54 protein-coding genes, 1 tRNA gene and 1 pseudogene (2 of these 56 cut by a window edge) are annotated in these 57,671 nt (G+C 56.9%); 19 read left to right on the top strand and 37 right to left on the bottom strand.

From position 1 onward, the window contains the following. Together ERD84_RS15340 and ERD84_RS15985 are read left to right on the top strand one after the other, a co-directional pair. Positions 1–419 carry the final stretch of an L-lactate MFS transporter gene (locus ERD84_RS15340; RefSeq protein WP_130040545.1) on the top strand. The gene continues 982 nt to the left of window position 1, outside the view, so 419 of the gene's 1,401 nt are visible here — the last part of the coding sequence; its start codon lies beyond the left edge, outside the window; its stop codon occupies positions 417–419. Positions 420–436: 17 nt separating this feature from the next. Further along, positions 437–574 carry an MFS transporter small subunit gene (locus tag ERD84_RS15985; RefSeq protein WP_167667517.1) on the top strand — a complete coding sequence of 46 codons (138 nt, stop codon included), beginning with the start codon at positions 437–439 and terminating at the stop codon, positions 572–574. A gap of 90 nt (positions 575–664) precedes the next feature. Here the strand turns inward: ERD84_RS15985 and ERD84_RS15335 are convergent, their stop codons facing one another. Together ERD84_RS15335 and ERD84_RS15330 are read right to left on the bottom strand one after the other, a co-directional pair. Beyond that, the gene (locus ERD84_RS15335; RefSeq protein WP_130040544.1) at positions 665–1,129 is read right to left on the bottom strand and encodes a universal stress protein; all 465 of its coding nucleotides are present in this window, start codon (positions 1,127–1,129) and stop codon (positions 665–667) included. A 103-nt stretch (positions 1,130–1,232) separates the two neighbouring features. Beyond that, on the bottom strand, positions 1,233–1,574 hold the full coding sequence (locus ERD84_RS15330) for a protein tyrosine phosphatase family protein (RefSeq protein ID WP_130040543.1): 342 nt from the start codon (positions 1,572–1,574) through the stop codon (positions 1,233–1,235). A 61-nt stretch (positions 1,575–1,635) separates the two neighbouring features. On the opposite strand from ERD84_RS15330, the gene ERD84_RS15325 reads away from it, so the two are divergent. The 4 genes from ERD84_RS15325 to ERD84_RS15310 all read left to right on the top strand — a co-directional run bounded on the left by ERD84_RS15325 (position 1,636) and on the right by ERD84_RS15310 (position 4,480). Continuing rightward, positions 1,636–2,250 carry a GNAT family N-acetyltransferase gene (locus ERD84_RS15325; RefSeq protein ID WP_130040542.1) on the top strand — a complete coding sequence of 205 codons (615 nt, stop codon included), beginning with the start codon at positions 1,636–1,638 and terminating at the stop codon, positions 2,248–2,250. Between the two features lie 158 nt (positions 2,251–2,408). Beyond that, on the top strand, positions 2,409–2,813 hold the full coding sequence (locus tag ERD84_RS15320; protein ID WP_130040541.1) for a group III truncated hemoglobin: 405 nt from the start codon (positions 2,409–2,411) through the stop codon (positions 2,811–2,813). After that, a complete protein-coding gene (locus ERD84_RS15315) occupies positions 2,806–4,002 on the top strand; it encodes an NnrS family protein (protein WP_130040540.1) in 1,197 nt (398 codons plus the stop codon). The genes ERD84_RS15320 and ERD84_RS15315 overlap by 8 nt, the downstream gene beginning before the upstream one ends. 16 nt (positions 4,003–4,018) lie before the next feature. Beyond that, entirely contained in the window at positions 4,019–4,480 is a 462-nt protein-coding gene (locus ERD84_RS15310) for an RrF2 family transcriptional regulator (protein WP_130040539.1), read from the top strand. Positions 4,481–4,483: 3 nt separating this feature from the next. On the opposite strand, the gene ERD84_RS15305 is transcribed toward ERD84_RS15310, so the two are convergent. The 7 genes from ERD84_RS15305 to ERD84_RS15275 form a co-directional block, all read right to left on the bottom strand. Beyond that, positions 4,484–4,924 (bottom strand): MarR family winged helix-turn-helix transcriptional regulator, encoded by a 441-nt coding sequence (locus tag ERD84_RS15305; protein ID WP_130040538.1) that lies wholly within the window; start codon positions 4,922–4,924, stop codon positions 4,484–4,486. Positions 4,925–4,961: 37 nt separating this feature from the next. Continuing rightward, positions 4,962–6,161, bottom strand: coding sequence for a phosphoglycerate dehydrogenase (serA, locus tag ERD84_RS15300; RefSeq protein ID WP_130040537.1), 1,200 nt, complete (start codon positions 6,159–6,161; stop codon positions 4,962–4,964). A gap of 122 nt (positions 6,162–6,283) precedes the next feature. Beyond that, positions 6,284–8,140 carry a dipeptide ABC transporter ATP-binding protein gene (locus ERD84_RS15295; protein ID WP_130040536.1) on the bottom strand — a complete coding sequence of 619 codons (1,857 nt, stop codon included), beginning with the start codon at positions 8,138–8,140 and terminating at the stop codon, positions 6,284–6,286. A 4-nt stretch (positions 8,141–8,144) separates the two neighbouring features. After that, on the bottom strand, positions 8,145–9,023 hold the full coding sequence (locus ERD84_RS15290; protein WP_130040535.1) for an ABC transporter permease: 879 nt from the start codon (positions 9,021–9,023) through the stop codon (positions 8,145–8,147). Next, positions 9,020–9,964 carry an ABC transporter permease gene (locus ERD84_RS15285; protein ID WP_130040534.1) on the bottom strand — a complete coding sequence of 315 codons (945 nt, stop codon included), beginning with the start codon at positions 9,962–9,964 and terminating at the stop codon, positions 9,020–9,022. Before ERD84_RS15285 ends, ERD84_RS15290 begins: the two co-directional genes overlap by 4 nt. Before the next feature lie 92 nt (positions 9,965–10,056). Further along, positions 10,057–11,571: an ABC transporter substrate-binding protein gene (locus ERD84_RS15280; protein ID WP_130040533.1), complete on the bottom strand. Its 1,515-nt coding sequence runs from the start codon at positions 11,569–11,571 to the stop codon at positions 10,057–10,059. A gap of 29 nt (positions 11,572–11,600) precedes the next feature. Beyond that, positions 11,601–13,229, bottom strand: coding sequence for a gamma-glutamyltransferase family protein (locus tag ERD84_RS15275; RefSeq protein WP_130040532.1), 1,629 nt, complete (start codon positions 13,227–13,229; stop codon positions 11,601–11,603). 102 nt (positions 13,230–13,331) lie between these two features. Between ERD84_RS15275 and ERD84_RS15270 the strand changes: the two genes are divergently transcribed. Continuing rightward, on the top strand, positions 13,332–14,213 hold the full coding sequence (locus tag ERD84_RS15270; RefSeq protein ID WP_130040531.1) for a LysR family transcriptional regulator: 882 nt from the start codon (positions 13,332–13,334) through the stop codon (positions 14,211–14,213). A gap of 29 nt (positions 14,214–14,242) precedes the next feature. Next, positions 14,243–15,523, top strand: a complete 1,281-nt coding sequence (locus tag ERD84_RS15265) for an MFS transporter (protein ID WP_130040530.1) — start codon at positions 14,243–14,245, stop codon at positions 15,521–15,523. A gap of 44 nt (positions 15,524–15,567) precedes the next feature. Here the strand turns inward: ERD84_RS15265 and ERD84_RS15260 are convergent, their stop codons facing one another. The 10 genes from ERD84_RS15260 to ERD84_RS15215 all read right to left on the bottom strand — a co-directional run bounded on the left by ERD84_RS15260 (position 15,568) and on the right by ERD84_RS15215 (position 23,834). After that, entirely contained in the window at positions 15,568–15,909 is a 342-nt protein-coding gene (locus tag ERD84_RS15260) for a DUF4870 family protein (protein WP_130040529.1), read from the bottom strand. 99 nt (positions 15,910–16,008) lie between these two features. Beyond that, positions 16,009–17,100 carry a redox-regulated ATPase YchF gene (ychF, locus tag ERD84_RS15255; protein ID WP_130040528.1) on the bottom strand — a complete coding sequence of 364 codons (1,092 nt, stop codon included), beginning with the start codon at positions 17,098–17,100 and terminating at the stop codon, positions 16,009–16,011. A gap of 68 nt (positions 17,101–17,168) precedes the next feature. Then, positions 17,169–17,963, bottom strand: coding sequence for a CPBP family glutamic-type intramembrane protease (locus ERD84_RS15250; RefSeq protein WP_245150721.1), 795 nt, complete (start codon positions 17,961–17,963; stop codon positions 17,169–17,171). After that, positions 17,956–18,552, bottom strand: a complete 597-nt coding sequence (pth, locus tag ERD84_RS15245; protein ID WP_130040527.1) for an aminoacyl-tRNA hydrolase — start codon at positions 18,550–18,552, stop codon at positions 17,956–17,958. The genes ERD84_RS15250 and pth overlap by 8 nt, the downstream gene beginning before the upstream one ends. 73 nt (positions 18,553–18,625) lie before the next feature. Continuing rightward, positions 18,626–19,252: a 50S ribosomal protein L25/general stress protein Ctc gene (locus ERD84_RS15240; RefSeq protein ID WP_130040526.1), complete on the bottom strand. Its 627-nt coding sequence runs from the start codon at positions 19,250–19,252 to the stop codon at positions 18,626–18,628. A gap of 125 nt (positions 19,253–19,377) precedes the next feature. After that, positions 19,378–20,328, bottom strand: coding sequence for a ribose-phosphate pyrophosphokinase (locus ERD84_RS15235; RefSeq protein WP_041682677.1), 951 nt, complete (start codon positions 20,326–20,328; stop codon positions 19,378–19,380). A gap of 112 nt (positions 20,329–20,440) precedes the next feature. Then, positions 20,441–20,517, bottom strand: a tRNA-Gln gene (locus ERD84_RS15230). A 2-nt stretch (positions 20,518–20,519) separates the two neighbouring features. After that, complete coding sequence (ispE, locus tag ERD84_RS15225) at positions 20,520–21,443, bottom strand: 4-(cytidine 5'-diphospho)-2-C-methyl-D-erythritol kinase (RefSeq protein WP_130040525.1); 924 nt, start codon at positions 21,441–21,443, stop codon at positions 20,520–20,522. Positions 21,444–21,474: 31 nt separating this feature from the next. Beyond that, positions 21,475–22,059, bottom strand: a complete 585-nt coding sequence (locus ERD84_RS15220) for an outer membrane lipoprotein LolB (RefSeq protein WP_130040524.1) — start codon at positions 22,057–22,059, stop codon at positions 21,475–21,477. Continuing rightward, positions 22,056–23,834 carry a tetratricopeptide repeat protein gene (locus ERD84_RS15215; protein WP_130040523.1) on the bottom strand — a complete coding sequence of 593 codons (1,779 nt, stop codon included), beginning with the start codon at positions 23,832–23,834 and terminating at the stop codon, positions 22,056–22,058. Before ERD84_RS15215 ends, ERD84_RS15220 begins: the two co-directional genes overlap by 4 nt. Before the next feature lie 84 nt (positions 23,835–23,918). Between ERD84_RS15215 and mutM the strand changes: the two genes are divergently transcribed. The 6 genes from mutM (at position 23,919) to fahA (ending at position 30,406) form a co-directional block, all read left to right on the top strand. Beyond that, entirely contained in the window at positions 23,919–24,746 is an 828-nt protein-coding gene (gene mutM / locus ERD84_RS15210) for a bifunctional DNA-formamidopyrimidine glycosylase/DNA-(apurinic or apyrimidinic site) lyase (RefSeq protein ID WP_130040522.1), read from the top strand. Positions 24,747–24,827: 81 nt separating this feature from the next. Continuing rightward, positions 24,828–25,781: an MBL fold metallo-hydrolase gene (locus ERD84_RS15205; RefSeq protein ID WP_130040521.1), complete on the top strand. Its 954-nt coding sequence runs from the start codon at positions 24,828–24,830 to the stop codon at positions 25,779–25,781. 84 nt (positions 25,782–25,865) lie between these two features. After that, the gene (locus ERD84_RS15200; RefSeq protein ID WP_130040520.1) at positions 25,866–27,536 is read left to right on the top strand and encodes an FAD-dependent oxidoreductase; all 1,671 of its coding nucleotides are present in this window, start codon (positions 25,866–25,868) and stop codon (positions 27,534–27,536) included. Next, positions 27,533–27,739, top strand: coding sequence for a DUF2783 domain-containing protein (locus tag ERD84_RS15195; RefSeq protein WP_130040519.1), 207 nt, complete (start codon positions 27,533–27,535; stop codon positions 27,737–27,739). Before ERD84_RS15200 ends, ERD84_RS15195 begins: the two co-directional genes overlap by 4 nt. A gap of 21 nt (positions 27,740–27,760) precedes the next feature. After that, positions 27,761–29,062, top strand: coding sequence for a homogentisate 1,2-dioxygenase (gene hmgA / locus ERD84_RS15190; protein WP_130040518.1), 1,302 nt, complete (start codon positions 27,761–27,763; stop codon positions 29,060–29,062). Between the two features lie 24 nt (positions 29,063–29,086). Continuing rightward, positions 29,087–30,406 (top strand): fumarylacetoacetase, encoded by a 1,320-nt coding sequence (fahA, locus tag ERD84_RS15185; RefSeq protein WP_130040517.1) that lies wholly within the window; start codon positions 29,087–29,089, stop codon positions 30,404–30,406. Positions 30,407–30,458: 52 nt separating this feature from the next. Here the strand turns inward: fahA and ERD84_RS15180 are convergent, their stop codons facing one another. Further along, entirely contained in the window at positions 30,459–31,871 is a 1,413-nt protein-coding gene (locus ERD84_RS15180) for an FAD-binding oxidoreductase (RefSeq protein ID WP_130040516.1), read from the bottom strand. 113 nt (positions 31,872–31,984) lie between these two features. Between ERD84_RS15180 and ERD84_RS15175 the strand changes: the two genes are divergently transcribed. Further along, positions 31,985–33,376, top strand: coding sequence for a phosphomannomutase/phosphoglucomutase (locus ERD84_RS15175; protein ID WP_130040515.1), 1,392 nt, complete (start codon positions 31,985–31,987; stop codon positions 33,374–33,376). On the opposite strand, the gene ERD84_RS16155 is transcribed toward ERD84_RS15175, so the two are convergent. The 15 genes and pseudogenes from ERD84_RS16155 to ERD84_RS15105 form a co-directional block, all read right to left on the bottom strand. Next, positions 33,373–34,512 carry a glycosyltransferase family 4 protein gene (locus ERD84_RS16155; RefSeq protein ID WP_306669571.1) on the bottom strand — a complete coding sequence of 380 codons (1,140 nt, stop codon included), beginning with the start codon at positions 34,510–34,512 and terminating at the stop codon, positions 33,373–33,375. The genes ERD84_RS15175 and ERD84_RS16155 overlap by 4 nt on opposite strands. A gap of 144 nt (positions 34,513–34,656) precedes the next feature. Further along, positions 34,657–35,682, bottom strand: a pseudogene (locus tag ERD84_RS16150) (glycosyltransferase); the annotation flags it as partial. Beyond that, a complete protein-coding gene (locus ERD84_RS15165) occupies positions 35,679–36,854 on the bottom strand; it encodes a glycosyltransferase family 4 protein (RefSeq protein ID WP_130040513.1) in 1,176 nt (391 codons plus the stop codon). The pseudogene ERD84_RS16150 and the gene ERD84_RS15165, both read right to left, overlap by 4 nt. After that, positions 36,851–38,767: an asparagine synthase (glutamine-hydrolyzing) gene (gene asnB, locus ERD84_RS15160; RefSeq protein WP_130040512.1), complete on the bottom strand. Its 1,917-nt coding sequence runs from the start codon at positions 38,765–38,767 to the stop codon at positions 36,851–36,853. The genes ERD84_RS15165 and asnB overlap by 4 nt, the downstream gene beginning before the upstream one ends. A 36-nt stretch (positions 38,768–38,803) precedes the next feature. Beyond that, entirely contained in the window at positions 38,804–39,928 is a 1,125-nt protein-coding gene (locus ERD84_RS15155; RefSeq protein WP_130040511.1) for a glycosyltransferase family 4 protein, read from the bottom strand. Positions 39,929–39,942: 14 nt separating this feature from the next. Then, complete coding sequence (gene murJ, locus ERD84_RS15150) at positions 39,943–41,295, bottom strand: murein biosynthesis integral membrane protein MurJ (protein WP_130040510.1); 1,353 nt, start codon at positions 41,293–41,295, stop codon at positions 39,943–39,945. 1 nt (position 41,296) lies between these two features. Next, positions 41,297–42,322: an SDR family oxidoreductase gene (locus tag ERD84_RS15145; RefSeq protein WP_130040509.1), complete on the bottom strand. Its 1,026-nt coding sequence runs from the start codon at positions 42,320–42,322 to the stop codon at positions 41,297–41,299. Positions 42,323–42,372: 50 nt separating this feature from the next. Beyond that, on the bottom strand, positions 42,373–43,647 hold the full coding sequence (tviB, locus tag ERD84_RS15140) for a Vi polysaccharide biosynthesis UDP-N-acetylglucosamine C-6 dehydrogenase TviB (RefSeq protein WP_130040508.1): 1,275 nt from the start codon (positions 43,645–43,647) through the stop codon (positions 42,373–42,375). Between the two features lie 45 nt (positions 43,648–43,692). Beyond that, positions 43,693–44,772: an MraY family glycosyltransferase gene (locus tag ERD84_RS15135; RefSeq protein WP_130040571.1), complete on the bottom strand. Its 1,080-nt coding sequence runs from the start codon at positions 44,770–44,772 to the stop codon at positions 43,693–43,695. A gap of 550 nt (positions 44,773–45,322) precedes the next feature. After that, complete coding sequence (gene coq7 / locus ERD84_RS15130) at positions 45,323–46,012, bottom strand: 2-polyprenyl-3-methyl-6-methoxy-1,4-benzoquinone monooxygenase (RefSeq protein ID WP_130040507.1); 690 nt, start codon at positions 46,010–46,012, stop codon at positions 45,323–45,325. 31 nt (positions 46,013–46,043) lie between these two features. Continuing rightward, on the bottom strand, positions 46,044–46,661 hold the full coding sequence (locus ERD84_RS15125; RefSeq protein WP_130040506.1) for a hypothetical protein: 618 nt from the start codon (positions 46,659–46,661) through the stop codon (positions 46,044–46,046). Continuing rightward, complete coding sequence (locus tag ERD84_RS15120) at positions 46,658–47,269, bottom strand: SCO family protein (RefSeq protein ID WP_130040505.1); 612 nt, start codon at positions 47,267–47,269, stop codon at positions 46,658–46,660. The genes ERD84_RS15125 and ERD84_RS15120 overlap by 4 nt, the downstream gene beginning before the upstream one ends. Before the next feature lie 21 nt (positions 47,270–47,290). Further along, positions 47,291–47,887 (bottom strand): c-type cytochrome, encoded by a 597-nt coding sequence (locus tag ERD84_RS15115; RefSeq protein ID WP_130040504.1) that lies wholly within the window; start codon positions 47,885–47,887, stop codon positions 47,291–47,293. A gap of 47 nt (positions 47,888–47,934) precedes the next feature. Further along, positions 47,935–48,528, bottom strand: coding sequence for a cbb3-type cytochrome c oxidase subunit II (locus tag ERD84_RS15110; RefSeq protein WP_130040503.1), 594 nt, complete (start codon positions 48,526–48,528; stop codon positions 47,935–47,937). A 2-nt stretch (positions 48,529–48,530) separates the two neighbouring features. After that, positions 48,531–50,213, bottom strand: coding sequence for a cbb3-type cytochrome c oxidase subunit I (locus tag ERD84_RS15105; protein WP_130040502.1), 1,683 nt, complete (start codon positions 50,211–50,213; stop codon positions 48,531–48,533). 196 nt (positions 50,214–50,409) lie between these two features. Between ERD84_RS15105 and ERD84_RS15100 the strand changes: the two genes are divergently transcribed. From ERD84_RS15100 to ERD84_RS15090, 3 genes are read left to right on the top strand one after another with little or no spacing between them, the layout of a single operon-like run. Further along, positions 50,410–50,832 carry an OsmC family protein gene (locus ERD84_RS15100; RefSeq protein WP_130040501.1) on the top strand — a complete coding sequence of 141 codons (423 nt, stop codon included), beginning with the start codon at positions 50,410–50,412 and terminating at the stop codon, positions 50,830–50,832. 2 nt (positions 50,833–50,834) lie between these two features. Continuing rightward, positions 50,835–51,629 (top strand): thymidylate synthase, encoded by a 795-nt coding sequence (locus ERD84_RS15095; protein ID WP_130040500.1) that lies wholly within the window; start codon positions 50,835–50,837, stop codon positions 51,627–51,629. A 20-nt stretch (positions 51,630–51,649) separates the two neighbouring features. Continuing rightward, positions 51,650–52,144, top strand: a complete 495-nt coding sequence (locus ERD84_RS15090; RefSeq protein ID WP_130040499.1) for a dihydrofolate reductase — start codon at positions 51,650–51,652, stop codon at positions 52,142–52,144. A gap of 19 nt (positions 52,145–52,163) precedes the next feature. Here ERD84_RS15090 and ERD84_RS15085 read toward each other — a convergent pair whose 3' ends face one another. Continuing rightward, positions 52,164–53,597 (bottom strand): aminotransferase-like domain-containing protein, encoded by a 1,434-nt coding sequence (locus ERD84_RS15085; protein ID WP_130040498.1) that lies wholly within the window; start codon positions 53,595–53,597, stop codon positions 52,164–52,166. Positions 53,598–53,744: 147 nt separating this feature from the next. On the opposite strand from ERD84_RS15085, the gene aptA reads away from it, so the two are divergent. Further along, entirely contained in the window at positions 53,745–55,070 is a 1,326-nt protein-coding gene (gene aptA, locus ERD84_RS15080; protein ID WP_167667516.1) for an omega-aminotransferase AptA, read from the top strand. A 156-nt stretch (positions 55,071–55,226) separates the two neighbouring features. On the opposite strand, the gene gcvP is transcribed toward aptA, so the two are convergent. After that, a protein-coding gene (gene gcvP / locus ERD84_RS15075) for an aminomethyl-transferring glycine dehydrogenase (protein ID WP_130040497.1) crosses the window boundary here: on the bottom strand, positions 55,227–57,671 show its 3' portion. Its footprint extends 462 nt past the window's final position; only the last 2,445 of its 2,907 coding nucleotides appear in the window; its start codon lies beyond the right edge, outside the window; its stop codon occupies positions 55,227–55,229.

Here is a 57,671-nt window from a genome sequence, read left to right as displayed (position 1 = left end):
TTGTACTGGGCACAGCACTCTACTTCCTGGTGCCTGGCATGGGCTCGGCGGGCAATGTAGCCCTGTTTGTGCTGTTCTACTGCATCATCATTTCCATGTATGGCGGCAGCTTCTCGACCGTTCCCGCCTACTTGGCCGATCTTTTTGGTACCCGTTATGTAGGTGGCATACATGGCCGTCTGCTGACTGCCTGGGCAGCCGCCGGCATATTCGGCCCCACACTGGTGAACTACATCCGGCAATACCAGGTTGACCACGGTGTACCTGCTGCTCAGTCGTATACCGCCACCATGTACCTGATGTCCGGCCTGCTGGTTGTCGGCTTTATCTGCAACATGATGGTTCGCCCGGTCGCTACACGCCACCATATGGGCAATGAACAGGCAGGTGTCTTGTCACCGGCCCTGGCCACTAAATAATAAACAGAGGAGTCTGCATGGAACAAACCAACAGCCCAATCACACGATCAAATCCTTCGCCGATCATAGTGATTATTTTCTGGCTCTACGTGGGCATACCCCTGGCAATCGGCGTGTGGGAAACGCTGCTTAAAGCCAGCGCCTTGTTCAAATAGCCCACTCAAAAGCAAGAACCCCCGGTGCCATGTCATGGCACCGGGGGTTCTCGCTTTGTGTGGCCCCGGCACAGTTTGCCGGGAGGGGTTTTAGTCGGCGCTTTCCTTGACCCTATAGACCAGCACCGCTGTCTTGGCGAGGCTAAGTACCTTGATGGTAACGCTGCCCAGCAATAAACGCGACAAACCACTGCGCCCGTGACTGCCAATGAAGATGAGATCGCAGCCCTCTTCTTCGGCAGCCTGGACGAGACCGTCGGCCACATTGAAATTGGACACCGCCTTGCCCGTTGCCTTGACGCCCGCGGTTTCCGCGCGATCGAGCACGGATTTGAGGTATTTTTCAGCTTGCTGCTGAGCGGTTTTGTCGTAGTCTTCGTCAGTTATGGCATAGGCTGCCGCCATGCCATCAAACCCGACAGTGGCCGCAAAGGGCTGGGTCACGTATAAAGCCACGATTTCAGCACCCGTTTCACGCGCAAAGCATACGCCCTTGTTGGCCGCTTGCGCCGATAGTTTTGAACCGTCGGTTGGAATAAGTATTTTCTTGAACATGATTTCAGCCCCATGGGTTGTCGATGGAATCAAGCTTAACCTCTACAACATGGTAAATATAACTAGTAAATACACTGCCTAGTGTTGAGCAACATCAAAGACATCATAAAGCACTGGCAGCCTGAAACAAGTACGTGCAACGGGTACCTGTCCGGCAAAAGGCCAGTACGGGCGCGGGCAACGATTCAAGGTTTTTGGCAAACTGCACCACATCGTCAGGCGTCATGGCACCGCTGACGACTGGCTGATAAACGACCTCGAGTCCGGCCACACGAGCCGCAGTCATGACTTCGTTGGACAGCGGCTGATCGGGCCCACCTTCGAGGTCTGGGCGATTGATAATCACGCTTTTAAAACCAGCATCTGCCACGGCCTGCATGTCTTCCGGAGCAAGCTGTGGTGCTACGGCAAAATTATCAGTCAGTGCATTGATGGGAACAGACATAGAGACCTCCTGGTGTATATACTTGAAATGACGTATTCCGCGTTTTGCCTGAGGAAATAGTATGACCAGTGCCAGCCCTACGCAAGCCCCCGAACCCAGCTTTACCGACGACAGCGACACTAGCGCCACCACTATAATACGCGATGCCACACCCGATGATATGGCTGCAATACAAGCCATATACGCCCACCACGTTCTGCGAGGCACGGCAACCTTCGAAGAGATCCCTCCTTCCGTTCAGGAAATGCAGGCCCGGCTTGCTCATATCGTCTCATTAGGCCTGCCATACCTCCTGGCCGAGTCCAATGGCCAGATAGCTGGGTATTGTTATGCATCGTCCTATCGCCCTCGCGCGGCCTACCGCTATACCCTTGAAAACTCCATTTACCTGGCCGAAAACCAGATGGGCCGAGGCTTGGGCAAAATGCTGCTGCACGCGCTTATCAATCGCTGCGAACAAGGTCCGTGGCGCCAGATGATCGCCGTGATTGCCGGCAACAATAATCTGGCCTCCATAGGCCTGCATCGCAGCCTGGGCTTCACTCATGCGGGCACTCAGCCAGCCACAGGCTTCAAGTTCAATCAATGGATAGATGTCGTGTTCATGCAACGCGCCCTGGGTGCAGGCAGCACCACACTGCCCGACAGCCCAGCCCCCTCGTCGCCCCAGCCTTGAAACCTGAAGCTTCACCGGCAGGCGAAAATAGCACGGACTGCCACCTGTCCGCATTGACGGTCAGCCAGTTTTTTTATAAGATTACTATTAAATAAATCTTTAATAGTGCCACCCTGCTCACGCACGGCCTTTCTTTCAACCTCCTCGCTGGAATCCACATGGCTAGAGGCGAACTCTGCACCGAAGAAGAAATCAAAACGCTGGTCTACAACTTTTATGACCGCATACGCGCCGACACTGCGCTAGGCCCTATTTTTGACGAGCATATCGATGATTGGGACAAGCATCTGCACATCATGGTGCAATTCTGGTCATCCATGCTGCTGGGTACAGGTTCGTACAGCGGCACGCCCATGCCCAAACACGTCGCTCTGCCCGGCCTGAAGGCCGAACTGTTCAGCCAGTGGCTGGCCCTTTTCCATCAAACCACCCAGGAACTGCCCAATAAGGCTTTTGCCGAACGCGCCGACGAATACGCACAGCGCATCGCCCGCAGCCTCTGGTATGGCTACCAATTGAACCGGCATCCTGACACGCCCCTTACGGAGATCAGCCATGGCTGAGTCGCTGCACTCCCTCACGCCGCCCAAAACCGGAACTCGACCCGATATGCAGGCGTTCCTTAGCCTCGGTTTCAGGCCTCTATACATTGCAGGCGGCGGTTGGGCTCTTATTTCCATAGCCATCTGGATCTTCGCGCCGCAATGGCTCAATGCCCCACTGGCAGGCATGGCCTGGCACGCTCACGAAATGTTATGGGGCTTTATTGCCACGATTGCCGTCGCATTTTTGCTGACGGCCAGCGCCACCTGGACGGGTTTCAATCCCCTGAAAGGCACCCCGCTTGGGCTGGTGTGCCTGTTATGGGTCGTGGCACGTGGCGGCTTCCTTATCGGCGGCGACATCGCCACACATGTCGCCTGCGCCAGTGAGCTGGCGTTTTTCGTCATCAGTGCAATCTGCCTGATGCGTGTCATGATCAAAGGAAAGAGTCGTCGCAATTACGGCCTTCCCCTTCTGGTCCTGGGCCTGGGCATAGCCGACGCCTTGTATTTGCGTGCAGCGCTTAGCGGCGATTACGTATTACTGATGCAGCGCTTTGACCTCGGCCTGATCTGCATGGCCGTCATCGCCTTGCTTATTGCCCGCCGGGTCATCCCCTTTTTCTCGATGCGCATGGTGCCCGGGCTGGACATTCCCATGCAGGTACGTAGCGGCCATATACAAATGGTGGTCAGCATTCTGGCCATAATTCTGGGCATTGCCGGTCAGCACCGTCTCATGGCGGTGGCATTGGCCATAACAGGCGTCATCAGCCTATGGCAAACCGTGCGCTGGAAGCCGCTAGCCATACTGCACAAACCCATGCTCTGGATCCTGTACCTGGGCTACATCGCCATGGGCATAGGCTTGCTGTTTGCCGCCTGGCACTCGAGCGGACTGGCCAGCGGCGTGCTCACGCGATCAGCCGTGCATGTGCACATCATAGGCATGGGTGGTTTCTCCGTTCTGATCATAGGCATGCTCACACGCACCGCTCTCGGACACCTGGGTCACCCCCTCAAACTGGACAACAGCATGCTGCTCAGCTACTACCTGGTGATCGTTGCCGTTGTACTGCGATTGGCGGCACTCTGGCCCAGCAACGCCAGCCTGATGCTGCTGGACGCCAGTGCACTGAGCTGGATAGCAGCCATGGCCCTCTATTTGTGGCGCTTTGTTCCCATGCTCATACGCCCTCGCGCGTCGTAATGGCGGAAAGCACATCATGCGGCTGACTACCATGACTGATTATGCGATGCGCTTGCTCATGTATGTAGGCCGGCATCCTGATCGCCTATGCACGATTGCCGAAATCGCCCAGGCCTACCGCATATCTGAACCACATCTGATGAAGATAACGCATCGCCTGGCCCAGCGCGGCTGGCTGGAAACCATACGCGGCAAAAACGGCGGCATGCGTCTGGCTCATCTACCCGAAGAAATCAATTTGGGTGCAGTGGTGCGCGACACTGAAAACGACCTGGCCCTGGTTGAATGCTTCGTGGCAGACAACGCCTGTACGCTTAGCGGCCAATGCAATCTGACAACAATCATCGACGGCGCCCTGCAACAGTTCATGCAGCACCTCGACCGCTACACTTTGGCCGACATCATTCCGCGCCCCACAGAAGGTACGACAGCCCCCGTCACCTTCGCCAAACTGGACAAGACGAGTAACCGCCGGTAATGCCTAGGGCTGAATATTACGCAGTAATTTCATCAGCAAGGGCCGCAAGGAGTTCAGTTCATTCAGGTGGGTGGCAGACAGCACTGCCAATTTTTCTTCTGCTAACGCGGTCAGCGCTATACGTACTTTTCGCCCGTCATCAGGATCCTTCAGGCGTTTGACAAGGCCCATACGCCCGAGCCGGTTGATGAGTTCCACCGCACTATGAGGACGTATCAACAACTGCTCTGCCACATCGCCCACGCTCGGTGGCGTCTTTGCACTTAATGCCTTAATCGACAAGAGCGCCTGATGCTGCTGCGGCTTAAGCCCCTCTTGCAGTGCAGCCAATTCGCTGAATCCATGATAACGCCGTAGCGTCAGGCGAAAGGCAGCCAGCATCTGATAATCGTCTTGTGTAGGCCTGCCCTTGGGCTGGCCTACGGCTTTCCTGGAAGCAATCATATGGCTACGCTACCTGGGCGATATGAACCCGACCATGCTAGACCACGTCACAGCGGACCGTAATAGGGTGCGCCCGCAATACCGACATCACCGTGTCGTCAACCTTGCCCTCGACGTCGGAAATCACATAGCCGATCTGACCGAGAGTCTGCAGCTGCTGGCTGACAATATTAAGCCCATGCTCGGCCATCATGTTGCTGAGCGTGCCCATGGCGCCCGGCAGGTTGCGGTGCACATGCAGAATGCGAGCAGCGCCGGTGGCTTCCTGATAGGAAATTTCGGGGAAGTTGACGGCGCCCTTTGTGGTGCCGCTCAGGACAAAACGCAATAGTTTCTCGGCGACTTCGCGACCGATGTTTTCCTGGGACTCTTGTGTACTGCCGCCGATATGCGGCGTAAGCAACACGTTATGCATGCCGATCAGAGGGCTGGCCAGCGGTTCGTCGACGCTTTTTGGCTCGGAGGGGAAAACATCGAGTGCCGCCCCCGACAAATGGCCTGACTTCAGGGCTTCGTGCAAGGCGGCGATGTCGACGACGGTGCCGCGGGATGCGTTGATCAGGATGGAACCCGGCTTCATGGCGGCAATAGCCGTGGCATTCATGATATTGGCCGTACCTTTGCCGCCGGGAACGTGCAGCGTGACGACATCAGACTGCGCCAGCAGTTTTTTTAGCGAAGTCGTGGCCCGTGCGTTACCCAAAGGGAGCTTGGCTTCGACATCATGGAAAACCACCCGCATGCCCGCTGCTTCGGCAAGCGTGCCCACTTGCGAGCCAATATTGCCGTAGCCTATGATGCCCAGCGTTTTTCCGCGTGCTTCGAAGGCACCCTCGGCCGTTTTGTCCCAATGGCCTTGGTGCACACGCGCATTTTTTTCAGGGATGCGCCGCAACAATAATATGGCTTCACCCAGCACCAGTTCGGCTACCGAACGCGTATTTGAGAACGGAGCGTTGAAAACCGGTATGCCATGCAGCATGGCGGCATCTAGGTCAACCTGATTGGTACCGATGCAGAAACATCCCACAGCCCGCAGATCGGGGGCCTGAGCCAGCAACTCGGCATCAAGATGCGTGCGCGATCGTATGCCTACAATGTGCGCACTGCGCAAGGCTTCACGCAAGGCGTCGGCCGGCAACGAGGAGGCGTGCGTGATGACATCGTCCATACCTGCTGCGGTAAAGACTTCTTTGGCGCTGGGGTGAATGTTTTCAAACAGGACGATACGGCTCATGAAACAGGGGCTCCGTGCAAAAGTAGGTGTAAACGACTATTGTGGACTATTTTAGGGCTAAATACCTGTTAAGCCATGCCACCTACTCGGGAAATTGTGCACATCCACTGAAAATCTTCTGTTCAGTACACCCCTACGGAATGGCGGGCAACAAAATGCCCCTCACCAACCTGCACCAGCGGCTCGACGACAGGCAGGTCATTCACACTACGCACCACACTGGGAATCTCATCCACCAAAAGCGAATGGCTGCGATGACGTGAAGCGGGATCGGCGATCGGAACCGCTTCCATCAACTTCCGGGTATAGGGGTGCTGAGCTTGTTCAAATATGGCCTGCCGAGGGCCGATTTCCACCACCTGCCCCAAGTACATCACCACCACGCGGTGACTGATGCGCTCAACCACCGCCATATCGTGCGAAATGAACAGAATGGCCAAGCCAAGCTCACGCTGCAGATCCAGCAGCAGATTGACGATTTGCGCCTGGATCGACACATCCAGCGCCGACACCGATTCGTCTGCAATAATGACTTTGGGGTTGAGCGCCAGAGCACGCGCAATGCAGATGCGCTGGCGCTGCCCGCCCGAGAACTCGTGTGGGTAACGATCAGCCATCTCGGGCGCCAGGCCGCACTTTTCCATGAGCCACCGAACCCGCTCCTCGGCTGCACGCCCCTTGGCTACGCCATGTATCAGCAAAGGCTCCATGATTGAATAACCGACCGTTACACGCGGGTCCAGCGAAGCGAAAGGATCTTGAAATATAAACTGGATGTGCCTGCGCAAGGCTTGCATGTCGCGCCCACGCAGCAAGCTGACATCTTGCCCTTCGAATATGACCTTGCCGCCGCAAGCAGCCTCCAGCTGGGCCAGTGAACGGCCTGTCGTGGTCTTGCCGCAGCCCGACTCCCCCACTACCGCCAGTGTTTCTCCGGGATACAGTTCGAAACTGACCTGCTCGACGGCATGCACCCGGTGCCTGACCCGGCCGAGGAGACCACTGGCAAGGTCGAAGCGTGTCACCAGCTTGTCTACCTGCAATAGCGGCGCCTGATCGTAGCGTGCGGTGCTGGCCGGCGCTGGGTCAGATGTCGTGGCCAGCTTGCCTGAAACATCAAGCAGGGTGAAGGGAGCAGGTGCGCTGCTGCCTTTCATTGCCCCCAATTTCGGCACTGCCGACAACAACGCCCGGGTGTAAGGATGTTGCGGCCGCAGGAAAATATCGCCGGCATGGTTCTCTTCGACCTTGATACCACGATGCATGACCATGACCCGGTCAGCCACCTCAGCAACCACGCCCATGTCGTGGGTGATGAAGATCACCCCCATGTTCATGTCCTGCTGCAGCTGTCGTATCAATTGCAGAATCTGTGCCTGGATAGTGACGTCGAGCGCCGTCGTTGGTTCATCGGCAATCAGAACCTGGGGGCGGCACGATAAGGCCATCGCAATCATGATGCGCTGACGCATGCCCCCCGACAACTGGTGGGGATAACGGCCCTGCACGGCGCGTGCGTCGGGAATTCGCACGACCTCCAGCAAACGTAGGGTCTCGGCCTGCGCGGCCTTTGCATCCATGCCCTGGTGCAAGTGCAATGCTTCGGCAATCTGACTGCCTACAGTAAAACTGGGATTCAAGGAGGTCATGGGCTCCTGAAAGATCATGGCGATCTCGGCGCCCCGTATAGCACGCATGCCGGCTTCTGATGTAGTGGCCAAGTCCTGCCAACGGCCGTCGCCGCGGCGCAGTTGTATCTCACCCTGTGTGATTCGTCCGTTACCGAATTCGATCAGTCGCATCAATGACAATGAAGTCACCGACTTGCCTGACCCCGACTCGCCCACGATCGCCAGCGTCTCGCCCTGGTCAACATGGAACGATAGGTCACGAACAGCCTCAACCTTGCGCTCGGGCGTAATAAAGGTCACAGCCAATTGGTTGACCTGCAGGACGCGCTTATTGTCTGTGATTTGCATAGCGTTAATGACTCTGACGCGGATCCAGGGCGTCACGCAGACCGTCCCCCAGCAAATTGAATCCAAACACCACCAGGAAAATGGCCGAACCCGGGAAGATCGACATCCAGGGGGCCTGGCTCATGAAATTCTTGGCCGTATTGAGCATGGAACCCCAGGACGGATTTGGCGGCTGCAGGCCCAGGCCCAGGAACGACAGGCTGGCCTCGGCGATAATAGCGCTTGCAATCATGATGGTGGCCTGCACAATCAGGGCTGGCATGACATTAGGCAATATATGCCGCAAGATGATCCGCGTGTTCGACGCGCCTAGCGAGCGCGTGCTCTGCACGTAGTCTTCGTTCTTGATGGCCAGCACTTGGCCGCGCGCCAGGCGTATGAACAGGGGCGCAGCCGATACCCCAATGGCTATCATGGCATTGACCAGGCTGGGCCCAAGAAAGGCAGCCAGAGCAATCGCCAGGATCAGAAAGGGAATCGAAAGCAAGGCTTCGGTGGCACGAGAAATGCAGCCATCGACCAAACCGCCAAAATAGCCGGCCAGCAAGCCAAACGGCACGCCTACCGCCAAGGCAATCAACACCGAACACATGCCTGCCAGCAAGGACGCACGCGCACCGAACACCATGCGGCTGAAAATATCACGTCCCAGCTCATCAGTGCCCAGCCAGTGAGCCATGGAAGGTGCCTTGCGTATGGCGGTAAAGCTGACCTGAGCCGGATCATAGGCCGCAATCAGCGGAGCCAATATGGCCAATAACACAAACAGGAGCACAATCGCCGCCCCCAAAAGGGCAGAACGGCTGCGCCGGAACTTGGCCCAGGCGCGATTGCGGCGTTTTGCTGGCACAGTGGCCGACCCTTGAAGTGCGTGTGTCGTCATGCGTACCTCAAGCGTGGATTAATCAATGTGTACAGAATATCGGCCACAAGGGTCAGGACAATAAAGCCGATCGCAATGCACAGGACGACTCCCTGCACGACTGCGTAGTCACGATTGAAAACCGCATCAACCAGCAACTTGCCGAACCCCGGAATACCAAAGATCTGCTCGGTCAGGACCGCCCCAGCCAAGAGCTCGCCAAACAGTATGGTCACCAAGGTTACGATAGGCATCAGGGCGTTGCGCAAGGCATGACGCAGCACCACTATTTTTTCGGACGCGCCTTTGGCCCTGGCCGTGCGCACATAGTCTGCATTGAGCGCCTCCAGCATGGCGGAGCGGGTATGCCGCATCAGGTAGGCGCTGAGCGCCGTAGACAGCACCACGGCAGGCATCAGCATGGTTTTCACGGAAAGCCCGAAATTGGTACTGGGCGGCACATAACCCGAAGCAGGCAGCCACCCCAGCCACACCGAAACAATCATGATCAGAATGATACCCAGCCAGAAATTGGGAATCGACATGCCCGACAGCGCAAATAGGTTGGCGGCAAATTCGACACGCGTCCCCTTGCGCACCGCCGCCAGTATTCCGAGCGGAATACCCACCAGCAGGGCAAAGAACATGGCCATGACCGCCAGTTGGAACGTGACCGGCAGCTTCTGCGCAATCAGGGTGGTGACTGGAATATCGGTACGCAGCGAAATACCCAGATTACCCTTCGCCACTTCTTGCACCCAGGCAAAATATTGCTCGTGCAGGGGATCGTTGAGCCGGTATTTTTCTCGTAGAAAATTCAAGACAGCCGGATCGCGCTCTTCGCCGGCCATAGCCAGAACCGGATCGCCCGGCAGAATTTTCTGCAGGCCAAAAATAATGATGGAAACCAGTATCAGCGTGGGGACGGCAACAATGATACGGCGCAAAATAAGCTTGAACATGCGATGAAATTCCGCTGGCCCAGAAGCCCGTCGTGCATGCCGCAGCCAGGAGGCTACGACATGCAAGCAACACGGCCAGGGTTTATATCGGTTTAGCTGGCCGACAAAGTAACGCCACGCAAACGGATCATACCGTCGGGGAATGGTTCAAAGCCCTGGACTTTCTTGCTGGTGGCAAAGAACCAGGGTTGGTAATAGATATACATGCTGGGCATGTCTTCTTGCAGAATGGCTTGCGCCTGATCGTAGATCTCTTTGCGCTTAGCTTCGTCAGATACAGTACGCGCCTTGGTCAGCAGTTCGTCAACTTTTGGGTTGCAGTACTTGCTATCGTTCAAGGTGCCTTTGCAAGTCACAAACGAGAAAATATTGCCGTCAGGATCAACCCGGCCCGACCAACCGCGCATATCCATCTGGAAATTCCCCTTGGAAGACTCAGCCAACATGGCGGCGTATTCGGTGGGACGCAGGCTCAGCTGGATGCCCGCCTGAGCGGCCATGGCCTGTACGATTTCGGCTGTGGAAGCCTCAATGGTGTTATTGGCAAACGTAAGCTGGGCTTGCACTGTTTCCATGCCGGCTTCTTTCAGCAAAGCCTTGGCTTTGGCAATATCAGGCTTTACAACCGGGAATTTGTCGCTCAGGTAAGGGCTGGCCAGTGGAAAAGGTTGTTGTGCCGGCGGGAAAAGTCCGCCTCCGATGACCTCGCTGATAGCGCTGCGGTCTATGGTCAGCTGAAACGCCTGGCGCACGCGCTTATCGGCAAATGGGTTGTCTTTGGCACCTTCGCCATTGCTGACATTGAACATGAACTGGCGGAACCCCAGTCCGGTAACCGGCTTGAACACCAGGTTGGCATCTTCCTTGATTTGCGGAATATCGCTGGGATTGGCTCGTTCAAGAATATCAATGCCGCCGGAACGCAAATTGGACAAGCGTACGGTTGAGTCGGGGATGGGCAGGAAGACCACCTTGGAAAAGGCAAATTCCTTGGCATCGTAGTACTGGTCGAATTTTTCGAGAACAATGCGGTCATTCTGTACGCGCTTCACGAACTTGTATGGGCCCGAACATACCGGCTGACGCCCTACTGTGGATGTACTGTCGGCACCCGCGAAACTTTGCGGTGACAACATCATGCCGGCGCGGTCGGACAACTGTGCCAGCAAGGGCGCATCGGGCTGCTTGACCTTGATGACCAAGGTTGTAGCGTCGGGCGCCTCGACCGATGCAACCGATGCCAGCTCGCTCTTGCGCTGGCTTTCGGGCATGGTGATGGCCCGCTCAAGATTGGCCTTGGCCGCCTGCGCATCGAACTTGCTGCCGTCGTGAAACACGGCATCATCACGCAGTTTCATGGTCAGTACGGTATTGCTGTCGTCCCAGGACCAGGATTTGGCCAGCCTGGGCACAAACTGCAGCTTTTCGTTGATGTCGAGCAGCTTGTCGCACATAGAGGTGAACACAATGCGCGCAGCATAAGTACGCGAACGATGCGGATCGAGCGTATCGGGGTCGTCCTGCATGCCTATGCGCAGTTCTTGCGCCTGTGCGCCCGCCGCTACACCCAGCAACAGGGCTCCAAACAATACCGGTAATTTTTTCATTGTGTCTCCTTGGACTGATTTATTGATGTTTAAAATCCGACCGCCTGACCATCACGACGCGCATCGCTGGCTGCCACGTAACCATGTTCGTTATTGTTTTCGGACATACGCCATATGAATTGTCCGGCGCCAAAATCCATATAGGGGTCATTGACCGAATGCATCTGGTGTCCCAGTGACCTGAGGCCATCAACGACCTGGCCGTCCATATTGGGTTCGATATCGAGAGTGAAATCACGATTCACTTTCCAGCGTGGTGCGCAGCATGCTGCCTGAGGTTGCTGATCGTAATCGATCATGCGGATCAGGGTCTGCAAGTGCCCCTGAGGCTGCATATCGCCACCCATGACACCAAAGCTCATGACCGGCTTGCCCGCACGGGTCACAAATCCTGGAATAATCGTATGGAAAGGCCTTTTTCCGCCTTCGACCACATTGGGCGACACCGGGTCCATCGAAAAACCGACGCCACGATTCTGCAGGCTGATACCCGTATTCGGCACAACCACGCCCGAGCCAAAGCCCATGTAGTTGGATTGAATAAAGGAAATCATCATGCCGTTTTCGTCGGCGGCCGACAAATAAATAGTACCGCCGGCATGTGGCCGGCCAGCTTCATGCTGCACCGCCTGGTCCAGACGTATCAGCTTGGCGCGACTGTCCAGATAGTTGTCGTCCAGCATCTGCAGCGGCGTTACCGGCATGCTGCGGGGATCGGCCACATACTGGTAAACGTCGGCAAAGGCCAGCTTCATGGCCTCGATTTGTATATGCTGAGAACGGACCGAGTCGACCGGCACATTGCGCAAATCGAAGCGTTCGGCAATACCCAGTGCGATCAATGCGGCAATACCTTGCCCGTTCGGAGGGATCTCGTGCAAGGTGTAGCCGTGGTAATCCTTGGCGATGGGCTCAACCCACTCGGGCTGATAAGAACGCAAGTCATCAAGCGTGAGCGCGGCACCGTTTTCTGCGGCAAAAGCCGCTATTTTTTCAGCCAGCTCACCTTCGTAGAAATCACGGCCCTTGGACTGGGCTATGCGCTTGAGCGTATGGGCTGCACCGGCCAGCTTGAACTGCTCGCCAATAGCGGGGGCTCGGCCATCGGGCATGAAAGCCTGGGCAAAACCCGGCTGATCTTTCAGTTCATCGGCTGCTTTGGCCCATTTCCCGGCAACGACGGGCGGAACAGCATAACCACGCTCCGCAATCTCGATGGCCGGCTCGAACAAATCTTCGAACGGCAGTTTGCCGAATTTTTCATGCAAGCTCGCCCAGCCAGCCACCACACCTGGCACGGTGACTGTATCCCAGCCTCGTTTGGGCTGTTTGGCCAGGCCGTTGGAATCGGTCCCGTATTTCTTCTTGAAATACTCCACATTCCAGGCGGCCGGCGCTGTACCCGAGGAATTCAAACCATGTAATTTTTTGCCATCCCACAAGATGGCGAAGCAATCGCCGCCTATGCCACAGGAAACGGGCTCGACCAAAGTAATGGTAGCGGCCGCGGCAATGGCCGCATCAATCGCATTGCCGCCTTTGAGCATGATGCGTAATCCAGCCTGAGCTGCCAGCGGATGCGAGGTAGACACCACATTGCGCGCAAACAGAGGCGTGCGGATCGAAGGATAGGGATTGGCCCAATTAAAGTTTTTCATGACACGAACACCTGGAATACGAGTAAAAGCAAAGCCCTATAAGCTACTATCTTTCTTTCATTAGATCAATTTAATTTCTTAAACCATTAACAAGTTTTTCTTATGAGTTCAATTCGCTTCATGCGGACCTTTGTAGCCATTTCACGGCTGGGGTCTTTCTCGGAAGCCGCCGAAGCGGTGGGCTTGACGCAAGCAGCCGTCAGCCTGCAGATGCGCGCCCTGGAAGAAGAGTTCGGGCGCGTGCTGTTTGACCGCAGCGGTCGGCTTGCTTTGCTGAATGCTGCCGGCCAGGAACTACTACCCGAAATCAAGGCGCTACTGGATCATTACGACCGCATACGCCAACCCAAGCAGGCTGCCGGCCAGTTTGTCGGCCAACTCACCATCGGCGCCATCGTATCCAGCATGAGCATCCTGGCCAAAATCGTGTCCCAGCTCAAAAGCGAACACAAGGAACTGGGCATACGTCTGGTGTCTGGAAAATCCGCCGAACTGACACATAAAGTCGCTCGCGGAGAGCTCGACGCTGCTTTTGTGGTGGGTACCGGGAGGCGCTATCCAGGTACCCGGTGGACCATGCTTTACCAAGAACCCCTGCGCATCATGACGCACGTGTCGATACGCACCCGTCAGCCGCAAGATATCCTGATGCAACACCCATTTTTACGCTTTGACCGCAGCCAGCACACCGGCCGCCAGATTGATCGCGTATTGCAAAAAATGGGCATCATGCCCGAAGATTTTCTTGAATTGAACACGATAGAACAGTTGCTGGGTCTGGTACGTCGCCAAGTGGGCGTAACCATATTGCCGCTGCTCAAGACACAGCATGACGACGACCTGAACGACATCAGAATAATCCCCTTGCCCTCCTCTTTGGATGCACCCACGCGCGACATCGGAATGATCGAGCGGCGCGACAATCGTCAACAAGCTATTACGCAAGCGCTCTATGAACGATACGCAGCGGCCTTGCTCGGGTAGAATTGCACAATACGAACTGGAGACACCCCGTGACACGCACACGCATCGGCAACTGGTATTTTGGCTGGAATATCGTTGCGGTCGCCGCCACACTGACCATGCTGACCGTAGGTTTGCGCATGGGCATAGGCCCTTTCTTCCTGCCCATCACTGAAGATCTTGGCTTTAGCCGTAGCATGCTGGCGGGCATCGTTGCCATCGGCATGCTGTTTTATGGCCTGGCCATGCCTGTAGCAGGGCATCTGGTCGCCGTGCGCGGCACGCGCTTTGTGCTGCTCCTGGGCGTGGCACTGGTGCTGGGCGCTGCAGCATGGGCCGTCAGGGCCACCGGCCCCATCAGCTTCCTTCTGTCATTCGGTATCTTGCTCTCTATAGGCCTGGGCTTCGTCAGCCCGGTCACGCTTACACCAGTCCTTAGCCGCTGGTTCACCCGTCAACGGGGCATGGCCCTGTTTTTTCTGTCTACGGGTTCAATGGCCGGCATTGCCATCCTCACGCCAGTACTGAGCCTGATGATCGACGCGCTGCACTGGCGCACTACCCTACTGGGCTTCGCGTGCTTTCTCACCATCGTCACGGTGCCGCTGACCTTCCTGGTCATACGCGACGATGCCCCAGCCCAGACCGATCTGCTGCCCGATCAACCAAGCAAGTCATCTGCGCGCCCGGCCCGGACGCTACCGCCCACCGAAGCCTATGCCAAGCTGAAAGTCCACGACGCCGTACGTTCCGCTCCGTTCTGGAAAGTCGCCTTCGGTCTGTTTACCTGTGGCTACAGCATGAACTTGCTGGGTGCGCACGGAGTCCCCATGCTGGTGGACCATGGCTTTGATCACATGACAGGCGCATTCGGCATAGGTCTTATTGGGTTTTCCGCCATTTTTAGTACCCTGGTGCTCGGACGCCTGTCCGACATCATTCCACGCAAGAACATACTGGCCACCATCTACCTGATACGCGGGCTGGGCTTTTTTGCCCTGGTCATGGTGGGCACCCAGTGGGAACTGTATTTGGCCGCCACGGTGGGTGGTATTGTCTGGGCCGGCAGCGTGGCGTTATCGTCAGCCATTCTGGCCGATATCTATGGCGTGCGGCTAGTAGGCATACTGTACGGCTGGACGTATCTCGGCCACCAGATAGGCGGCACCATCAGCTCGTGGCTGGGCGGATGGGGTTATGAAACCTTCGGCACCCACTGGGTTTCATTTGGCAGCGCCGGGGTATTGTTGCTGATAGCCAGTGCCGTATCGGTCAAGCTACCATTGCAGGGCTTCACACTGGCCACTCCGGCGGCAGCAGGCGGGCGCTAAACAGGCGGCGGGCAAGCAGCCAATACCCGCCTGAATCGGCGCCCTTACGCGTACATGGGCTTGTTATCGTTCAGATTCAGCCAGCCTTTGACCAGACGGTAAATTAACCACACCGCATTCGCCACCAATACAAACCAGCCTATAAAAACAAATAGCAGCACTGCGCCTATTACCCCCCACAGCACGCCATACCAGAAAGTCCGTATCTGCCAGCGAAAATGACTTTCAAGGAAAGTACCGCGCACCTCGTCCTGCTTCAGATAATTGATGACGATGGCCGCGATGGCTGTGATCGCCAGAAAGAACGACGCAGCATACAGCGCATAAATAATGGTAGTCAGCGTTTTTTGAGATTTAAGATCAGGAGTGACGTCGACTTCGTTCATATTCTTTCCTTTGGCCATGGACTCAAAAAATGGGGTATTGCATACGTGAATACCCCATTAATACGACTTGATTAACCCGACTCCAGTTTTAGATTGGGCTTACACATTAAACAAAAAGTTCAGCACATCTCCGTCTTTCACCACGTACTCTTTACCCTCGGCCCGCATCTTGCCGGCTTCCTTGGCGCCTTGCTCTCCCTTGCAGGCAATGAAGTCATCAAAGGCAATAGTTTGAGCACGGATGAAGCCGCGCTCGAAATCGGTGTGAATGACGCCTGCCGCCCTGGGAGCGGTGTCGCCAATCAGGATGGTCCAGGCACGCACCTCTTTGACGCCCGCGGTGAAATAGGTTTGCAGGCCCAGCAAACTATAAGCAGCCCGGATCACACGGTTCAAGCCGGGCTCATCCATGCCCATATCGGCCAGGAAAACGCTTTTATCTTCGTCATCGAGTTCGGCAATTTCGGCTTCGACGGCGGCGCATACAGCCACAACCGGGGCATTCTCGGCCTCGGCGTATTTTTGGACTGCAGCCAAGTGCTCGTTGTTTTCGAAGCCGTCTTCCTTGACATTGGCGACATACATGCAGCGCTTGGCAGTGATAAAGCAAAAGGGCTTGATAAGCGCCAGGTCGTCGTCATCGAGGCCCAGTGAGCGCACCGGGCGTGCCTCGTTCAGCACAGGAATGATTTTTTCGAGTAAAGCCACCATCTTGATGGCGTCTTTGTCACCGGCCCGGGCGGTTTTCTGGTTGCGCTGCAGCGCCTTTTCGGCCGAGGCCAGGTCGGCCAGGGCCAGTTCGGTATTGATGACCTCAATGTCAGAAATCGGATCGATACGGCCGGCAACGTGAATGACATTCTCATCTTCAAAGCAGCGCACCACGTGCACGATGGCGTCGGTTTCGCGAATATTGGCCAGAAACTGATTGCCCAGGCCCTCACCCTTGGAAGCACCTGCCACCAGCCCAGCAATATCAACGAACTCGACCACGGCCGGCAATATCCGCTCGGGCTTGACGATGTCGGCTAGTGCAGCCAGGCGCACATCAGGGACTTCGACCACACCTACATTAGGCTCGATGGTGCAAAAGGGGTAATTTTCGGCAGCGATGCCGGCCTTGGTCACCGCATTGAAAAGGGTTGATTTTCCGACGTTGGGTAAACCAACAATGCCACATTGCAAAGCCATGAGTGTCCTGATATGTAAAGATAAATTCGAGAAGATGCTTATTGTAGGCGATGAATGCCAATATCAATCTACAAGGCACCTGCCATGTCGGGCGCCCACTGGATCACCAGCCAGACCACCAGCAAGGGCCCACCATTGAACATGCCATGCAACAGCATGGATGCACCTATTCCACGCTTGACACGCAACCATCCCAGTACCAAGCCCGTAAGCCACTGTGGCAACACCAGCAGCGGGAACAACCACCATGGCGTGCCAGCCTGCAGCGTAAAGTTATATAGATGGACTGCGGCAAACAGTAAAGACGCCGCATGAAAGACCCACGGAAATAACCGGCGATAGCCCAGGCGATAACGCCAGGGGATGGGCTTGCGTGCGTACGGAATATTGGCCAGATAAGGCATCCAGCAAACCAACAGAATTCCGGCCAGCAGCAAAATACCGCTCCATGTGGCACCCATAAGCATGGCCGCCACAGCGGCTGGTACCAGCCACCATATCGCGCCGACCCGCCGCAGGCCGTAGCGAAAGACCAATTCTTCTACGATAGGAGCCCAAACCAAAGCCGCCATCCATGGGATATTGTGGATATTCAAACGGTGCGTGGCGCCTCCGGCTGTCGCGGCAGCCACGGCAATAGGCCCCAGGAACACCAAATTGACGGACCACAGGAAAAAAGCCCACTTCAGCAAGCGCCCCACCGACAAGGCCGGGAACCAATCTTCCCACCAACCGCTGCCGGCATGGCGGCCAGGCAAACGTGGCCCCAGACGGGGATGCACGACAAAGTGGAAAAAATCGCGCAGCTCATCGCGAAAGCACGCGGCAGGTGTGCGACCCAGACCCGCACCACGCTCAGACACGATTAGCCTCGTGCAGCTGGTTCGTTGCCTGCGCGAACTCACCACGAAGCAATGCGGGGGTAATGGCCCGGCAACGATCTATGACGCCTTCGATTTGTGTCAACTCTTCGCGGCGCGGAGGATTCAAGACGAAGGCAGCCACTTGTTGCGCCAACCCCAGTGTGCGCGGATGGCCGATACCTATACGCAAGCGCCAGAAATCCGGACTGGACAATGCACTCTGGATATCTCTTAAACCATTATGGCCGGCATGTCCGCCCGCGCGCTTGAGCTTGACCTGGCCCGGCAATAGATCGAGCTCGTCATGCAACACCAGCACCTGCTCGGGCACTAACTTGTAAAAGCGTAATAAAGCGCCCGCAGCCTGCCCCGACCGATTCATGAAAGTAGCGGGTTTGGCAATGATAACGGCCTCACCTTCGTAGCGGCCTTTCGCCACCCATGCCGAGAAGGCTTTTTCCAGGGTGAAGCTGGTTTTAAGATCGTCGGCCAGATGATCGGCAAGCCAGAAACCCGCATTGTGACGGGTGGCTTCGTATTCCGGGCCTGGATTACCCAGCCCTATGATCAGGCGTACAGGAAGAGTCATGATCAGAGTCTACACAAGAAAAACCCCCGCCGGCACAAAGCCAGGCAGGGGTTGTAAGGCTTTAAGGACAAGCTTATTCAGCAGCTTCCTGAGTACCTTCGGCATCGTCACCACCGGCTTCTGCCGCCGTGTCGCCACCACGCTTGGCCAAGGCTGCTGCCAGGACCAGATCGCTTTCAGCGCCGTGTACAGTGTGGGTCACGCCTTGTGGCAGAGTGATGTCTGACAGGTAGACGTTGCCGCCGCTGTCCAATTCACCCAGGTCAACTTCAATAGCTTGTGGCAGATCAGCTGGCAAGCAGGTGACTTCGAGCTCGGTCATGACATGGCTGATGATCTGGCCACTGATCTTGACGGCGGGCGAAGCATCACCGTTGATGAAGTGCAGGGGCACCTTGGTGGTAATGGTTTGCTTGGCATCGACGCGCTGGAAGTCGACGTGCAGAACTTGCGGCTTGTAGGGGTGCCATTGAACGGCACGCAGCAATACTTGCTGGCCCTTGCCATCAAGTTGCATGTCGAGAATGGATGCGTGGAAAGCTTCTTTGCGCAGCGCGTGGAAGATTTCGTTGTGGTCGAGCTCAATGCTTAGGGGATCGGCAGTACCACCGTAAACAATGGCGGGAACACGGCCAGCGTGGCGCAGGCGGCGGCTCGCACTCGTACCCTTATCGCTACGCGTAGTGGCGTTGAATTTCATGGAAGACTCCAATTACATTTGAACCTGCGCTGCTTATGAAGTGACGCAGGCCCTGTTGGTAAACGCAGCGCTAAATTGCGCCGCGAACGGCTGTTGTCTGCCGCGACCAGCAGACAACAAAAAGATTAATCGACGAACAAAGAACTGACCGACTCGGCGTTCGAAATACGCAGCATGGTTTCGCCCAATAGCGAAGCACAGGAAAGCTGACGTATTTTCTTGCACTCGCGCGCAGATTCGGACAAGGGAATCGTATCGGTCACGACCAGCTCATCGAGTTCGGATTCCAAAATACGTTGCACTGCCCCACCGGACAATACCGGATGTGTGCAATAGGCATAAACCGAGGTGGCCCCACGCTCTTTGAGCGCCTGAGCCGCCTTGCATAGCGTTCCGGCAGTATCGACCATGTCGTCCATGATGATACAAGTGCGGCCATCGACTTCGCCGATGATGTTCATGACCTCAGACACATTGGCGCGCGGACGGCGCTTATCGATAATGGCCAGGTCAGCTTCCAGCTGCTTGGCCAGCGCACGAGCCCGCACTACACCACCGATATCGGGCGACACCACAACCAGGTTCTGGTGGTTGCGGCGCCAGATATCGCCCAACAAGATGGGGCCGGCGTAGATGTTATCAACGGGAATGTCGAAAAAGCCCTGGATCTGGTCGGCGTGCAAGTCCATGGTCATGACACGATCAACGCCAACCACCTGCAGCATATTGGCCACAACCTTGGCCGATATGGATACGCGCGCAGAACGCGGACGGCGATCTTGGCGGGCATAACCAAAATAAGGAATGGCAGCGGTAATCTTACCTGCCGACGCACGGCGCAGCGCATCGACCATCACCATGATTTCCATGAGATTATCGTTGGTGGGCGCACAAGTGGGCTGCAGGACGAAAACGTCTTTACCACGAACATTTTCGTTGATTTCCACCATGACTTCGCCATCGGAAAAACGGCCAACGGTCATTTTTCCGAGCGACATATCTAGGTGATTTGCAACATCGACCGCTAAACGTGTGTTAGCTGTGCCGGTAAAAATCATGAATCTGTCGTGTGCCATGGCGGAGGTAGAATTGCGTAGCGTTAAACAAAAAAACTGTTGACCAGCACCGCCGTTAGGGGCCGACTCAACAGCTTTACGTTAACTGCACAAGCCTTGCGGCCTGAAAAAGTGGCTGGGGAAGAAGGATTCGAACCTTCGCATGCTGGAATCAAAATCCAGTGCCTTAACCAGCTTGGCGATTCCCCAATTCAACTGCTTATCCAGTGTAGAAGCGGATGTTCAATCAAACCGGGGCAAGCCCAGGCGCCTTGAACAAACGCATCATCGTTTTCACGAGACATTTTACTGATAATTTGCTGCCTGGCTAGCTGCGCCTCTTGTAAAGTTACAAACTCAACAAAAACACATGCACCAGAGCCGCTCATTCTTGCGCTGTACCCTTGCCTCGATAGACATTTGACTGCCTGCTCAACCAAAGGATGCCGCGTAAAAACAACTGACTCAAGATCATTGCTGCCAAATAAGCCGTTCTTAAAAAGCCCGTTATTTGGTGCGTTGATTTTTTGCCAATCAGCAAAGACCGATATTTTGACGCAAGCTGTATTTCTTGTCAAATCAGGTGCTGAAAAAACATCAGCTGTCGACACATGCTGCGGCGGCTGTACAACAAGATAGGCGCGCTCCGGCAGATCGACCGGCGACAGGATATCACCGATTCCCTGTGCGAAGGCTGGGCGTCCGTAAATGAATACAGGCACATCAGCGCCCAACGGCCGCGCCAGGGCCATTAGCTCGGCCCGACTCAAATGAGTCTGCCAGAGCCTGTTCAAGGCAATAAGCGTAGAGGCCGCATCACTGGAACCGCCTCCAAGCCCGCCGCCCGCAGGTATGCGCTTTTCGTAGCGAATCTGGGCGCCCTGTGTCGTACCGGTTGCCTTCTGCAGCGCACGTGCCGCACGCAAGACCAGATCATCCTCTACCTTCAGCCCTGGCAAACCTGCCCCGGCATCGCGCTCAATCTTGCCATCGTGGCGCAAGTCAAAGCTCAGGCTGTCGCACAAATCAATGAAGCGGAATACTGTTTCCAGTGTGTGGTAGCCATCATTGCGACGGCCCGTGACATGCAGAAAAAGATTGATCTTGGCCGGAGCCGGCACATCATACAAAGCCACTGACGTTATCCTTTACGCATGGTCAGCGATGCTATTGACTGTCGATGACCAGCCGCAAACTGATATTGCGATTGCTGTCGTTTCGATTCAATTGCAGGAGTCGCGGTCCCTGGCTATCGTAGCGCGACAGCTGTACCCGCCAGCCACTCTGACGGAACTCCGTAATTTGGCCCGCCTCATTTTTTTGCACTTCTTCGGCGCGATCGAGACCTGTTTCGCCACGCAACCAATCGCGCAGGCCTGCAACCGGCATGGGACTGCCCAGTACAAGTTCAACCAGCGCATCGGGATGCTCCGCCCGCTCTTGCTCGCCATTGCTGCGCGTCATGACCGCTTTGCCGGGCGTGACCTCGACACGAGCCAAGATACTGCCCAGCGGATTGGCAAGATCCAGTATCAGCATGCGCCCATCGTCGTGCCATGCAAAGCCGCCCTGAACCGCATCGCGCTGGCCGCCAAAGTTCTGCACATTGAGAGCAAACCGCCCCGTACGATCAAAGGCTTCGGTGTCGCTACCCATACCAATGCGCTGGGGTGTTGCGCAAGCCGTCAGCAATAACGCCAGGAGCCCGGCGCACCACCACGCACGACTACGCTTCAGCCACATAAACATCATTTCAAGGAGACTCCCAATCGTTCCAGGGTTTTAAGCAGTGTTTCGTTATCGGGCTCACGCTCCAGGCCTTCTTTCCAGAGATCCCTGGCCTCGGCCCTACGCTGGCTGACCCACAATACCTCACCCAGATGTGCTGCCACATCGGCTGACGGCAGTTGCCGGTAGGAGCGCTTGAGATACTCGATGGCGGCCTCGTAGTCGCCCACGCGGAACAAATACCAGCCTACGCTATCCAGAATATAGGGGTTATCAGGATCGAGATCGAGGGCACGTTCGAGCAAGTCTTCAGCTTCGTCCAGCAGACGGTTCTGGTCGGCATAGGTATAACCCAGGGCGTTATACGCATTGGCGTTGTCGGGATCAATCTCGATCACCTTTTTCATCAGGGTCTCAAACCCCTCGATATTGCCCTGGCGCTCTTGCAGCATGGCCAGGTCGTACTTGATCTCGGCTGAACCGGGAATGGCCTGGTCGGCTTTCGTCAAAACGTCGACGGCCGCATCCGTACGCCCCGCCTCTCGGTAAATCGATGCCAGCGTCAAGGCCGCAACCGTCCGTTCGTGGTCATCTTGCGGCTTGAGCGCATCAATGGTTGCTTTCGCTTTGGTCAGGTCTCCCTGACGAGCTTGCAGGACAGCTTTATGCACCTCAGCCTGATACCGCAGTGAGGAGTCATCGATCAGATCCAGTTGCGCAATGGCATCGTCCAGTCGATTTTCCTTCTCGGCAATCTGAACCAGCAGCAGGCGCGCATCGGAGGCATCTGCTATGGCACTGCTGGCCTTGTCGTTGATCGCCTGTCTGCGCTGGGTCTGCACATTGATGTAATCATTCAGCAGGCCTTTGGCGACGTCGAGCTTGCCCGCACGAATATTGACTTCGGCTTCGGTATACAGCAAATCGAAATCTTCGGGGGCATGCCGGCGCATGGCGGCTACCTGGTCCAGCGCCACCTGGTATTCACGCCGCTCGACCAAACGATTGACCAGCATCAGCTGCAGACGGCGGCGATCGGGATGCTTGGCCAGATAGGATCGGGTCTGGCGGATGGCCTTGTCGGAATCCACCTTCAGACCATACTCAAGCACGCGTTGGGCAGCGTCTTCGGAATCAGGTTCCAGGGCCTGGGCTTTTTGCGCTTCGCTCAATGCCCGCCCCGCATCGAGCGCCGCCCAGGCCGCATCGGCCAGTGCCAGGTGCGCAACAGCCAGCTCCTGGGCTGATTCGGGCAGCGCCTGCTCCATGACCTCGAACGCCAGACGCTTGTCAGCCATCTTGCTGACGATAGCGGCTGCCTGGCCTACCGCTTGCTCTTTGTTGTCGGCCTTCTCGATACGAGCCTTGAGCGTCGATGCCAGACCCGCTGTCTGGCCATTGGAGGCCGACAATGCCAGCGACGAAGCAACGGCCTCGGGGTCTTGCGGCGAAAGCACAGCCCATAGGCGCGCAGAAGCCAGTGCCCGCGACAAATCACGTGCGACCATGGAAAACTGGAAAGCACGCTTGGCCAAACGCGGATCAAACGTGTCGCGTGCCAGGTCCAGCATCGTCTGGCTGGCCATATCGTAGTCGCCGCGAGTGGCCGATAATTCAGCCGCCACTACTCTGTACAGGATATCGGCAGTAAGCTTGACGCTTGGAAGTTCGCCCGCCTGCAAACGGATACGCTCAGCCTGCTGGTACTCAAGATCGTCTGTAACTGCCTGCGCAGGCACAGACCAGGATGCACTAAGCGAAGCAACTACCGCCAACAGCAAAGGAATGGAGAGTTTCATTCAGGAGAACCAGCGCCGCTGCGCCCGCAAGAAGCGTCAGATGGCAAAATTACACAATCAGATTTAGGATGTTATCACCCCCTTATGCCTGAGCTACCAGAAGTCGAAACCACGCGTCGCGGAATTGCGACGATTATGACCGGCAAAGTGCTGCAAAACTTTGTCGTTTACGAATCGCGCATGCGCTGGCCCATACCGGATGATCTGGCCACCACCATTGCCGGACGCAGGGTGCTGTCCTGCGGACGCCGTGGTAAATACCTGCTGATCAATTTCGAGCACGGAACGCAAATCGTCCATCTGGGCATGTCAGGATCCTTGCGCCGTGTGCCCGTCCACGAAACGCGACGCAAGCACGATCATGCCGAGTGGATATTTGAAGAGGCTCGCTTTTTGCTGCATGACCCTCGCCGTTTCGGCGCGGTGCTTTGGCACGACGCTGCCCGAGGCCCTGTTGACAAGCACCCTCTGCTCGCCAAGCTGGGCATAGAACCCTTCGACACGCAATTCACGCCCGACTATCTATACCAACGGTTGCGCGGCAGAACCCAGGCCATCAAGCAAACCTTGCTGGCCGGCGACATCGTAGTAGGCGTCGGCAACATCTATGCCTCGGAATCCCTGTTTCTCGCACGCATCAATCCACGCACAGCGGCAGGCAGCCTGTCGCGTGCCCGTTGCCAGACATTGACGCAAGCTATACAAGACACTTTGCACAATGCGCTTGAATCGGGCGGCAGCACCCTGCGGGACTATGTCAATGCGACGGGCGAGCCCGGCGCCTATTTTGCCTTGCATTCGGCCGTATACGAAAAATCAGGCCAACCCTGCCTGCTGTGCGCCACGCCTATAAAACGCATCATCCAGGGACAGCGCGCTACCTACTACTGCCCCAAGTGCCAGCGCCGCTAGCTATAATTTGTTTATATCGAACACATTGCATATAAACAAACAATCTTCTATATTTATAAACTACAACGGAGACTACGCCCCATGAGCAAACAATTCGCATCCCACGCCGACCTCGACGACAAGGTCGTTTCCTTTGAAAAACTGTCAGACAACGCCTATGCCTATACGGCCGAGGGCGACCCCAATACCGGCATCATCATCGGCGACGAGGCTGTCATGGTCATCGATACCCAGGCCACACCGGTCATGGCACAAGATGTCATTCACCGCGTCAAAGAAGTCACCGACAAGCCCATCAAATACATTCTGCTTTCGCACTATCACGCCGTGCGCGTACTGGGCGCCTCGGCCTATAACGCCCAGGAAATCATCGCCAGCCGCGACACCTACGACCTGATCGTCGAACGCGGCGAACAAGACAAGGCCAGCGAAATCGGGCGCTTCCCCCGGCTTTTCCGCAACGTAGAGTCGGTTCCTCCCGGTCTGACCTGGCCCACCATCACTTTCGACGGCGAAATGACGGTCAATCTAGGCAACCTCGAGGTCCAGATCATGCAAGTGGGTCGCGGTCACACCAAAGGCGACACCATTGCCTGGCTGCCTGAACAGCGTATTTTGTTTGCAGGCGATCTGGTCGAGTATCAGTCCACCCCTTATGCAGGCGACTGCTACTTCCGCGAATGGCCTCACACTCTGGACACGCTGGCCGAGTTCAGCGCCGAGAAAATGGTGCCCGGACGCGGCCCCGCCCTGAAGTCTGCTGACGAAGTCCGCAAAGGCCTGGCTGGCACACGTGCATTCCTGACCGACTTGTATACCTGCGTCAATAACGGCGTGGCCGAAGGCAAAGACCTGAAAGCCATTTACCGTGAAACCTACGACTTCATGAAACCACGTTACGCGGACTGGGTCATATTCGACCACTGCATGCCATTCGATGTATCACGCGCCTACGACGAAGCCACCGGCTACGAGGATCCTCGCATCTGGACGGCAGAGCGCGACATCGACATGTGGAAGCAGCTCGAAGGCTAACACCTCTTCTGCCTTAAGCATGGAATATCAAGCGTTCAATGGTCGGCTTCAACGGAGCAAAATTACACCCAAAGGAGTAAAGGTGTGGGAGACATCGATTACCAGGCTCTGGAGTTTGACTGCCACCCGGCAGAACAAGACGGCAAGCACCACCCCATAGTCGTCGTTGGCGCCGGGCCAGTCGGCCTGTCCATGGCGCTCGACCTGGCGCAAAAAGACCTCCCAGTCGTCGTCATTGACGACGACTGCCGTCTTTCCACCGGATCACGCGCCATCTGTTTTGCCAAACGCACCCTGGACATCTGGGACCGACTGGGTGTGGGTCAGCGCATGGTTCAAAAAGGCATTTCATGGAACGTCGGGCGGGTTTACTTTCAAGATGAAGAAGTCTGGCGCTTTGACCTGCTGCCCGAACAAGGGCATCGCCGACCCGCGTTCATTAACCTGCAGCAATACTATTGCGAAGGCTTTCTGTATGAACAGGCAGCCGACCATCCCAACATCGAACTGCGCTGGAAGCACAAAGCTACAGCCGTCGAAACGCTAAGCAATGGCGTAAGGCTCACAGTAGATACACCGGACGGCAGCTATACCCTGACCACCGACTGGCTGCTCGCCTGTGACGGCGCCCGTTCGCCTTTACGAAAAATGCTGGGTCAGGAAAGCCATGGGCGCACCTTTCGCGACCGCTTCCTGATCGCCGACGTCCGCATGCAGGCCGACTTCCCCACCGAGCGCTGGTTCTGGTTTGACCCTCCTTTCCATCCCGGGCAATCGGTATTGCTGCATAGTCAGCCCGACAATGTCTGGCGCATTGACTTTCAACTGGGCTGGGATGCCGACCCCGTCCAAGAGGTCAAGCCAGAAAATGTCATCCCGCGCATACGGGCACTGCTTGGCCCCGATGCCCAGTTCGAGCTGGAATGGGTCAGCATCTATACTTTTGCCTGCGAGCGCATGGACAAATTCCGGCATCAACGCATTCTGTTTGCCGGCGATGCGGCGCATCGCGTATCGCCTTTCGGTGCGCGCGGCGCCAATAGCGGTGTGCAAGACGCCGACAACCTGGGCTGGAAGCTCGCGCTGGTCCACAAAGGCCATGCCCCTGAAGCATTAATAGACAGTTATGCAGCCGAACGCGAAATGGCTGCCGACGAAAACCTGCTGAACTCATCGCGCTCGACCGACTTCATTACACCCAAAAGCGAGATGAGCCTGTTATTTCGCAATACGGTCCTGACGCTCGCCAAACACCACGACTTTGCCCGTAAGCTGGTCAATAGTGGGCGTCTCTCTACACCCACTGCCTATACGGGTTCAAGCCTGAATACCGAAGACTGTGATGATTTTTCAAATATTCTGGCTCCTGGTGCCGTTGCGCCCGACGGGCCCGTCACTGTAGCCGGCCAGCATAACTGGTGGCTGGGCCAACTCCAAGGGCAGTTCACGGCCGCCCTGTTCTGCAACGACCAGCTACCCAGCCACAATGCGTTGCAGGCACTTGCGCTACTGCAGCAACAAGAGCCCGATCTTAAAGTAATCCTGGTATTGGCTCCTGGCCTGTCGCAAAGGGCACCAGGCAACATGAGCTGGGTACTGGATCACCAAATGACACTTGCACGCCGCTACGATGCGCTGAACGGTGCCTGCTATCTGATCCGGCCCGACCATCATATTGCCGCACGCTGGCGCAAACCCGACGCACAGCGCATTCAGACCGCCCTGCACCGAGCCTGCGGCCAGGAGACCCCATGAACCACTTGAATACGCAATCCCAATTTACTTCGCCTGACGATTTCTACCAGCAACTCATTGACGCCCATCGCGACCTGAGCCTTGAACAAAGTCACGCCATGAATGCCGCACTGGTTCTTCTTTTATCCAATCACATCGGCGACCTCGACGTGGTGGCCGATGCGCTGATTCAAGCGCGCGCCGCCGTCCGGCCTGCTTACTGACCTACCCTCGGAAACTGCATCATGACCATACTTAAATACCAATCCGGCTTTGGCAATAGCTGCGCAACCGAAGCGTTGCCTGGCGCCCTGCCAACAGGGCGCAACTCGCCACAAAACTGCCCTTACGGCCTGTACGCCGAGCAACTGTCGGGAACCGCCTTTACCGTTCCACGTGCCGAAAGCCGCCGCTCATGGCTCTACCGCATTCGTCCGGCAGCGCTACAGAAAGCCTTCGCACCGTATGGCGGCGCCTTGGCCTGGACCAATCAATTCGGACACGGGCCAGTCAGCCCAAATCGTCTGCGCTGGAATCCGCTCCCCATGCCAGGTCAACCTACCGATTTCATCGACGGCATGCATACCTGGGCAGGCAACGGGCACTGCGACGACCTGAGCGGCGTCAGCATCAACCTGTATGCTGCCAACCAGTCCATGCAGCAGCGGTTTTTTTATAACGCCGACGCGGAAATGCTGATCGTCCCCCAAGAGGGCCGCCTGCGTCTGGCCACTGAATTAGGCTTGATTGATCTTGAACCCTGCGAAATCGCCGTCATCCCCCGCGGCGTACGCTTGCGCGTCGAGTTGCCGGACGCGTCTGCAAGTGGCTATATGCTAGAGAACTTCGGCGCCGCACTCAGGCTGCCCGAGTTGGGCCCCATAGGCTCGAATGGCCTGGCCAATGCGCGTGACTTCCAGATACCCGTAGCCTGGTACGAAGACATCGAAGGCGGATTCGAACTGGTTGCCAAATTTACCGGCGGTTTCTGGCGCACCATGCTGTCCCACTCACCACTGGATGTCGTGGCCTGGCATGGCAGCAATGCACCCTATAAATACGACTTACGACGCTTCAACACCATAGGGTCCATCAGTTACGACCACCCCGACCCCTGCATTTTCACCGTCCTGACTTCACCTTCCGATACACCCGGAGCGGCCAATATCGACTTCGCCATTTTCCCGCCCCGCATCCTGGCCATGGAAAACACCTTCCGTCCACCCTGGTTCCATCGCAATATCGCAGGTGAATTCATGGGCCTGATCCAGGGTATCTATGACGCCAAGGCCGATGGTTTTTCCCCCGGCGGTGCCAGCCTGCATAACTGTATGAGCCCACACGGCCCTGATGCGCAAACTTTCGAAAAGGCCAGTGCCGCCGATTTGAGCAAACCCGACTACATTCGTAATACCATGGCCTTTATGTTCGAAACGCGGCGGGTCATCCGCCCCACCGATGCCGCGATGGCGTCAGCGACATTACAAGCTGGCTATGACGACGCCTGGGCCGGCTTGCAGAAGCATTTCGACCCTAATAAGCCTTGATTGAAGCACCCACAGGAAACCCCTATGTCTTACCTTAATGAAACCCATGATCCGGCCCTGCAAAGCTGGGTTGATTCCGCCAACCAGCCCGACAATGGTTTTCCCATACAAAACCTGCCCTTTGCCGTATTTCGTCCAGCAGGCGGCACACAAGATTTCCACCCTGGCGTGGCCATAGGTGATCAGGTGCTTGACCTTGCCGCTCTGGCGGCAGCGCAAGTTTTCACCGGCAAGGCCGCCGAAGCATTGGGCGCCTGCAAAAGCACCACTCTGAACAAGCTGATGAGCCTGGGTCAGCCATATTGGTCGGCCCTGCGTCTTGAGCTCTCACGCGCCTTACGTAGCGGTTCCGCGCTGCAGGCCACACTGGAACCACTGCTCAGCAATATCAAAGACGTAGAGCTGGGAATGCCCGCCCGCATTGGCGACTACACCGATTTCTACATTTCCGAACACCATGCCACTGCAGTAGGCAAACAGTTCCGCCCCGACAACCCCTTGCTGCCCAACTATAAATGGGTGCCCATCGGCTACCACGGCCGCGCTTCCAGCATCAATGTATCGGGCCAGTCCTTTCCTCGCCCCGTGGGCCAGACACGCCCGGCCACCGAAGGAGGTACGCCTGGCTTTGGTCCTTGCCAACGCCTGGATTACGAGCTGGAGCTGGGTATTTTTGTCGGCCAGGGCAACACACAGGGCGAACGCATCAATCTCGATGAAGCCGAGGCACATGTGTTCGGCCTGTGCATTTTGAACGACTGGTCAGCCCGCGATCTGCAGGCCTGGGAATATCAGCCGCTAGGCCCATTCCTGGCCAAGAACTTCGCCAGCACCATTTCACCCTGGGTGGTCACGCTCGAAGCCCTCGCCCCCTTTCGGATTGCCTTCGAACGCAATCCGAACGATCCCCAGCCCCTGCCATACCTCAGCTCGGCAGAAAACCAGGCATCCGGCGCCTTTGACATCGGCCTGCAGGTCTTCCTGAGCACGCAGGCGTCACGCGCCCAACAGACCGGCCCTGCGCTGCTGTCCGAATCCAACTTCAAGGATGCCTACTGGAATATCGCGCAACTGCTGGCCCATCATACGGTCAACGGCTGTAACCTCCAGGCCGGCGACCTGCTCGGTACTGGCACATTATCGGGCCCCGGAAAAGGAAAAGAAGGCTCGCTGCTGGAGCTGAACAACGGGGGCAAGCAACCCGTAAAGCTCCCCTGGGGCGAAGAACGCAGCTTCCTGCAAGACCACGACGAAGTAATCCTGCGTGCTGCCTGCCGCAAGCCTGGCTACCCCACCATCAGCCTGGGGCAATCCGCAGGCACGGTGCTGCCCGCAAAAATCTAGGCGTACCGATCCAGACTTGCTGACGCGGCTCTCGGAGCCGCGCTGGCAGACTTTAAACCAATACCTTGCCCGGGTTCATGATGCCCAGCGGATCAAGCGCCTGCTTGATGCTGTGCATCAGGGCAAGTTCAATGGGATCTTTATAGCGCGGCAATGCATCGCGCTTGAGTTGGCCCACCCCGTGCTCGGCACTGATCGAGCCATTGAATTGGTGCACACTTTCATGCACCAGATGGTAGATATCGGCTTGACGGGCCAGCAGCTCTTCTTCGGTATACGCCTCGCCGCGAGCTACGTTGTAGTGCAGATTGCCGTCACCCAGATGTCCGAAGGTAACGTGCTCGATGCCCGGAAAGCTGGCCTGCAAAGCTGCATTGGTGGTAGTGACAAAATCGGCCATGCGTGAAACCGGAATCGACACATCGTGCTTGATGCTCTTGCCAAAGGCCTTTTCTGCCAACGGTATGCTTTCGCGCAAATGCCACAGTGCTTTGCTTTGTGTGATGTTTTCGGCGATGACCGCGTCAGCCACCAGGCCGGCTTCTATGGTTTCTCCGACTACCTCTTCAAAACGTTCGCGCGCGTGTTCGGCGCTTTCACTGTCAGATAGCTCGAGCAGCGCGTACCAGGGCATTTGCGCCGACTCGCCTTCAAAAGGGATGCGTTGTTGCGGATAACAACGCACGACGCCCTGCAAGCAGTTACCCGCGATCAGCTCAAACCCGGTCAGGGCAGCGCCAAAACCCTTGCGAGCCGCAGCCAGGACCTTGACCGCGTCATCCACTGAAGCCAGTGCCAACAGGGCTGTACACTGCGCGACCGGCAAGGGATAAAGCTTGACGGTGGCTGCCGTAATGATACCCAGTGTGCCTTCGCTGCCCATATACAGATTGCGCAGGTCGTAGCCGGTGTTATCTTTGCGCAAACCACGCAGACCGTGCCAGATATCGCCCTGCGGGGTAACCACTTCAAGCCCCAGCACCAGGTCGCGCGCGTTGCCATAGCGCAGCACTTGAGTACCGCCCGCATTCGTTGCCAGATTACCGCCTATGGTGCAGCTGCCTTCAGCCGCCAGGCTTAAGGGAAACAGGCGATCGGCCTCACGTGCAGCCTGCTGCACCGACTGCAATATGCAGCCCGCCTCGACCTCCATGGTGTCATTGTCGGTGTCTATGCTGCGCACAGCATTCAGGCGGGTCAGCGACAACACAATGGCGTCACCGGAGGAATCGGGTGTAGCGCCACCACACAAACCTGTATTACCGCCTTGCGGCACCACCGGGATCTTGTTCTGACTGCACCAGCGCATGATTTGCGCCACCTCGTCAACCGAACCAGGCCGTACGACGGCCAGCGCCGCACCACTGTATCGGCCGCGCCAGTCAACCGTGTACGATTCGGCATCAGCGCCTGTTAACACATGCTGCTGCCCTACTAACTGAACCAGTTCGTCTATCCGACTCATGCTTGCCTTCTGTTTTTGCAAAGTAATCATAGGTGATGGACCATTTTAGGCTAATTGAATAGCTGACATACAATCATGCCAACAAGCCAGATATTGGATTCTAAGGAAGCCTCGTGTCCCATACTCCCAACCTGCCTAAAGACGTATTCAAAGCCTACGATATTCGAGGCACTGTGCCCGAGCAGCTCAATGTTGATTTTGCCCGCCTGCTGGGCCTGGCACTTGCCCAACAAGCGCGCGCCGAAGGCGTGACTACGTTGGTCGTGGGCTACGACGGACGGCTAAGCAGCCCTGACTTATCGCAGGCCTTGCAGCAAGGCCTGACACAAGGCGGCATCAACACCCTGGATCTGGGCATGGTCCCCACCCCCGTCGTCTACTATGCCGCCTACACGCAGCACACCGGCTCCGGCGTAGCCATTACAGGCAGCCATAACCCATCCAATTACAATGGCTTCAAAATCATGATGGGCGGTCGTACCTTGCACGGCAGCGATATTCAAAAGCTGGCCCAGATCATGGCGCAGCCTGACTCCGTGGACGGCATCAAGCCGGGCCAAAGCACACCCCTGAATCTGCTTGACGCCTACGTTAAGGAAATCAGCAGCACGGTGCTGCCGGCCCGCCCCATGAAAATTGCTATCGATTGCGGCAATGGCGTTGGCGGCGTGGTGGCATCAAATTTGTATCAGGCCCTGGGTTGCACGGTAGACGAGCTGTATTGCGAGGTCGACGGCCGCTTCCCCAATCACCATCCTGATCCGGCCGACCCATCCAACCTGCAAGACCTCATCCGCCATGTGCAACAAAGCGATTGTGAGCTGGGCCTGGCTTTCGACGGCGATGCCGACCGTCTTGGCGTAGTGACCAAGTCCGGTGAAATCATCTGGCCCGACCGCCAGCTCATTCTGTTTGCACGAGATGTCCTGCAGCGCCAACCTGGTGCCACCATTATCTTTGACGTCAAGTGCAGCCGCCATGTCGCCCGCGCCATCAAGCACGCGGGTGGCAAGCCCCAGATGTGGCAAACGGGACACTCGCTGATCAAGGCCAAACTGGCCGAAACCGGCGCACCGCTGGCGGGCGAAATGAGCGGCCACGTATTTTTCAAAGAACGCTGGTACGGCTTTGATGATGGCTTGTACGCCGGCGCCCGACTGCTTGAAATTCTCTCTGCACACGAAGATCCATCAGCCGAGCTCGAATCCCTGCCCAAAGATATCTCCACGCCTGAAATCAAGCTTGCAATGTCAGAGGGTCAGCCACATGCTCTGGTGACACGCCTGCAAGAAGACGGCAAGTTCCCCTCGGCGACCAGCATCAGCACTATAGACGGCGTGCGCGCCGAATACGCCGATGGCTTCGGTCTGGCGCGGGCATCCAATACAACGCCTGTCATCGTCCTGCGTTTTGAAGGCGACACTGAACAAGACATCGAGCGCATCAAAGAGGAATTCCGCCAGGCCCTGCTGGCCCTGGAGCCCGAAATTTCCCTGCCTTTCTAGAAGGCCGTCTTTGCCTGGTCCGCAAGCTCGGTATAAAGCGACACGTGTTTCTGGGCGATCTGGCGGATATCGAATTCGCGTTCAGCCAGCTCGCGCCCCGCACGGCCCATGTCCCGGCGACGAACATGGTCGTGTGCCAAGGACACGACCGCATCGGCCAGGGCTTGGGCATCGCGCACAGGCACCAGCAAGCCGGTTACACCGGGCGTGATGGCGTCCCGGCAACCGGGCACATCGGTTGTGACCACAGCCCGCCCGCAAGCCGCGGCCTCGACCAGAGACTTGGGCAGACCTTCGCGATAAGATGGAAGCACCACAATATGGGCCTGTTGATAAAGCCGGGCCACATCTCTGCGCTCACCCAGGCACTCAACAACACCTTCACGAGCCCACTGCGCCACCTGGTCTGGCGTGATGCTGGCTGGATTGCCCGGATCGGGACTACCCACCAATTTCCAGCGCAAGCCGCTGTGATCATTGGCAGTCAGGCCAGCCGCCTCTACAAATTCGTTCACACCCTTGTCAGTCAACAGGCGTGCCGCCATGATGGCAACGGGTGGTTCGGCGGATTCTGGTACCGCACGGAAAGCATCCAGGTCGACGCCTGAACCCCGTATCATCACCACCTGCTCCGCCCGGATAACACCAGCCTTGCGTAAAACATCGCAATCACTGGAGTTCTGGAATATCACCCGGCTGTTGGGATGCCCCAGAGCCAGACGATACAAAAAAGTAGCAGCCATGCGCAAAAAATCAAAACCTTGCCGTGGCCGCATAAAAATAAAGCCCAGCCCCGATACAGCAGCGAGATAACCCGGCACACCCGCCAACCGCGCAGCAATTCCGCCGTACAGAACTGGCTTGATGGTTGCGGCATGCACGACATCGGGTCGCAATTGCCGGAACAAGCGCCACAGGGCATAAATACTATGCATCTCTTTGAGTGGGTTTTTCCCGCTACGCGACATGGGAATCACATGGTGTACCAGGCCCTGGGCGGCGATATCGGATACCGATGGCCCATCCATGGTCGCAACATGCACATCAAAGCCTGCATTCTTGGCCGCTATGGCCAGCGGTAGTCGGTGCGAGAGGAAAAAGGCGGGATTATTCACCACAAACAACAAGCAACGCATATCCGCTGTCTTACGTCCCACTGTTACTCGACCCCAAACCTTGCGGTAATTACCGACCATGGCTTCCAGGCTGAACAGCCGTCCCACCCGTTCTCGTCCGCGTTGCACGCGCTGCGCATGAGCAGGCGTACCCAATTGGGCCACGACGGAATTGATGGCAGCGGATAGAGCCTGCGGGTTTTGCGGCGGAGCCACAACCGTCGCGTCGTCGACCATCATGGCTGCATCGCCCACATCAGTTACCACGCAAGCCACGCCGCTGGCCATCGCCTCGGCCACCACATTCGGGAACCCTTCGGCGCGGCTGGACAGCACATGAATGTCCAGGCCGTTCATCAAATGCGGTACATCGTCGCGCCGCCCCATCAGAATCACCCGCTCTACTACGCCATGACGGGTCAGCAATGCCGAGAGGTCGGGGTTGGAGGACTCCATGCCCTGGCCGATCAACACGCAGCGCATGGATGGATAATTGCGGAGGCTGAGCGCCAGTGCCGCCACCAGGTTTTCGTGATCTTTCAAGGGATTCCAGCGCGCCACGCTTCCAATGACCGGAGTATCGTCTGATACACCCCATAGTTCGCGCACCTGCTGACGTGCTTGCGCATCAGCCTGCCAGCGCGACAGGTCATATCCATTGGGAATGACTTGCATGCGATCAGCGCGATAGCCCCAGGCCTGGTGGCGCTGCGCTGCGCTTTCAGCGCACGAAACAATGACCACCGGAATCAATCCGGAGCTTTTTGCGCACAACCATGAAAACGCCCGCGCCGACAAACTGCTTTTATGCAGGTCCGCACCCGAGTTGCGTATACCCCAGCACACCGACCGTACGCCTGACAGGCGCGCCACCAGGCCACCAATCAGGTCGGCATGGTACATCCAGGTTTGCACTACATCGGGTTTCAGCTCCCTCAGCAGGCGATACATACCCCACAAACCTTTAAGCAGACCCGAAGGGCTTTGCATATGCAGGGTGTGAACGGGAATGCCGGCTTCGCGCAGGCGGGGGCCAAACACCCCTTCTTCGCCCATGGAGATAACGCGGTGCCGCACATTCTGATCCGGTGCTGTCACCAGGCGATAAAGCACGGTTTCCGCCCCACCCTGACCTAGCCCGGAAATGATATGGACGACATCTAGCGGCGTATCGTGAGTCTCTTTGCTCATATCTGCCCGTCCTGTTTGGCCGGTACAACGATGGAAGCAAACAAGGTATCCCACTGCGCCAGAATTTGCCGCAGGCCGTAGCGTTCACGCACTGAAACGGCCGCATGCCGTCCCAATGTGCTGCGTAATGCTCCGTCATCCATCAGTTGAGCCAAGCCAGAGACCAAGGCATCGTGATCCTCCAGTGGAACCAGTATGGCGTCTTTCCCGTTCTGGCTCATTTCACGCGGACCACTAGGACAGTCTACGGTCACGCATGCACACCCCAGGGCCATGGCCTCGAGCAACACATTGGGGAAACCCTCGACCCGCGAAGTCAGGGCAAAAATATCGGCCTTGGCCAACTCGTGCCAAGGCTGGCTGGTGCGCCCTGGCAGCAGGATGCGCGCAGTCAGGCCCGTACCATGCACTTGCTGTTCCAATTCGCTCCGCAGGGGGCCTTCGCCCCAGATGGTCAGATCCCATTCGGGATAATCGGCTGCCAAAGCTCCAAATGCCTGAATCAAGGCATCGAAACGCTTGAACGGCACCAGGCGTCCCATGGCCATCAACTGCTTTCTATCATTACGTCGTACTGGCTCGACATCAACCACCGATTCGGCAGCTATCAGGCCGGACGGCGCACCAACCGTCAGCTCGTCAATCCCAGGCGGCAAAGGATTGGGAATGACATCCAGCCGATCTACATTCGGCACCATCCGCCTTAAAGCCTGAACACCATCCTGCGACTGCATCAACACTTTGGCCGCCCACGGATATGTCTTGCGTCGCAAGAACTGCAACAACTTGCCTGCGCTACTACTGAACGCCGGGTTGGTGCGCTCGCACACCACCACCGGCACGCCCATCCCTCTGGTCGCCAGCAAGACCATGACATTGACGTTGGTCAGAAAAGAGACAATGACATCAGGCTGGGTCTCGCGTACCAGCTTGCGCATGGCATGCAACTTGCTGAGCGGCGGCCACGCCTTGCGACCGGCTGCACTCATGCGGTCCGCCAGCCACTCCAGCCTGACCGCCGGATCCAGCGGATAAAAGCAATCGCCCTTTCCCGTATAAGTGGGGGCCAGCGTTACCGTGTCGCCGCGCTTGGCCCAAGCACTGGCCAGCGTGGCCGCCACGCGTTCAGCGCCGCCAGCGTGCATGGAGCTGACAAAGAACAGTATTTTCATAGCGGCCTTGTATCGCTTTCGGCGGTTCCATCCAGCCATGCCTGTGTCATGAGCACACCCCACAAATGTGTACTCCAGTTGCGCTTGCCTGACTGATGCTCAGACCATTTTTGCACAATGGGCTCCGCATGGAATAAACCCTCGCGTTTCAGCCTGACCGGGTCCAGCAAGGCGGCGCCCCAGTCTTTCAATGGCCCGCGCAGCCATGCGGCCATGGGAACAGAAAAGCCCTTCTTGGGACGATCTATCATGTGTGCAGGCACATGGCGATACAGCACTTGCCGCAGCAGCCACTTGCCCTGTCCGCCGCGCCGTTTATATGAAGAAGGCAAGCGCTGCGCAAACTCGAACACGTGGTGATCGAGCATGGGAACCCGGGTTTCCAGGCTGGCCGCCATGGCGGCGCGATCAACCTTGACCAAAATATCGTCAGGCAGATAAGTCAGTGCATCCAGCAGCATCATGCGCTCGAACAGGCCAAGACGGGACGGTGCGTCAAAAGGAGTCGAAGGCAGCTCGGCCCCGATTACCACCTGGGCGGGATCTTTCCAGTAGGAAACGAACTGACGATAGAACTCCCCTTCATGAGCAGCGCCCAGCACCTCGGATAATTTGTCGAGCTGATCGCGCCTGTGCCCTGGTGCCAGTATGCCAACGCCAGCGCGCGCCACAGCAGCCAATGGGCCTCGCAAGCCAGCAGGCACCGCCTGGCGCCTGTTCCACCATTGCTGCGCGCGGACATAGCGCGAGTACCCCCCGAACAGCTCGTCGCCGCCATCTCCCGACAAGGCCACGGTGACGTGCTGTCGCGTCATGCGCGTAACCAATGCGGTGGGGATTTGTGAAGAATCGGCAAACGGCTCGTCGTAGAGCTCTGGAAGACTCGGCACCACGTCCAGCGCATCAGCCGCGCTGACATACAGTTCGGTATGCAAGGTACCCAGGTGCGCCGCCACCGCCTTGGCATACTCGGCTTCGTTAAAAGCCGGATCGTCAAAGCCAATGGAAAAGGTCCGAACCGCCTGAGCATTGTGCTTCTGCATCAAAGCCACCACCATGGACGAGTCGACGCCACCCGATAAAAAGGCGCCCAGCTCGACGTCGGAAATCATCTGCCCCCTGACGGCCTGGCCCAGCACGGCTTCCAGCGCATCGACCGCCTGCAGATCGGACTCGAAAGCCAATGGGCTTTCTTGCGCGTATTGACTCACCTGCAAGGCAGACCACCAGATTTTGGCGTCCGGTACACTGCGCCGCTGCAAATCCTGCTCGGACAACTCCAGCCATGTGCCGGGTTCGAGCTTGCCTATCCCGCGGTAGATGCTGAACGGCGCCGGAATGTAGTTGTGCCGCATCAGCAAGGACAAGGCCCTACGGTCAATATCCTTGTTAAAACCGGGAATGCCAACCAGCGCTTTAAGCTCCGACGCAAAAACAAAATTAGACCCCGCATAGCCCATGTATAGCGGCTTTTCACCCATACGATCGCGGGCCAGCACCAGCCGGCGCGTCTGCCTGTCCCACAAGGCCAGCGCGAACATGCCTGTCGCTGCCTGCAGGGTTTCGTGCACCCCCCAGGCAACAAAGCCAGCCAGCACCGTCTCGGTATCGGAGTGACCGCGCCAGGCGGGCGCCCGCCCCTGGTCATCGAGACGCTTGCGCAAATCCAGATGGTTATAGATTTCGCCGTTCAATACCAGGACATAGCGGCCGCAGGCGGATGTCATGGGTTGGTGGCCGGCCTCGGTAAGGTCCTGAATGGCCAGACGCACATGCCCCAGAGCAAGGCCTGCCGGCTCATCCGCCCAATAACCGTTGCTATCAGGGCCTCGATGATGGATGCGGCGACAGCTTGCTTCGATCACCACCTGTTTATCGACCAGCCCGCCCCAGACTCCCACTATTCCGCACATAGTCTGCTCGCTTTCTCATGCGCACCCGCAGGCGCATCAACGCATTTCAAATAAGTTGCTCCACAAGGCCATGACACGAGTGGTGGAGAACCGGTCCCGCACGTCGACGGCACGCCGGGCGTAGGCCTCGCGCTGCTCAGGATGAGCCATCATATCGGACAGATGAGCTGCCAGGGCTTCGGTATCTTCAGCCGGACTGACCAGCACACCATCTATGCCGCTGCGGACAATCTCGCGTGGTCCGGTCTCGCAGTCATAGGCGACTGGAGCCAGGCCACTGGCCATTGCTTCCAGCAAAGTGTTGGACAAACCCTCTACACGCGAGCTCAATACGTACAGGTCGGACTGCACATACCAGTCGGCCACATTCCCCGCCCGGCCCGGCATGCTGATGCGACCCGACAGACCAGCCTCGTCGATCTGTGCCTGAAGCTCGTCCCGACCTTCCCCCTCACCCAGTATGACCAGGTCCCAGTTGGGGAAATGATCCGCAATTTCCTCGAATGCACGAACCAGCAGGTCGAAACCCTTATGGGGATGCAAGCGTCCAACCGCCAGGACACGATACCGCCCTTGCCGTGGTGGCGGCTCGATGGTGGGCTCCATGCTTTCAAGCGGCCAGCGCACTGCGTTGGGAATTACCGTAAGTTTGGAACCCGGCACGTGCTGGGACAACCACTGGGCCGTTCCCGAAGTCAGGGCCACCACAGCGGTGGCCTGGGGATAGGCCCAGCGACGCAGACGCAACCACATATCGGACAATGCCTGTGAAGGCGGATGCGTATGCTCGGTGGCAATAACACGGCAGGGCACACCTCGCGCAGCGATAATGGCCAGGATGGAAGAGGTCGTCATCATGCCCAGCACTACCGTTGGTCGCTCGCGCCTGATGAGTCGGCGCAAACGCAGCACGCGGCGAATATTGCTCAATACACCGCTCAGTCCGCCCGTACTGGCGGACGCCGTACCCAGCACATGCCGCTTGACCTTGGTATGCAAAGAATAAGCGTCGGTACTGGCGTCGGCCTGCGTTACGACCGTGACTCGATAGCCACGCTGAACCCAATAAGCGCTTAAATCGGCGGCAACCCGCTCTGCCCCGCCTCCGCCCAACGAATGTATGACGATCAGCAAATGCGGTTGAACTGATGGATGACTCAAAGCAAACCCTGTTTTTACTTACTGATGGACGTGGCGGCCGGCACCGGCCGCCACGCTACCATCACATAACAAATATAAGATGAAGCGTACATGATGCTGGTGGCCAGCATAATTCCCGACGTTCCCATAACGGGGGCCCACAGGTAATTCATGACGGCCTTCATGGCAAAGTTGGCGACTGCAATGGCTGCCATGATGCGGTAGCGGTTCTGGCTGGCCAGCAGTTGCACCAAAATCAACACGCCGAAATAAAACGGCATCTGCAACAAGCCCCAGCGCAACACTTGGGACACCTGCAGCGTATCGTCAGCGGTAAACGCGCCGCGCTCGAACAGCAAGGCCACTCCCCACGGCGCCAGCAACCAGCCCACCGCCGTAACAGCGACACCTGCCAATACCATCAGTACCGACCACTTCAATGCCGTGGAACGCGCTCTGTGCTGATCCCCCCTTGCCTGAATATCAGCCAGCACGGGCAGTGCCGCACGGCCCACCGAGGCCGCCCCCAGGCCCAGCAAGAGCGACAGCAAGCGGCTGGCATAACCTAGGGTTGCATTGGCGTTGGAGCCCAGTCCAGCCGCCGTATATTGATCTATCGGACCAACAAAGCTCATGGCAATCTGACCCACCAGCATGACGCCCGCCGCCTTGACCAGATCGGGCCATTGGTGCGCGCGCATGCTCAGGTGCGGCCTGCCCCACATACCGTCCGCCTTGGCCGCCAGCCACAGCAGCCAGACTGACTGAATCGTATAGCCTACCAGCGTGCCCCACATCAAGGGGCCGACATCATCAACAGTCGCCGCCAGCAATACCCAGATCAGTATGACGACAGCCGGCACGCTGTCCAGCAATGTATTGATATGGCGCTCATGCGCACGCAACCGCGCCGCGCTCAGCCCCGTCATGAGTGTCAACAAGGCAGCTGGTGCGAAGGCAAACATCAAGTCGTCGCTCATGCGCCGTGCCGGTTCGGGCAAACCTGCCCCACCCCACTGCAGCACCCAGGGCCAGGCGATATAGGTGATGACGGCAAGCATCGTACCACCTGCTATCAGCCAACCCTGCAGCTCACCAAGGAAACGGGATCGGCTGCCGCGGTCGTCGTAGCGCGTACGTACCAGCACCGGAATAAGGACTACGGACAGCGCCCCCACGATTGTCACAGGGAGCCAATTGGCCATGACCATGGTGAACTGATAGGCATCGACGGCATCGCTGACGCCATAGCGATAGGCGACGGCCATTTCCTTGAAGGCGCCCGCCGCCTTACCCAGCAATAGAAAAAAGGCAACCCGCAACGCCCCCTGAGCGATGCGCCGGTGGTCTGAATGCAGGTTGCCGAGTCGCTGCTTGAAGCTTTTCAAGTCAACGCAGGAATTGCGTATACCAGGGCATGGAGACTTCCAACCCCTGGACTATGGTATGCATGGGCTCGTAACCCAGCAATGTCTTGGCCTTGCTGATATCGGCTTGCGAGTGCCGCACATCGCCTGCGCGGAAATCGGCATAAACAGGTTGTTTGTCGTAAACAATGCCGTTATTGCCCAGCGATCGCGCAAGATATTCGAACAGTTCATTCAGGCTGGTGCGTGCATTGACCGCAACGTTATATACCTGATTGACACCCTCTGGCTGGGCCAGTGAGGCCAGAATGTTCGCCTGCACCACGTTGTCTATAAAACAAAAGTCGCGGCTGGTTTCACCATCGCCGTTCACGACAACATCTTCACCGCGTATCATGGCCGCGATCCATTTCGGTATGACGGCGGCATAGGCTCCGTTGGGATCCTGGCGCTTGCCGAACACATTGAAATACCGCAAACCCACACTGCCAAAGCCATAGGCACGCTGAAAGACATCGGCATACAGCTCGTTGACGTATTTGGTGACGGCATAAGGCGACAGAGGCCGCCCGATGCGGTCTTCGACCTTGGGCAGTGCTTCGTGGTCGCCATAAGTCGAGCTGGAGGCCGCATAGACAAAGGACTTTACCTCGGCATCACGGGACGCCACCAACATATTCAGGAAGCCGCCAATATTGACGCTGTTGCTTGTGATGGGATCTTTCAGCGAACGAGGCACCGACCCCAGCGCCGCCTGATGCAGGACGTGGTCGACGCCCTGAGTGGCCTGCTTGCAGGTGTCGAGATTGCAGATATCACCTTCAATAAACGTGAAGTTGCTCCATTGCTGCGCACTGACCGACTTCCGGACTTCTTCGAGATTGTAGTGATGGCCCGTAGCGAAGTTATCGAGCCCCACCACTTTTTGACCCATCAACAACAGCGCTTCAAGCAGGTTCGACCCAATGAAGCCGGCGCAACCCGTCACCAGCCATACCTTGGGCTCCGTTTGCAGGCTTGCCGTCACTTCCTGATAGCGATTATTCATATCAACCCTTGTCATTCCAACAAAATACCAATGTAATGTGCCCGAGCGCCTTACAAGCGAAGGTCGGATTCGCTGGCCGGCAACACGTATTTAAGGTCATACAATACACACTCTGGCTTGCCCAGCGCATGTATTGCCTGGCTGCCCATACCAACAAATTGCTCGTGTGCAACCGCCAGGATCACGGCGTCGTAAACACCCTGCTCGGGCTTGGATACGAGGTCCAGATCGTATTCCCGTTTGGCCTCTTCAGCATCGACCCACGGATCATACACATCGACGTCAATACTGTATTCACCCAGTTCGCGCACAATATCAACAACACGGGTGTTGCGTAAATCGGGGCAGTTCTCTTTGAAGGCCAGGCCCATGACCAGCACCTTGGAGCCCTGCACCTGTATACGTCGCTTGGTCATGCTCTTGACCAGTTGCGATACGACATAGCCGCCCATCGAATCATTGAGGCGACGGCCGGCAAGAATGATTTCGGGGTGGTAGCCTATGGACTGCGCCTTGTGCGTAAGATAGTAGGGATCCACGCCTATGCAGTGCCCCCCAACCAGGCCTGGACGGAACGGCAGGAAATTCCATTTGGTGCCGGCAGCCTCGAGTACTGCCTGAGTGTCGATGCCGAGCCTGTTGAAAATAAGCGCCAGCTCGTTGATCAGGGCGATATTGACGTCGCGCTGGGTGTTTTCAATGACCTTGGCTGCTTCGGCCACACGTATGGAAGGCGCTTTGTGGGTACCAGCAACAATGATCTGGCCATACAGCTCGTCGACCAGGTCAGCCACTTCAGGGGTCGACCCCGAAGTGACCTTCTTGATGGTGGATACACGGTGCGCCTTGTCGCCCGGATTAATCCGTTCCGGACTGTACCCTGCATAAAAATCTTCGTTAAAACGCAGGCCCGAAACTCGCTCAAGCACAGGAACGCACTCTTCCTCGGTGGCTCCCGGATACACGGTGGACTCGTAGATCACGATATCACCACGCTTGAGCACCTTGCCTATGGTTTCGCTGGCCCGCACCAGCGGTGTCAGGTCAGGTTGCTTGTATTCGTCGATAGGCGTTGGTACGGTCACAATGAAAACATTGGCCTGTGCCAAATGCTCGGCTTCGTTACTGAAGCTCAGCTGGCTTGCTTCGGCAAGCTCGGCGGATTCCACCTCGAGAGTGTGATCCCGCCCTTCTTTCAGTTCGGCAACCCGACGGGGATTAATATCAAAACCCAGTACCGAGTGTTTTTTACCGAACTCCACTGCCAGAGGCAGACCAACGTAGCCTAAGCCGACTACTGCAAGTTTCACATCCTGGATTTGCAAGTTGAATCTCCTGCGCTAGGCGCGGTTAAGAATGAATCAATTTTACTATTTACGTCGCTCATTTCGCCCAATTGAGGGCAACAGCAGCCACGACGGTCGACGCCACGAGACCAGGCGCGAATAAAGCCATAAATAGGCAAGCGAAAAAGCAAGAATGCTTGCGCATAGTATCCAGGCGTTATCCCACCAAATCGTGGCGGGCACCAGGCCGATCAACGCCAGCACCCATAAATACGGGGACGTCATGGCGTTGCACAAAGCTGGCACCGCATGCCGGCGATCACGGCTGAAGGTCGCCCGAACCAGACGTCGGAACACCAGCTGATGCAGGTGTAACGCATCAGGCTGATCAACAGGCGTGCCGCGCTTGAAGCGGCGCCGCCAGATAGAAAACAGGGTTTCAAAAACCGGATAGAACAACACGGCCAGCGCATAGAATGGCGAAACACTGGGATTGCGCACGACCAGCTGGACCGCCAGCTCGGCCAGCATGAACCCCAGGAAGTAGGCGCCGCCATCTCCCAGAAAAACCCGCCCAAAGGGAAAGTTCCAGACCAGAAAGCCCAGCGTAGCCGAAGCCAGGGCCGTGGCAATCAGGAAAATGGGAATGTCCTGGACCTGTAGGGCCACCAGCGCCAGGGACAACGCCATGAGGGTGGCAATCATGCCAGCCAGACCGTTCATGCCATCCACGATATTCAAGGCATGGGTGCACCCACCCACCGCCACCATGGTGAACAACAGCGAAACCGGCCAGAACGACAATATGGCGTCTGCCCATGACAGGCCTACACGCGAAACGCCGCCCAGCAGCCACCAGGCTATGGCCGCCGATAGAAAAGCTGCCAACAGACGCTTGCCTGACCCTACGTCTTTGGTAATGTCCTCAAGCAAGCCTGCCACGAACACGGGCATCGCCGCTATGAACAGCACCGGCCATAGCCAGGTCAGGGTCATATTGCTGGGACCCAGTACCAGCAGGCCCGCCAGGCTACCCGCCACCACGGCCAGGCCGCCCACGCGCGGCGCAGCGCGGGCATGGGATGCCTGCGGCTTCTTTAAATCGGAGTCACCCGTCAACGCGCCGTGCCAGCGCTCCGAAGCAACAATCAAGCCGCCTACCATGAAGGCCACCACGCAAATATAAAACCAGGTAGCGGATTCCCAGAGTTGAGAAGAAATCACAAAATCCCTATGAACAATAGATGCATTGACATTATGTGCTGTGCCTGTAACCAGACTGCACTCCGGCCCGTAACAAGTACAACGGAAGGTATCGGTTTACCTCGCGTCACAAGCGAACAATCACTTTAGGACACAAAGCAGAAAAAAGGCAAAACAAAGCAGAAAAAGACAAAAAAAAGCCCAAGATCTTGCGATCTTGGGCTAAATCCACCAAAGGAGGAGGGTGGAGGAGACAACCTTGGCATGCCGAGCTACGAAAGCACTTTGCTTGAGCCTGCGTGACCGGGGGTTTTCCCTTGCAATCACGTTTCGACATCCGATAACTAAATTGTATAGAAACCGTTTGTGCGATGCAAGATAATTTGAAGGAAAAACTGTAACCACAGATTTTTGTCGTTTTTTTAAGACGGTACGAAGCATAAAAGCCTCATTTCGTAATTAAGCATTAACCCTAAAAACTTCACCTTGTTACAAATTAACCCTCTTGCGCTCAAATTCGGTAGGCCGTCGTTGTCATGACCTTGGACATGAGCCGCATGGCACCCCGTAATGGCCGGGGTAGCTTCTGTGCGCCATGGGTTTCGGCAGTGGTGCGATGGCTGATTTCGTCGTCACGCATTTGCGTGACGATACTTCGCGAACGCCCATCGGCTGGGGGCAAGTCGGCAAGATGCCTGTCAAGATGCTGTTCTACCTGCCTTTCGGTTTCAGCCATGAAGCCCAGGTTTTTGGGTACGCCGGCACGGCTGGCCAGCACACCCAGCGAAAACGAGCCAACATACCACAAGGGATTCAACAGACTGGGACGGCTGTTCAATTCATTCAGGCGGTCACGGCACCAGACCAGATGATCGACCTCTTCGGCCGCCGCCTGATGCAGCACGGCCTTAATTGGTGCATCGCGGCAAAACAAGGCTTGGCCACGATATAGAGCTTGCGCACATATTTCACCGACATGGTTTACCCGCATCAATCCGGCTGCATGCTTTTGCTCGGCCGGCGTCAGGACTTCGGCCTCATCAGTCAGTGATTTGCGGGGGCCGGCGGGATTGGTTCGCCCCGCCTGTACCGAACCATCGAGAACCCTTACTGCCCTCCCGGCCTCGGCCAAGGCACGATCCAGAAAGCCCATTCGCCGAGCAAATTGTGGTGCTTCCAGCGTAGAATTCAGCTTGCTCATAAGCTATTTCTTCCTTATGCAGTATCAGTATCTATTTTGACATCAAACGGAGAAAACGGCTTCGTTCAGTCAATAGCCAGACTATCGGCACCGCCACAGCCAACACCACCAGGCCTTTACCCGTCATTTCCTGATCGCTCAACAGGTATGCATTGCATAAACGGCTTGTTTGGTCTTGGTAGATGAGACCCACTATCGCCATCATCCAGGAAAAATTTCCCAGGAAAAACAGCTTGACGACACTATTGGCTCGTCGCAGCGAATCAAACAGCACCATGCCTGTGAAAAATAGGCCCGCATACTTGACTAGCGCCAGGATCGGTATCAACAAAACATCATCCAGTGACTTTGGAATCATCCAATAGGCAGCAAACAGTGTGCCCCACAATAGTCCGGGGATGCCTTGCTCATTGTATTGCGCCCACGCCCGCGCCCCCCTCTTCCAGAACTCCGACCTGGTGCCTTGGCTGCTGCACAAGGCCACATCGGCACATATGCCAGCGAACAGAATCAGGGGAATATGCACCAGCATATGCAGGGCCATGCTGCGCGTCAGGACAGTATTGAATGCGATGGCCAGTGCCAGCAACGCGATACTCATGCCGGCGTAGGCACGCGGGCTGTGTGGCAAGCGGACAGACAAGCTCATTGCGATATCTCCGCCACATAGTCCAGCAGAAGTCCGGCACTACCCAGATCGACGATACGCTGCAAGCGACCGTCGGGCGACACAAGATGGTAAGCCGCGTTGTGTACAAACTGCTTCATGGGCGCCGGCACGACTGTAATACCGAAAGCCTTCAGTACCGCAGTACGCTGCGTCGCATTGGGCATCACGGCAAATTGCCATAACGCCGGATCAGCGCCCATGCTTTGTGCATAGCGCGTCAACTGCGCTGGCGTATCGCCAGGGTCAAAACTGATGCTTAACAAGTACACCTTATCCCCCATCCCACTCCGGGCGATCGACGCTTGCAGTTGCTGAAGCTCTGAACCCATGGCCAGGCATATCGAGAAGCAACGGGTATACATAAAGTTGACTACGGCAACGCGACCGTCACCGCGCAAGCCTTGCCGCAAGGTGATGGCCCGACCATCCGCCGTCTGCAACACCGCATCGGGCAGGCTGCGTGGATGGCGCAGAACATCAGCCCTGCGGGCTTCTTCGGTGGTAAGTACGGTAAAACCATTCGTCTGATAATAGATGGATCCTGTACCTACGCAGGCCACCAACAGCACCATCAGCAACATGCGCATATGAAATAAGTCTCACAAGGCCTATTTCATGCCTGCCAACTCCGCATCGCCATTCCAGGGCTCAGCGTGATCGGCCGTGGCCTTCCGCTCAGCCGCTACCATCGCGGCATCAACAGAATCAGCAGAATTTCCAAAATTGCTGCGTATATAGCTGACCACAGCAGCAATCTGGGCATCATCAAGCTTGTCTTTGAATGTAGGCATCATCCCGTTGTACTGGGTACCGCTCACGGTAAGTGGCCCAGTCACGCCATGCAGCACAATCTGGACAGCCAGAGCTGCCTTGCCGGTCACCCACTCCGATCCGGCCAAGGGAGGGAATACGCCGGGCAGCCCTTGGCCGCTAGCCTGGTGACAAGCCACACACTGAGCGGAATATATCTGTGCACCATCGGCTACGCCGCCTGTAGTGGATGCTGCCACCTTGAAATCCTGGGCAGTCCGGCGGTCGCCGTACGAAGGAGGATTGGCCTGATGCGTCGTCCAGATATAGCCTATGGCCCAGACGAACAGCGCACTGACAATCAGTATCACCAGCCAGGGAATGGGCCGATTGCCCTCGTAAGGCTCTGGCATCTCCCTTTGCTGGGCTTCAATTTTCTTGCTTCGATCAGACATCCTGTTCTCCTGCTGCGCCTTGCTCGATCTTGAGTTCCATGACTGCCTTAGCGGGGATCTTCAGGCGGCGGTTTGACCGGGTAGGTGCGATCCAGCGCAAGCAGGTACTCCACGAGGTCCAGGGCTTCGGGTCGCGCCACGACCACCTGTCCCACCGGGGCGTATCCAGGCGGCAGATGGACGACCTTGTCGCCTTTTTCGGCCTTATCCTTGAGTTCAAACATATAGGGATACGAAGGCATGATGCTACCGGGCGTATAGGCACGTGGCTGATACAAATGCCCCAAATTCCAGTCGACGCTCGGTTGGCGTGCTCCGATGTTGAGCAAATCGGGGCCCGTGCGCATGGTGCCAAGCAAATGCGGATTGTCGTAGTAATAGTCGCCAGCTACAGGAGCACGCCCCCAGCCGCGTTTGAAATCGGGCGCCTGTGACTGAGCTCTGGGCTGCTGAGTATGGCAATACACACAGCCATTTTCTATATATTGCTGACGCCCACGCAGTTGGGCCGAGGTATAGGGTTTCAGGCCCTCGGATGGTTGCACATCCGACAGCTGCAAATAAGGCACCACGACCAGAGTTGCGGTAGCCAAAGCCAAAGTGACCATGGCCCCACCAAGAAGTTTGTATTCGCTTTCCATGCTCAGGCCTCCGTCGCCACCGGGCGTGTTACTTGCCCTGCATCGGCACCGTGCCTGTGGAACAGGGCCGGCCCCACACGCTTGCGGCCATATCGCAAGGCCATGGACACAAAATGAATGGCAAACACAATGTGGCCCAGCGTCATCAGCGCACCGCCCACGGACCGGCTTTCAAGGTAGGGGATGGTTATCCGTACCGACTCCATGAATGGAATCGAGGCATCAAGCATAGCAACGCCCTGCAACCATCCACCAATGGACAAGCCAACGAAATAAATACCGAAACCCAGCACGACCAGCCAGAAATGCAAAGCGATCAGTTTTGGATGCGGCCACTCCCAGGACATTACGCGGGGCATTACAAAATAAATGGCGCCGAACATGACCAAAGAGAAGAAGCCGTACAGCCCCAGATGTGCGTGCGCAACGGTAAAGTGGGTGAAGTGTGTAATGGTATTGATACTGCGCAGCGCCTCGAAAGAGCCTTGCACGGAACTCAAGGTATACATCATGCCGCCCAGCACTATGAATCTGAGTGTGGGTGAATAGATCAGGGTTTTGAAATGATGGCGCATGGTCAGATGTTGGTTGACCGAAAACGCCAGCACCGGCACGATCATCATGATGCTCTGCACAATCGACAAGGTCACCAGCCAGCTGGGTATTGGTCCACCTACCAGGTGATGTCCGCCCACCTGTCCGTAAAAGAAGGCAAGCGCCCAGAAACCCAGCAGCGACAAGTTATAAGACTGTATTGGGCGGCCTATGATTTTGGGTAAAAAATAGTAGACCGACGCCAGGGCCACAGGCGTGTAGAACAGGCCAAGCACGTTATGCCCAAACCACCAGTTCATAGTCGCCGCTTCCACCCCGAAATGCACGCCTGGCAAGTTGCCCACCAGAAACAGTATGGGGAACCAAAAAAGCGCTGCACCCATATACCAGATAGACACATATAAATGCTCTACCTTGCGGTTCTGCAAGGTAAACACCAGCGGCAGCCCGATCAAGGCACCGCCCACCACAAATAGAATATCGATTTGCCATGGGATCTCGAGCCACTCGAGTCCGTCGTTGAAGCCCGCTGCAATGCTACCCAAGCCGGCGATCAGCGCCGCATTCCACAACATGGCACCCAGCAGGGCAAAACGCCCCCCCATGAGCTCAGTCTTGAGCAGCCGGGGCAGAGTCCAGATGGCGATGCCGAATGCCGCCATGGGTGCCCAGCCATAGGCCACGGCGTTCAAATGCAAGGTGCGGATACGGCCAAAGGTGAGCCAGGCGTACTCGGTCAGGAAGTCGGGTTGATGCAGCTTAATGGAACTGATCAGACCGGCGGTCGAGGCAAATATCAGCCATACCACCGCACAGGACAAGAACACGAAAGTGACATACTTGGTCGAACCATCAGCTCGCAGTCGATCGTCGAGTTCGGCCTTCATGCGGGCATCGCGCTCGGGATCGTCTATGCCGTCATGGCTACCGTCGACCACACGCTGCAAAGCCGCATGCTGAGCCTGGGTCGCGGCAGGTTCTTCCACCTTGCCGATTTCCCCTTCCGTGAAGATGACATTGGCGGCAGCCGGATTGTCGTCGAACAGCTTCTTGCGCAATGACCAGATAAAAACAAACAAACCGGTCACAGAAAGAATAAATGTCAGCAGCAATATGGTGATGGTGTTCATGATTTCCTACCGAAGGGCGATGCACTGCGCAGCCAGGAGCCTGACCGGCATCGCTTTTTTATATCGCGTAACGACATATCTACCGTATTGTATGCCATGGGTGCAAAGAGCGTTCAAGAATCCCCTACGCCAAATATTGTTAATCCCTAGTTTATAGTTATGATTGATACTTCAGTAAAACAAGCAGGAAAAAATAATGGAATGCACAATAGATTGGGGCGGCCCTGAAGGCATGCTCTTCGTGGCACGCACGGGCAGCGGCCATGTGGCAGCCATGGATGGAGCCCCCGATGGCGGCGGCAACAATCTGGCACCGCGCCCCATGGAAATGCTGCTGGCCGGCACGGGTGGCTGTGCAGCCTACGACGTCGTGCTCATACTCAAGCGTGGTCGCCACAAGGTCAGTGGCTGTCAGGTCAAGCTGGAAAGCACGCGGGCCGACACCGACCCCAAGGTCTTTACCAAGATTCATTTCTCGTTTACCGTCACCGGCGAAGCGCTGCCAGTCTCAGCCGTCGAACGCGCCGTGCAGCTATCTCACGAAAAATATTGTTCGGCATCGGCCATGCTGGCCAAGACCGCCGAGATCACTCACTCCGTTACGGTGGTAGAAGCTTAGTCATGCACCAGTACGAAGACTTTATGCGTCATGTATACGAACATGGCACCGAGAAAACCGACAGGACCGGCACCGGTACGCGCTCCGTCTTTGGGCATCAGATGCGCTTTGACTTGTCCGCCGGGTTTCCGCTGGTCACCAGCAAGAAGCTGCACACCAAAAGCATTTTTATCGAGTTGCTCTGGTTTCTGCGCGGAGACTCGAATGTGCGCTGGCTGCAAGAGCAAGGGGTCTCGATCTGGGACGAATGGGCTGACCAGAACGGCGATCTGGGCCCGGTCTACGGCGTGCAATGGCGGTCCTGGCCTACGCCCAGTGGTCAACACATCGACCAGATTGCGCAAGTGCTGCAGCAAATAAAGCAAAATCCTGACTCACGCCGGCTGATTGTCTCGGCATGGAACGTAGCCGAAATTCCAAACATGGCATTACCACCCTGCCACGCCTTCTTCCAGTTTTATGTGGCTGACGGCAAGCTGTCGTGCCAGCTCTACCAGCGTAGTGCCGATATTTTTCTTGGCGTACCCTTCAATATTGCCAGCTATGCCCTGCTGACGCATATGGTTGCCCAGCAGTGCGATCTTGAGGTGGGTGACTTCATCTGGACTGGCGGCGATTGCCATCTGTACAGCAACCATATGGAGCAGGTCGAGCTGCAGCTGTCGCGCAAGCCATATCCCTACCCCACGCTGAACATCAAGCGCAAGCCCGGCTCCATTTTCGACTATCGCTACGAAGACTTCGAAATTGTGGGCTACGAATCACATCCCCACATCAAGGCTCCCGTCGCAGTCTAAGCCTTCCTATCGCACTCCTCATGCCGTCACCCATTATCCAGCTTGTCGTCGCCTATTCCGAAAACCGCGTCATCGGGCGCGACAACACCCTGCCCTGGCGCCTGCCATCCGACCTGGCGCACTTCAAGCGCGTCACGCTGGGGCATCCCATTATCATGGGTCGCAACACCTGGGTATCGCTGGGTCGACCACTACCGGGGCGGCCCAATCTGGTGATTAGCCGCAACCCCGAATACAAGGCCGAAGGAGCTTCGGTCTACCCTGCCCTGAGTGCTGCGCTGGATGCTTGCGCAGATGCCGACAAGGTATGCATCATAGGTGGTGAACAAGTGTTTCGCCATGCTCTGGACTTTGCTGATGAAGTCGTCGCCACGGAGATCAGGGCCAATATTGATGGCGACACTTTTTTCCCTGCCCTGAACACGAGCGTCTGGCAAGAGGTTGAAAGATTGCCGCAGCCCGAAGAAAACGGTATGAGTTTTGACTTCGTGACTTACCGCCGCATCAAGGCCTAGCCGCAAACGGCTGGTTGCATCAAACCGCCGCCGCCCCCGTCTTGCGCATGAATTGCCAGAGCTGCGGATGGAGGGAATACGCCACATTGAATCTTATCCAGCCGGTATCCCTCTGGTCAGGATCGAAATAGGATCCTGGCGCCAGCCAAATACCGTCTTCCAGGGCTTTTTCTGCCAGTCGGGTGGCGCCCTGCTCACGCCACTGCCCGCTACCCGGCCTGGCCCACAGGAATAAGCCTGCCTGCGGACGGTCGAGTATTTCGAAGCCGTGCCCATCCATCAATGCGCATAGCTCATCGTGCCCTTGACGCAGGCGATCCTGGACACGCAGCAGATGTGCCTGATGCCGACCCTGACTAAGCACCTGATACACCAGGCGCTCCATCAGTTCGGGTGTCGTCAAACCCATGGACATCTTGGTTTTGGCAAACTCCTTGAGCAAGATGTCATTTGCCACGATATAGCCAACGCGCATCGAAGGCATGATGCTTTTCGAGAAACCCGATACATATACCACCCGACCAGTACCGGCCAACGCTGCCAGCATAGGCCCCAGGCCGGGCAGCAAGTCGCGCGACACATCGTCTTCGATTACCCGGAAATCATATTGCTCGGCCAGTTGCAATAAGCGGAAGGCATTGCTCATGCTCAAGCTGGTGCCAGTGGGATTCTGCAAGACCGTATTCACGAACATGGCTTTGATCTTGTGTTCACGCGCCAGGCTTTCGAGCGTATCCAGGCACAAACCGTTGCCGTCACGTGGCACCCCCAGCACTGTCAGACCCGCCTGACGCAAAGACTGCAAGAAATTGGCATAGCATGGTTGCTCGACTGCAATGGCATCGCCAGGCCTGAGCAGCGTGCGTACGACAATATCCAGGCCCTGCGATGCGCCCTGCGTCAGCAAAACCTGATCACTCTCTATGGGCAATCCATGCTGGCTCAGAGCCTGCTGGATATGTTCACGCAATGGGTGATAGCCATAGGGATGGCCGTAGCCCGCCACTTGATTGACGGGTGTACGTGCCACTTGCCGCAGAGACTGCTGCAGGCCTGCCTCGTTCAACCATTCAGCCGGCAACCAGCCACAGCCCGACTTGATGGGAATGGAGTGGTCGGCAAATATATCGGCCAACAACCATGACGCACCTATACGAGGGGGAATCCAGCTTGCAGGAGCCGCCCCGGTTTGAGCATGGCGAACCGTGTGGGCCACGCGGTAGCCCGAGCCTGGCCGCGCGGTCAGCCAGTTTTGCGCCACCAAGCGGCTATACGCTGCCGATACAGTGAATGTACTTAAACCATGTGCCTTGGCAAAATGCCGAATAGATGGCACTGGCATGCCTGGTCTCAACAAACGCTGCCTGATCGCCGATTCAATAGCTTCAACTGCCTGATCCACCAGGGATGTTGCGCCTTTTCGGTCGCGCACCGGCTCAAAGAAAATCTGCACACCCGCTCCTTTCTGTACAGTTTATTAAATATTACCATTACGGTTATGCATTATTAATTCAACCGTATATTTATTTAGCCATGCAGCCGGACGAGAATAGCCAACAACACTCTACTTTCAGATATTTACCGACTCGAGGCAATCATCATGACCAGTCAAGCCAATATCCCTGATCTTTCCAATCTGTGGATGCCATTTACCGCCAATCGCCAGTTCAAGGAACAGCCTCGTCTGCTGGCCAAGGCCAAGGGCATGTACTACACATCCACCGCCGGCCAACAGGTCATGGACGCGACCGCCGGTTTATGGTGTGTGAATGCCGGTCACGGGCGCCAGGAGATCGTCGACGCCATTGCGCAGCAAACAGCCGAACTCGACTACGCGCCCAGCTTTCAACTGGGCCACCTGGACTCCTTCCGCGCCGCGTCCGCTATTGCCAAGCTCATGCCCCAGGGCATGGACCGTGTTTTCTTCACCAATTCGGGGTCCGAATCGGTCGATACGGCCCTGAAGATCGCCCTGGCCTACCATCGTGCACGCGGCGAAGGTCAACGCACACGTCTGATCGGACGCGAACGCGGATATCACGGCGTTGGTTTCGGGGGCATCTCGGTGGGCGGTATTTCACCCAACCGCAAAACATTCTCGGGCGCCCTGCTGCCCGGCGTGGACCACCTGCCGCACACTCATGACCTGGCAAAAAATGCCTATACACGCGGCCAGCCTGCCTGGGGCGAACATTTTGCCGACGAACTGGAGCGCATCGTCGCCTTGCACGACGCCTCGACCATCGCTGCCGTCATCGTCGAGCCCATGGCCGGTTCCACCGGTGTGCTGATTCCTCCCAAAGGCTATCTGGAGAAATTGCGTGCCATTACTGAAAAACATGGCATTTTGCTGATTTTCGACGAGGTCATCACCGGCTTTGGCCGCTTGGGCGCAGCCACGGCCAGCGAATTCTTTGGCGTCACGCCCGATTTGATCACAATGGCCAAAGGCATCAGCAATGCCGCTGTGCCAGCCGGCGCCGTCGCGGTCCGGCGCAATATTCACGACACCATTGTGGGCGCGGCCGCCAGCGGCATCGAATTCTTCCATGGCTATACTTATTCAGCCCACCCGCTGGCTACGGCAGCCATTCTGGCCACACTGGGCATATACGAAAAAGACCAGTTGTTCCAACGTGCCAAAAACCTCTCTCCTGTCTTCGAGAATGCTGCCCACAAGCTGCAAGGCGCACGTCACGTGATCGATGTGCGTAACCTGGGTCTGGTTGCGGGCATAGAGCTGCAACCGCGCGAAGGTGCACCAGGTGCTCGCGCTGCCGAGGTCTTTGCCAAATGCTTTGATCAGGGCCTGATGGTACGCTACACCGGCGACATCATCGCCATTTCGCCTCCCCTAATCATCGAAGAAGGGCAAATCCAGGAAATCTTCCAGAAAATTGACGAAGTGCTCAAAACAGTAGACTGAGCTATTCCTGGTAAAGCTTGTCGGCCGTGCCCTTGCTGGCGCGGCACAAGACAAAGAAAATGCCGGAAGTCCTGATGGGCTTCCGGCATTTATTCATACCACATGGCCAGAGCTAGCCCCGACGCTTTGAAAAGCATCAACGGGCACCCTTGGCTATCAGGCTGTCGCGGATGACTCCAGCGCTTGCCCGGCATCAGACTCGTAGGCCTCCATTGGAGGGCAGGAGCACACCAGGTTACGGTCGCCGTAAGCATTATCCACCCGGGCTACGGGCGGCCAATACTTGCTATCTCGCAAGCTGGCCAATGGATAAGCCGCAGCCTCGCGTGTATAGTCGTGGTGCCATTCTGTTGCCAACAGCATTTGCGCCGTATGTGGAGCATTGCACAGCACATTGTCCTGTGCGTCGACTTCGCCATTCTCGACCTGGGCGATCTCGGCCCGTATCGCGATCATGGCATCAATGAAGCGATCCAGTTCGGCCAGGCCTTCGGACTCGGTGGGCTCAACCATTAACGTACCCGCAACCGGGAAGCTCATGGTGGGAGCATGGAAGCCATAGTCCACCAGACGCTTGGCAATATCTTCATTCGAAATACCGCAAGTATCTTTGATGGGACGGATGTCGAGAATGCACTCGTGCGCCACGCGGCCATTCGGGCCCGCATAGAGAATGGGATAGTAGCTGCTCAACCGTGTCGCGATGTAATTGGCGTTGAGTATGGCTGTTTCTGTTGCAGCCAACAGCCCCTCGGCGCCCATCATGGCGATGTACATGTACGAGATTGGCAAGATGCTGGCCGACCCATAAGGCGCAGCAGCTACAGGGCCGACGTGCGCATCGGCTGGCAGGCTGCCCGAAGCATCCAGCACCGCAGGCAAATACGGCGCCAAGTGGGAGCGCACCGCTATAGGCCCAACACCCGGGCCGCCTCCGCCGTGTGGAATGCAGAATGTCTTGTGCAGATTCAGATGTGAAACATCAGACCCGAACTTGCCAGGCTGGGCCAGACCCACCATGGCATTCATGTTGGCGCCGTCCAGGTAAACCTGGCCGCCTGCCTCGTGCACCAACGCGCAGATGTCGGTTACAGCCGTTTCGAACACACCATGCGTCGAAGGATAGGTGATCATCAGTGCCGCCAGGCGATCACCTACTTGAGCGATCTTGGCTTTCAGGTCTTCAACGTCGACATTGCCGTTTTCGTCGGAAGCCACCACGACCACATCCATACCGGCCAAATGCGCCGATGCCGGATTGGTACCGTGCGCTGATGCCGGAATAAGGCAGACATTGCGCTGATGCTGGCCATTGGCATGATGATAGCCACGTATGGCCAGAAGTCCGGCATACTCGCCTTGCGCACCCGAGTTGGGTTGCAGGCTGACCGAGTCATAGCCGGTGATTTCGCACAAGGCTGCCGACAGGCGATCGATGAGCTCTGTATAGCCACCGGTTTGCGCAGTAGGTGCGAAGGGGTGAATTTGACCGAACTCGGGCCAGGTGATTGGTATCATCTCGGCCGTGGCATTCAGCTTCATGGTGCATGAACCCAGCGGAATCATGGTGCGATCCAGTGCCAGGTCTTTATCGGCCAGACCACGCAGATAGCGCAGCATGTCGGTTTCGGACTGGATGCGCGAGAAGACCGGATGCGTCAAGATTGCCGACTGACGCTGTACGCTGGACGGAATACCGTGTTCGGCAGGCAGTGCGTGCTGGGCTGATGCATCCCATGTTTTGCCAATAGCCTGGGCAAAGACGGCCAGCAAGGCATGGATATCTTCAACCGTTACGGTTTCGTCGAGCGAAACCGCTATTTGTTCAGCCCCTACTTTACGCAGATTGATGGATGCAGACTCGGCAGCCTGGATGACTGCCTGAGTATGTTTGCCGGTATCGAGCAGCAAGGTATCAAAATAATCTTTGCTGGCCACCGAATAACCCAGACCGAGCAGCGAACTGCGCAGAAAAGCCGTCAGGTAAGCCACGCGCTCGGCAATACGCTTGATGCCAGCCGGGCCATGCCATACGGCATACATGCCCGCCATTATGGCCAACAGCACTTGTGCAGTGCAGATATTGGATGTGGCTTTCTCGCGACGTATGTGTTGCTCACGTGTTTGCAAGGCCAGGCGCAAAGCAGGCGCGCCCTGGCTGTCTTTGGAAACACCCACCAGGCGGCCTGGCATATTGCGCTTGAAACTGTCTTTGCAGGCCATGAATCCGGCATGCGGTCCACCGAAACCCATAGGCACACCAAAGCGCTGGGCGGATCCTACAGCGATATCGGCGCCCCATTCACCGGGTGCGGCCAACAGCGCCAATGCCAGCAAGTCGGTTGCCACCGCCACGATGGCACCCTGTGCATGGGCGGCTTCCGTCAGGGCACGATAGTCGCTGACGCCCCCCAGGCTATGCGGATATTGCAACAATACGCCAAAGCAATCGGGCAAGCCTTGTGCTTCATCGCCTACCTGGACCTCGATATCGAGGCCACTGGCACGTGTGCGCAGGACTTCGAGCGTTTGGGGGTGACAATGTACAGAGGCAAAAAATACTTTGCTCTTGGAGCGTGATCCGCGTCGCGCCAGCGTCAT

The sequence above is a fragment of the Pollutimonas harenae genome (assembly GCF_004153685.1).
Classification (GTDB): domain Bacteria; phylum Pseudomonadota; class Gammaproteobacteria; order Burkholderiales; family Burkholderiaceae_B; genus Pusillimonas_C; species Pusillimonas_C harenae.
This window is presented reverse-complemented; position numbering and strand designations above follow the sequence as displayed.

What these genes read in the sequence shown, in the direction of transcription:
- ERD84_RS15985 (WP_167667517.1), top strand. Translation starts at nt 437, where the DNA reads ATGGAACAAACCAACAGCCCAATCACACGATCAAATCCTTCGCCGATC.
- ERD84_RS15335 (WP_130040544.1), bottom strand. Translation starts at nt 1,129, where the DNA reads ATGTTCAAGAAAATACTTATTCCAACCGACGGTTCAAAACTATCGGCG.
- ERD84_RS15330 (WP_130040543.1), bottom strand. Translation starts at nt 1,574, where the DNA reads ATGTCTGTTCCCATCAATGCACTGACTGATAATTTTGCCGTAGCACCA.
- ERD84_RS15325 (WP_130040542.1), top strand. Translation starts at nt 1,636, where the DNA reads ATGACCAGTGCCAGCCCTACGCAAGCCCCCGAACCCAGCTTTACCGAC.
- ERD84_RS15320 (WP_130040541.1), top strand. Translation starts at nt 2,409, where the DNA reads ATGGCTAGAGGCGAACTCTGCACCGAAGAAGAAATCAAAACGCTGGTC.
- ERD84_RS15315 (WP_130040540.1), top strand. Translation starts at nt 2,806, where the DNA reads ATGGCTGAGTCGCTGCACTCCCTCACGCCGCCCAAAACCGGAACTCGA.
- ERD84_RS15310 (WP_130040539.1), top strand. Translation starts at nt 4,019, where the DNA reads ATGCGGCTGACTACCATGACTGATTATGCGATGCGCTTGCTCATGTAT.
- ERD84_RS15305 (WP_130040538.1), bottom strand. Translation starts at nt 4,924, where the DNA reads ATGATTGCTTCCAGGAAAGCCGTAGGCCAGCCCAAGGGCAGGCCTACA.
- serA (WP_130040537.1), bottom strand. Translation starts at nt 6,161, where the DNA reads ATGAGCCGTATCGTCCTGTTTGAAAACATTCACCCCAGCGCCAAAGAA.
- ERD84_RS15295 (WP_130040536.1), bottom strand. Translation starts at nt 8,140, where the DNA reads ATGCAAATCACAGACAATAAGCGCGTCCTGCAGGTCAACCAATTGGCT.
- ERD84_RS15290 (WP_130040535.1), bottom strand. Translation starts at nt 9,023, where the DNA reads ATGACGACACACGCACTTCAAGGGTCGGCCACTGTGCCAGCAAAACGC.
- ERD84_RS15285 (WP_130040534.1), bottom strand. Translation starts at nt 9,964, where the DNA reads ATGTTCAAGCTTATTTTGCGCCGTATCATTGTTGCCGTCCCCACGCTG.
- ERD84_RS15280 (WP_130040533.1), bottom strand. Translation starts at nt 11,571, where the DNA reads ATGAAAAAATTACCGGTATTGTTTGGAGCCCTGTTGCTGGGTGTAGCG.
- ERD84_RS15275 (WP_130040532.1), bottom strand. Translation starts at nt 13,229, where the DNA reads ATGAAAAACTTTAATTGGGCCAATCCCTATCCTTCGATCCGCACGCCT.
- ERD84_RS15270 (WP_130040531.1), top strand. Translation starts at nt 13,332, where the DNA reads ATGAGTTCAATTCGCTTCATGCGGACCTTTGTAGCCATTTCACGGCTG.
- ERD84_RS15260 (WP_130040529.1), bottom strand. Translation starts at nt 15,909, where the DNA reads ATGAACGAAGTCGACGTCACTCCTGATCTTAAATCTCAAAAAACGCTG.
- ychF (WP_130040528.1), bottom strand. Translation starts at nt 17,100, where the DNA reads ATGGCTTTGCAATGTGGCATTGTTGGTTTACCCAACGTCGGAAAATCA.
- pth (WP_130040527.1), bottom strand. Translation starts at nt 18,552, where the DNA reads ATGACTCTTCCTGTACGCCTGATCATAGGGCTGGGTAATCCAGGCCCG.
- ERD84_RS15240 (WP_130040526.1), bottom strand. Translation starts at nt 19,252, where the DNA reads ATGAAATTCAACGCCACTACGCGTAGCGATAAGGGTACGAGTGCGAGC.
- ERD84_RS15235 (WP_041682677.1), bottom strand. Translation starts at nt 20,328, where the DNA reads ATGGCACACGACAGATTCATGATTTTTACCGGCACAGCTAACACACGT.
- ERD84_RS15220 (WP_130040524.1), bottom strand. Translation starts at nt 22,059, where the DNA reads ATGATGTTTATGTGGCTGAAGCGTAGTCGTGCGTGGTGGTGCGCCGGG.
- ERD84_RS15215 (WP_130040523.1), bottom strand. Translation starts at nt 23,834, where the DNA reads ATGAAACTCTCCATTCCTTTGCTGTTGGCGGTAGTTGCTTCGCTTAGT.
- mutM (WP_130040522.1), top strand. Translation starts at nt 23,919, where the DNA reads ATGCCTGAGCTACCAGAAGTCGAAACCACGCGTCGCGGAATTGCGACG.
- ERD84_RS15205 (WP_130040521.1), top strand. Translation starts at nt 24,828, where the DNA reads ATGAGCAAACAATTCGCATCCCACGCCGACCTCGACGACAAGGTCGTT.
- ERD84_RS15195 (WP_130040519.1), top strand. Translation starts at nt 27,533, where the DNA reads ATGAACCACTTGAATACGCAATCCCAATTTACTTCGCCTGACGATTTC.
- hmgA (WP_130040518.1), top strand. Translation starts at nt 27,761, where the DNA reads ATGACCATACTTAAATACCAATCCGGCTTTGGCAATAGCTGCGCAACC.
- fahA (WP_130040517.1), top strand. Translation starts at nt 29,087, where the DNA reads ATGTCTTACCTTAATGAAACCCATGATCCGGCCCTGCAAAGCTGGGTT.
- ERD84_RS15180 (WP_130040516.1), bottom strand. Translation starts at nt 31,871, where the DNA reads ATGAGTCGGATAGACGAACTGGTTCAGTTAGTAGGGCAGCAGCATGTG.
- ERD84_RS16155 (WP_306669571.1), bottom strand. Translation starts at nt 34,512, where the DNA reads ATGCGTTGCTTGTTGTTTGTGGTGAATAATCCCGCCTTTTTCCTCTCG.
- ERD84_RS15165 (WP_130040513.1), bottom strand. Translation starts at nt 36,854, where the DNA reads ATGAAAATACTGTTCTTTGTCAGCTCCATGCACGCTGGCGGCGCTGAA.
- asnB (WP_130040512.1), bottom strand. Translation starts at nt 38,767, where the DNA reads ATGTGCGGAATAGTGGGAGTCTGGGGCGGGCTGGTCGATAAACAGGTG.
- ERD84_RS15145 (WP_130040509.1), bottom strand. Translation starts at nt 42,322, where the DNA reads ATGAATAATCGCTATCAGGAAGTGACGGCAAGCCTGCAAACGGAGCCC.
- ERD84_RS15135 (WP_130040571.1), bottom strand. Translation starts at nt 44,772, where the DNA reads ATGGTAGGCGGCTTGATTGTTGCTTCGGAGCGCTGGCACGGCGCGTTG.
- coq7 (WP_130040507.1), bottom strand. Translation starts at nt 46,012, where the DNA reads ATGAGCAAGCTGAATTCTACGCTGGAAGCACCACAATTTGCTCGGCGA.
- ERD84_RS15125 (WP_130040506.1), bottom strand. Translation starts at nt 46,661, where the DNA reads ATGAGCTTGTCTGTCCGCTTGCCACACAGCCCGCGTGCCTACGCCGGC.
- ERD84_RS15120 (WP_130040505.1), bottom strand. Translation starts at nt 47,269, where the DNA reads ATGCGCATGTTGCTGATGGTGCTGTTGGTGGCCTGCGTAGGTACAGGA.
- ERD84_RS15115 (WP_130040504.1), bottom strand. Translation starts at nt 47,887, where the DNA reads ATGTCTGATCGAAGCAAGAAAATTGAAGCCCAGCAAAGGGAGATGCCA.
- ERD84_RS15110 (WP_130040503.1), bottom strand. Translation starts at nt 48,528, where the DNA reads ATGGAAAGCGAATACAAACTTCTTGGTGGGGCCATGGTCACTTTGGCT.
- ERD84_RS15105 (WP_130040502.1), bottom strand. Translation starts at nt 50,213, where the DNA reads ATGAACACCATCACCATATTGCTGCTGACATTTATTCTTTCTGTGACC.
- ERD84_RS15100 (WP_130040501.1), top strand. Translation starts at nt 50,410, where the DNA reads ATGGAATGCACAATAGATTGGGGCGGCCCTGAAGGCATGCTCTTCGTG.
- ERD84_RS15095 (WP_130040500.1), top strand. Translation starts at nt 50,835, where the DNA reads ATGCACCAGTACGAAGACTTTATGCGTCATGTATACGAACATGGCACC.
- ERD84_RS15090 (WP_130040499.1), top strand. Translation starts at nt 51,650, where the DNA reads ATGCCGTCACCCATTATCCAGCTTGTCGTCGCCTATTCCGAAAACCGC.
- aptA (WP_167667516.1), top strand. Translation starts at nt 53,745, where the DNA reads ATGACCAGTCAAGCCAATATCCCTGATCTTTCCAATCTGTGGATGCCA.